The sequence below is a fragment of the Streptomyces sp. NPDC051051 genome (assembly GCF_040682975.1).
Taxonomy (GTDB): domain Bacteria; phylum Actinomycetota; class Actinomycetes; order Streptomycetales; family Streptomycetaceae; genus Streptomyces.
On the sequence record NZ_JBFBCB010000014.1, the window covers coordinates 1 to 56,838 of the forward strand.

At 72.1% G+C, this 56,838-nt stretch carries 52 protein-coding genes and 1 tRNA gene (1 of these 53 only partly in view); 31 read left to right on the forward strand and 22 right to left on the reverse strand.

All coding sequences use genetic code 11. From position 1 onward, the window contains the following. Positions 1–130: 130 nt before the first annotated feature. Positions 131–1,486, reverse strand: a complete 1,356-nt coding sequence (locus AB0N31_RS13230; RefSeq protein WP_366058462.1) for an aspartate aminotransferase family protein — start codon at positions 1,484–1,486, stop codon at positions 131–133. A gap of 186 nt (positions 1,487–1,672) precedes the next feature. On the opposite strand from AB0N31_RS13230, the gene AB0N31_RS13235 reads away from it, so the two are divergent. The 3 genes from AB0N31_RS13235 to AB0N31_RS13245 all read left to right on the forward strand — a co-directional run bounded on the left by AB0N31_RS13235 (position 1,673) and on the right by AB0N31_RS13245 (position 4,809). Beyond that, entirely contained in the window at positions 1,673–2,293 is a 621-nt protein-coding gene (locus tag AB0N31_RS13235) for a type 1 glutamine amidotransferase family protein (protein ID WP_366058463.1), read from the forward strand. Further along, positions 2,290–2,826, forward strand: a complete 537-nt coding sequence (locus AB0N31_RS13240; protein ID WP_366058464.1) for a MarR family transcriptional regulator — start codon at positions 2,290–2,292, stop codon at positions 2,824–2,826. Before AB0N31_RS13235 ends, AB0N31_RS13240 begins: the two co-directional genes overlap by 4 nt. 186 nt (positions 2,827–3,012) lie before the next feature. Next, positions 3,013–4,809: a protein kinase gene (locus tag AB0N31_RS13245; protein WP_366058465.1), complete on the forward strand. Its 1,797-nt coding sequence runs from the start codon at positions 3,013–3,015 to the stop codon at positions 4,807–4,809. 94 nt (positions 4,810–4,903) lie between these two features. On the opposite strand, the gene AB0N31_RS13250 is transcribed toward AB0N31_RS13245, so the two are convergent. Then, on the reverse strand, positions 4,904–5,659 hold the full coding sequence (locus AB0N31_RS13250; RefSeq protein WP_366058466.1) for an SLATT domain-containing protein: 756 nt from the start codon (positions 5,657–5,659) through the stop codon (positions 4,904–4,906). 283 nt (positions 5,660–5,942) lie between these two features. Between AB0N31_RS13250 and AB0N31_RS13255 the strand changes: the two genes are divergently transcribed. From AB0N31_RS13255 to AB0N31_RS13285, 7 genes are all read left to right on the forward strand, one after another. Beyond that, the gene (locus AB0N31_RS13255) at positions 5,943–6,284 is read left to right on the forward strand and encodes a YbaB/EbfC family nucleoid-associated protein (RefSeq protein ID WP_363087456.1); all 342 of its coding nucleotides are present in this window, start codon (positions 5,943–5,945) and stop codon (positions 6,282–6,284) included. A 125-nt stretch (positions 6,285–6,409) separates the two neighbouring features. Beyond that, positions 6,410–7,009 carry a recombination mediator RecR gene (recR, locus tag AB0N31_RS13260; RefSeq protein WP_363087455.1) on the forward strand — a complete coding sequence of 200 codons (600 nt, stop codon included), beginning with the start codon at positions 6,410–6,412 and terminating at the stop codon, positions 7,007–7,009. After that, positions 7,002–7,661: a DUF5063 domain-containing protein gene (locus AB0N31_RS13265; protein ID WP_366058467.1), complete on the forward strand. Its 660-nt coding sequence runs from the start codon at positions 7,002–7,004 to the stop codon at positions 7,659–7,661. Before recR ends, AB0N31_RS13265 begins: the two co-directional genes overlap by 8 nt. A gap of 219 nt (positions 7,662–7,880) precedes the next feature. Next, positions 7,881–9,158 carry an aspartate kinase gene (locus tag AB0N31_RS13270; protein ID WP_366058468.1) on the forward strand — a complete coding sequence of 426 codons (1,278 nt, stop codon included), beginning with the start codon at positions 7,881–7,883 and terminating at the stop codon, positions 9,156–9,158. Further along, positions 9,155–10,207, forward strand: a complete 1,053-nt coding sequence (locus AB0N31_RS13275; protein ID WP_366058469.1) for an aspartate-semialdehyde dehydrogenase — start codon at positions 9,155–9,157, stop codon at positions 10,205–10,207. Before AB0N31_RS13270 ends, AB0N31_RS13275 begins: the two co-directional genes overlap by 4 nt. A 458-nt stretch (positions 10,208–10,665) precedes the next feature. After that, positions 10,666–11,334, forward strand: a complete 669-nt coding sequence (locus AB0N31_RS13280) for a SigE family RNA polymerase sigma factor (RefSeq protein WP_366058470.1) — start codon at positions 10,666–10,668, stop codon at positions 11,332–11,334. A 125-nt stretch (positions 11,335–11,459) separates the two neighbouring features. After that, positions 11,460–12,518: a hypothetical protein gene (locus AB0N31_RS13285; protein WP_366058471.1), complete on the forward strand. Its 1,059-nt coding sequence runs from the start codon at positions 11,460–11,462 to the stop codon at positions 12,516–12,518. Here AB0N31_RS13285 and AB0N31_RS13290 read toward each other — a convergent pair. Next, complete coding sequence (locus AB0N31_RS13290; protein WP_366058472.1) at positions 12,479–13,348, reverse strand: SURF1 family protein; 870 nt, start codon at positions 13,346–13,348, stop codon at positions 12,479–12,481. The two genes, AB0N31_RS13285 and AB0N31_RS13290, sit on opposite strands and share 40 nt — an antisense overlap. Positions 13,349–13,598: 250 nt before the next feature. On the opposite strand from AB0N31_RS13290, the gene AB0N31_RS13295 reads away from it, so the two are divergent. Then, a complete protein-coding gene (locus tag AB0N31_RS13295; RefSeq protein ID WP_366058473.1) occupies positions 13,599–15,416 on the forward strand; it encodes a prolyl oligopeptidase family serine peptidase in 1,818 nt (605 codons plus the stop codon). A gap of 129 nt (positions 15,417–15,545) precedes the next feature. Here the strand turns inward: AB0N31_RS13295 and AB0N31_RS13300 are convergent, their stop codons facing one another. Continuing rightward, positions 15,546–17,528 (reverse strand): NAD-binding protein, encoded by a 1,983-nt coding sequence (locus AB0N31_RS13300; protein WP_366058571.1) that lies wholly within the window; start codon positions 17,526–17,528, stop codon positions 15,546–15,548. 298 nt (positions 17,529–17,826) lie between these two features. Between AB0N31_RS13300 and AB0N31_RS13305 the strand changes: the two genes are divergently transcribed. After that, positions 17,827–18,768 (forward strand): permease, encoded by a 942-nt coding sequence (locus AB0N31_RS13305; protein ID WP_366058572.1) that lies wholly within the window; start codon positions 17,827–17,829, stop codon positions 18,766–18,768. Further along, positions 18,765–19,496 (forward strand): TIGR03943 family protein, encoded by a 732-nt coding sequence (locus tag AB0N31_RS13310; RefSeq protein ID WP_366058474.1) that lies wholly within the window; start codon positions 18,765–18,767, stop codon positions 19,494–19,496. The genes AB0N31_RS13305 and AB0N31_RS13310 overlap by 4 nt, the downstream gene beginning before the upstream one ends. Before the next feature lie 13 nt (positions 19,497–19,509). Here AB0N31_RS13310 and AB0N31_RS13315 read toward each other — a convergent pair whose 3' ends face one another. From AB0N31_RS13315 to AB0N31_RS13330, 4 genes are all read right to left on the reverse strand, one after another. Continuing rightward, positions 19,510–19,800 carry a zinc-ribbon domain-containing protein gene (locus tag AB0N31_RS13315; RefSeq protein ID WP_366058475.1) on the reverse strand — a complete coding sequence of 97 codons (291 nt, stop codon included), beginning with the start codon at positions 19,798–19,800 and terminating at the stop codon, positions 19,510–19,512. A gap of 192 nt (positions 19,801–19,992) precedes the next feature. Further along, positions 19,993–20,066, reverse strand: a tRNA-Pro gene (locus tag AB0N31_RS13320). Positions 20,067–20,107: 41 nt separating this feature from the next. Continuing rightward, complete coding sequence (locus AB0N31_RS13325; protein ID WP_366058476.1) at positions 20,108–20,893, reverse strand: Pr6Pr family membrane protein; 786 nt, start codon at positions 20,891–20,893, stop codon at positions 20,108–20,110. A 116-nt stretch (positions 20,894–21,009) separates the two neighbouring features. Then, positions 21,010–21,936, reverse strand: coding sequence for a metallophosphoesterase (locus AB0N31_RS13330; protein ID WP_366058477.1), 927 nt, complete (start codon positions 21,934–21,936; stop codon positions 21,010–21,012). Positions 21,937–22,176: 240 nt separating this feature from the next. Between AB0N31_RS13330 and AB0N31_RS13335 the strand changes: the two genes are divergently transcribed. After that, entirely contained in the window at positions 22,177–22,641 is a 465-nt protein-coding gene (locus AB0N31_RS13335) for a GatB/YqeY domain-containing protein (RefSeq protein ID WP_366058478.1), read from the forward strand. A 109-nt stretch (positions 22,642–22,750) separates the two neighbouring features. On the opposite strand, the gene AB0N31_RS13340 is transcribed toward AB0N31_RS13335, so the two are convergent. Further along, positions 22,751–25,024 (reverse strand): transglycosylase domain-containing protein, encoded by a 2,274-nt coding sequence (locus tag AB0N31_RS13340; protein ID WP_366058479.1) that lies wholly within the window; start codon positions 25,022–25,024, stop codon positions 22,751–22,753. A 406-nt stretch (positions 25,025–25,430) separates the two neighbouring features. Here AB0N31_RS13340 and wblA point away from each other — a divergent pair, with 406 nt between their 5' ends. After that, positions 25,431–25,769 carry a transcriptional regulator WblA gene (wblA, locus tag AB0N31_RS13345; protein ID WP_324787120.1) on the forward strand — a complete coding sequence of 113 codons (339 nt, stop codon included), beginning with the start codon at positions 25,431–25,433 and terminating at the stop codon, positions 25,767–25,769. Positions 25,770–25,825: 56 nt separating this feature from the next. Here the strand turns inward: wblA and AB0N31_RS13350 are convergent, their stop codons facing one another. Together AB0N31_RS13350 and AB0N31_RS13355 are read right to left on the reverse strand one after the other, a co-directional pair. Continuing rightward, on the reverse strand, positions 25,826–27,166 hold the full coding sequence (locus AB0N31_RS13350) for an ArsA family ATPase (RefSeq protein WP_366058480.1): 1,341 nt from the start codon (positions 27,164–27,166) through the stop codon (positions 25,826–25,828). Further along, positions 27,163–28,140, reverse strand: coding sequence for an ArsA-related P-loop ATPase (locus AB0N31_RS13355; protein ID WP_366058481.1), 978 nt, complete (start codon positions 28,138–28,140; stop codon positions 27,163–27,165). The genes AB0N31_RS13350 and AB0N31_RS13355 overlap by 4 nt, the downstream gene beginning before the upstream one ends. 117 nt (positions 28,141–28,257) lie before the next feature. On the opposite strand from AB0N31_RS13355, the gene AB0N31_RS13360 reads away from it, so the two are divergent. The 4 genes from AB0N31_RS13360 to AB0N31_RS13375 all read left to right on the forward strand — a co-directional run bounded on the left by AB0N31_RS13360 (position 28,258) and on the right by AB0N31_RS13375 (position 30,683). Continuing rightward, complete coding sequence (locus AB0N31_RS13360; protein WP_003967454.1) at positions 28,258–28,416, forward strand: DUF4177 domain-containing protein; 159 nt, start codon at positions 28,258–28,260, stop codon at positions 28,414–28,416. Beyond that, positions 28,413–28,877: a RidA family protein gene (locus tag AB0N31_RS13365; RefSeq protein ID WP_366058482.1), complete on the forward strand. Its 465-nt coding sequence runs from the start codon at positions 28,413–28,415 to the stop codon at positions 28,875–28,877. The genes AB0N31_RS13360 and AB0N31_RS13365 overlap by 4 nt, the downstream gene beginning before the upstream one ends. A gap of 109 nt (positions 28,878–28,986) precedes the next feature. Beyond that, positions 28,987–29,856, forward strand: coding sequence for an NUDIX hydrolase (locus AB0N31_RS13370; RefSeq protein WP_366058483.1), 870 nt, complete (start codon positions 28,987–28,989; stop codon positions 29,854–29,856). Beyond that, complete coding sequence (locus AB0N31_RS13375; RefSeq protein WP_366058484.1) at positions 29,853–30,683, forward strand: MBL fold metallo-hydrolase; 831 nt, start codon at positions 29,853–29,855, stop codon at positions 30,681–30,683. The genes AB0N31_RS13370 and AB0N31_RS13375 overlap by 4 nt, the downstream gene beginning before the upstream one ends. A gap of 20 nt (positions 30,684–30,703) precedes the next feature. On the opposite strand, the gene AB0N31_RS13380 is transcribed toward AB0N31_RS13375, so the two are convergent. Both AB0N31_RS13380 and AB0N31_RS13385 read right to left on the reverse strand, forming a co-directional pair. Then, entirely contained in the window at positions 30,704–31,519 is an 816-nt protein-coding gene (locus tag AB0N31_RS13380; RefSeq protein ID WP_366058485.1) for a nucleotidyltransferase domain-containing protein, read from the reverse strand. Between the two features lie 201 nt (positions 31,520–31,720). Beyond that, on the reverse strand, positions 31,721–32,395 hold the full coding sequence (locus AB0N31_RS13385; protein WP_020129286.1) for a Crp/Fnr family transcriptional regulator: 675 nt from the start codon (positions 32,393–32,395) through the stop codon (positions 31,721–31,723). Between the two features lie 320 nt (positions 32,396–32,715). On the opposite strand from AB0N31_RS13385, the gene nth reads away from it, so the two are divergent. The 3 genes from nth (at position 32,716) to AB0N31_RS13400 (ending at position 35,741) form a co-directional block, all read left to right on the forward strand. Beyond that, positions 32,716–33,669 (forward strand): endonuclease III, encoded by a 954-nt coding sequence (gene nth, locus AB0N31_RS13390; protein ID WP_366058486.1) that lies wholly within the window; start codon positions 32,716–32,718, stop codon positions 33,667–33,669. An 82-nt stretch (positions 33,670–33,751) separates the two neighbouring features. Next, on the forward strand, positions 33,752–34,447 hold the full coding sequence (locus AB0N31_RS13395; RefSeq protein WP_366058487.1) for a CoA pyrophosphatase: 696 nt from the start codon (positions 33,752–33,754) through the stop codon (positions 34,445–34,447). A 94-nt stretch (positions 34,448–34,541) separates the two neighbouring features. Beyond that, complete coding sequence (locus AB0N31_RS13400; protein WP_366058488.1) at positions 34,542–35,741, forward strand: MarP family serine protease; 1,200 nt, start codon at positions 34,542–34,544, stop codon at positions 35,739–35,741. Positions 35,742–35,858: 117 nt separating this feature from the next. Here AB0N31_RS13400 and AB0N31_RS13405 read toward each other — a convergent pair whose 3' ends face one another. From AB0N31_RS13405 to AB0N31_RS13430, 6 genes are all read right to left on the reverse strand, one after another. Beyond that, complete coding sequence (locus tag AB0N31_RS13405; protein WP_366058489.1) at positions 35,859–36,041, reverse strand: hypothetical protein; 183 nt, start codon at positions 36,039–36,041, stop codon at positions 35,859–35,861. 127 nt (positions 36,042–36,168) lie between these two features. Beyond that, positions 36,169–37,119, reverse strand: coding sequence for an alpha/beta hydrolase (locus tag AB0N31_RS13410; RefSeq protein ID WP_366058490.1), 951 nt, complete (start codon positions 37,117–37,119; stop codon positions 36,169–36,171). After that, positions 37,116–37,604, reverse strand: a complete 489-nt coding sequence (locus tag AB0N31_RS13415; RefSeq protein ID WP_366058491.1) for a phage holin family protein — start codon at positions 37,602–37,604, stop codon at positions 37,116–37,118. The genes AB0N31_RS13410 and AB0N31_RS13415 overlap by 4 nt, the downstream gene beginning before the upstream one ends. Positions 37,605–37,685: 81 nt before the next feature. Continuing rightward, positions 37,686–39,149 (reverse strand): Na+/H+ antiporter NhaA, encoded by a 1,464-nt coding sequence (gene nhaA / locus AB0N31_RS13420; RefSeq protein WP_366058492.1) that lies wholly within the window; start codon positions 39,147–39,149, stop codon positions 37,686–37,688. 167 nt (positions 39,150–39,316) lie between these two features. Then, complete coding sequence (acs, locus tag AB0N31_RS13425; protein WP_366058493.1) at positions 39,317–41,275, reverse strand: acetate--CoA ligase; 1,959 nt, start codon at positions 41,273–41,275, stop codon at positions 39,317–39,319. A gap of 424 nt (positions 41,276–41,699) precedes the next feature. Continuing rightward, the gene (locus AB0N31_RS13430) at positions 41,700–44,354 is read right to left on the reverse strand and encodes a SulP family inorganic anion transporter (protein ID WP_366058494.1); all 2,655 of its coding nucleotides are present in this window, start codon (positions 44,352–44,354) and stop codon (positions 41,700–41,702) included. A 264-nt stretch (positions 44,355–44,618) separates the two neighbouring features. On the opposite strand from AB0N31_RS13430, the gene AB0N31_RS13435 reads away from it, so the two are divergent. Beyond that, on the forward strand, positions 44,619–45,899 hold the full coding sequence (locus tag AB0N31_RS13435) for a hypothetical protein (protein WP_366058495.1): 1,281 nt from the start codon (positions 44,619–44,621) through the stop codon (positions 45,897–45,899). A 48-nt stretch (positions 45,900–45,947) separates the two neighbouring features. On the opposite strand, the gene AB0N31_RS13440 is transcribed toward AB0N31_RS13435, so the two are convergent. Then, positions 45,948–46,928, reverse strand: a complete 981-nt coding sequence (locus AB0N31_RS13440) for an ATP-binding protein (RefSeq protein WP_366058496.1) — start codon at positions 46,926–46,928, stop codon at positions 45,948–45,950. A gap of 101 nt (positions 46,929–47,029) precedes the next feature. On the opposite strand from AB0N31_RS13440, the gene AB0N31_RS13445 reads away from it, so the two are divergent. Further along, positions 47,030–47,854, forward strand: coding sequence for an oxidoreductase (locus AB0N31_RS13445; protein WP_366058497.1), 825 nt, complete (start codon positions 47,030–47,032; stop codon positions 47,852–47,854). A gap of 388 nt (positions 47,855–48,242) precedes the next feature. Here AB0N31_RS13445 and AB0N31_RS13450 read toward each other — a convergent pair whose 3' ends face one another. Then, on the reverse strand, positions 48,243–49,079 hold the full coding sequence (locus tag AB0N31_RS13450) for an HAD family hydrolase (RefSeq protein WP_366058498.1): 837 nt from the start codon (positions 49,077–49,079) through the stop codon (positions 48,243–48,245). A 577-nt stretch (positions 49,080–49,656) separates the two neighbouring features. Between AB0N31_RS13450 and ssd the strand changes: the two genes are divergently transcribed. The 7 genes from ssd to AB0N31_RS13485 all read left to right on the forward strand — a co-directional run bounded on the left by ssd (position 49,657) and on the right by AB0N31_RS13485 (position 55,054). Continuing rightward, positions 49,657–50,760 carry a septum site-determining protein Ssd gene (gene ssd / locus AB0N31_RS13455; RefSeq protein WP_366058499.1) on the forward strand — a complete coding sequence of 368 codons (1,104 nt, stop codon included), beginning with the start codon at positions 49,657–49,659 and terminating at the stop codon, positions 50,758–50,760. Continuing rightward, positions 50,757–51,974, forward strand: a complete 1,218-nt coding sequence (locus AB0N31_RS13460; RefSeq protein ID WP_366058500.1) for a TadA family conjugal transfer-associated ATPase — start codon at positions 50,757–50,759, stop codon at positions 51,972–51,974. Before ssd ends, AB0N31_RS13460 begins: the two co-directional genes overlap by 4 nt. After that, complete coding sequence (locus AB0N31_RS13465) at positions 51,949–52,827, forward strand: type II secretion system F family protein (RefSeq protein WP_366058501.1); 879 nt, start codon at positions 51,949–51,951, stop codon at positions 52,825–52,827. Before AB0N31_RS13460 ends, AB0N31_RS13465 begins: the two co-directional genes overlap by 26 nt. Before the next feature lie 87 nt (positions 52,828–52,914). After that, entirely contained in the window at positions 52,915–53,700 is a 786-nt protein-coding gene (locus AB0N31_RS13470; protein WP_366058502.1) for a type II secretion system F family protein, read from the forward strand. A gap of 211 nt (positions 53,701–53,911) precedes the next feature. After that, positions 53,912–54,121, forward strand: coding sequence for a DUF4244 domain-containing protein (locus AB0N31_RS13475; RefSeq protein WP_366058503.1), 210 nt, complete (start codon positions 53,912–53,914; stop codon positions 54,119–54,121). A gap of 34 nt (positions 54,122–54,155) precedes the next feature. Beyond that, positions 54,156–54,521, forward strand: a complete 366-nt coding sequence (locus tag AB0N31_RS13480) for a TadE family type IV pilus minor pilin (RefSeq protein ID WP_366058504.1) — start codon at positions 54,156–54,158, stop codon at positions 54,519–54,521. Between the two features lie 143 nt (positions 54,522–54,664). Beyond that, positions 54,665–55,054, forward strand: coding sequence for an Rv3654c family TadE-like protein (locus tag AB0N31_RS13485; protein WP_366058505.1), 390 nt, complete (start codon positions 54,665–54,667; stop codon positions 55,052–55,054). Between the two features lie 20 nt (positions 55,055–55,074). Here the strand turns inward: AB0N31_RS13485 and AB0N31_RS13490 are convergent, their stop codons facing one another. Then, positions 55,075–56,838: the 3' portion of a DEAD/DEAH box helicase gene (locus AB0N31_RS13490; protein WP_366058506.1), read on the reverse strand. The gene runs 789 nt beyond the window's last position; only the last 1,764 of its 2,553 coding nucleotides appear in the window; its start codon lies beyond the right edge, outside the window — the gene reads right to left on this strand; it ends in the stop codon at positions 55,075–55,077.

Genomic DNA, 56,838 nt, shown 5'->3' on the forward strand with positions numbered 1-56,838 from the left:
TCGAGTCCGGCAAGCGTGCCGTCGAGGACGCCCGGCACAACCTCGCCGACTTCGACCGCGTGCGCGGGCAGCCGTCCGTGCGCCCGGCCGGCGCCCGGTGTGCCCGAGGGCCGCCCGCTCCGCCCGAGGGCTACGCGGTGTACTCGTCGGCCACCGACAGCGCCGTGTCCAGCGCCGCGAGCCCCTCCTTCAGCTCCGCCTCGCCGGCGTTGCACGGCGGCACGAAGTGGGTGCGGTTCATGTTGACGAAGGGCCACACCCCGGCCTTCTTCGCGGCGGCCCCGAACGCCGCCATCGGCGCGTTCGCCTCACCGGTGGCGTTGTACGGCACCAGCGGCTCGCGCGTCTCGCGGTCCTTCACCAGCTCCAGCGCCCAGAACATGCCGACACCGCGCACCTCGCCGACGCTCGGGTGGCGTTCGGCCAGCTCCCGCAGCCCCGGCCCGACGACGGAGGCGCCGAGGTTCCTCGCGTTCTCCACGACGCCCTCCTCCGCCATCACGTTGATCGTGGCGACGGCGGCGGCGCAGGCCAGTGGGTGTCCGGAGTAGGTGAGGCCACCGGGGTACGGCCGCTTCCCGAAGGTCTCCGCGATCGCGCCCGAGATGGCGACCCCGCCCAGCGGCACGTAGCCGCTGTTCACGCCCTTGGCGAAGGTCATCAGGTCGGGCACGACCCCCGACAGGTCGGCCGCGAACCACTCACCGGTGCGCCCGAACCCGGCCATGACCTCGTCCAGGACGAAGACGATCCCGTACTTGTCGCACAGCTCGCGGACGCCGGCCAGGTAGCCGGGCGGCGGCACCATGATCCCGGCGGTGCCGGGGATGGTCTCCAGGACGATCGCGGCGATCGTCGCGGGCCCCTCGAAGACGATCGTCGTCTCCAGGTGCTCCAGCGCCCGCGCGCACTCCTGCTCCTCCGTCTCCGCGTAGAAGCGGGAGCGGTACAGGAACGGCGCCCAGAAGTGCACGACCCCGGCCGCGGCCGAGTCGGAGGCCCAGCGGCGCGGGTCGCCGGTGAGGTTCACGGCCTGCTGGGTGCCGCCGTGGTAGGAGCGGTACGCCGACAGCACCTTGGCCCGCCCGGTGTGCAGGCGCGCCATGCGCACCGCGTGCTCCACGGCGTCGGCGCCGCCGTTGGTGAAGAAGATCTTGTCGAGGTCGCCGGGGGTGCGCTCGGCGATCAGTCGGGCCGCCTCCGAGCGGGCCTCGACGGCGAAAGCGGGCGCGAACGTGGTCAGGCGCGCGGCCTGCTCCTGGATCGCGGCGACGACCTTGGGGTGCTGGTAGCCGATGTTCGTGTAGACGAGCCCGCTGGTGAGGTCGAGGTAGCGCCTGCCGTCGTAGTCCCAGAAGTACGACCCCTCGGCGCCGGCCACGGCGAGCGGGTCGATGAGTTCCTGCGCGGACCAGGAGTGGAAGACGTGCGCGCGGTCCGCGGCCTTCACGGCGGCGCCGGCCTGGGGGTCGGTCTGAGGGGTCATGCGGGCGAGCGTAAATGTCCGCGATGCGGAAGCGGTATCGGCGTCCTGTTCCGTGGACGAGGGGATTCCGCGACAGGTTGTCGGGCATGGACGACCGGACCGGACCAGGACGACGGACCTGCATTGACAGCATGCTGTCAGAAAGGCAGCATGCTGTCATAAGGCTCCACCGGCCGAGGAGAAGCCATGAGCACCAGCCCCGCCACCCGCAAGCCCGTGTACCTCGCCGTCTACGACACCCTCGCCGACTGGGAGACCGGCCACGCGACCGCCCACCTCGCCCGGGGCGGGTACGAGATCCGCACGGTCGGCCCCTCGACGCGCCCCGTGACCAGCCTCGGCGGACTCCGGGTCCGGCCCGGCCTCGCGCTCGCGGACGTACGCCCCGAGGACGGCGCGCTGCTGATCCTGCCGGGCGCCGACCTGTGGGACACCTCCGACGACCTCGCGCCCTTCGCCCGTGCGGCGGGTGAGTTCCTGGCCGCGGGCACCCCCGTCGCCGCGATCTGCGGCGCCACCGCCGGACTCGCCCGCGCCGGCCTGCTCGACGACCGCGCCCACACCAGCGCCGTCTCCTTCTACCTCGCCGCCACCGGGTACGCGGGCGGCGGCCGCTACGTCGACGCCGACGCCGTCACCGACGGAAACCTGATCACCGCCGGACCCACCGAGCCCGTCGCCTTCGCCCGCGAGGTCCTCCGCCTCCTCGGCGTCTACGACGGCGAGGTGCTGGACGCCTGGTACCGGCTGTTCCACGACTCCGACCCGGAGGCCTACGCCGTCCTGCAGAAGGCCGGGGCGCGGTGAGCCGGGAGCGACAGGACCTGCTCAGCCGGAGCGCGCTCGGCGTCTTCAGGCTCAACGGCCAGTTCCTCGGCGTCGCGGAGGAGCTCGCCCGGCCCTCCGGCCTCACCGCCGCCTGGTGGCAGGTGCTCGGCGCGGTCCTCGCCGAACCCCTCCCGGTGTCCGGCATCGCCCGTGCCATGGGCATCACACGGCAGAGCGTGCAGCGCGTGTCCGACCTGCTGGTCGGCCGGGGGCTCGCGGAGTACCGGCCCAACCCCGCGCACCGGCGCGCGAAACTGCTGGCGCCCACCGCGCGAGGGCGCGCCGCGATCACCCGCGTCGACCCCGGTCACGCGGCCTTCGCCGACCGGCTGGCGGAGGCGTACGGCGAGGCGGAGCTGGCCGAGGCCGTCCGCCTGCTGGAACGGCTGTCCCGGGTGCTGGAGGAACTGGAGCCGCCCGGTCCTGAGGCCCGTCCGGAAGGCCGTCCGGAAGTCCGTTCGGCGGCTCGTCATGAGCCCCGTCAGGGGGCCCGCGACGAAGCCCCGTCATGAGCCCCGTCATGAGCGCCGGGCCATGAGCCCGGCCACGGGCCCGCCATGAGCCCGGCCACCATCCCTGCCGAGAAGCCCCGGCCCGAAGCGCCTGTTACGGAACCGTAGACACCACACCGCTCGACTCCCCGAACGGCCGGTTTATTCTCGGCGGGATCACATCTGTGGGGGAAAGGCGGAGCTGCCATGGAGAAGCTGGGACCGGGGGATCCACAGCGGATCGGCGGCTACCGGCTGCTCGGGCGGCTGGGGTCGGGCGGTATGGGGCAGGTCTTCCTGGCCCGCTCGGACCGCGGACGGACCGTCGCCGTGAAGCTGGTCCGGCCGGAACTGGCCGAGCGCGAGGAGTTCCGGGCACGGTTCCGCCAGGAGGTGCGCAACGCCCAGCGCGTCGGCGGGTTCTGGACCGCACCCGTCCTCGACGCCGACACCGAGGCCGCCGTGCCCTGGGTCGCCACCGGCTACGTCGCCGGGCCCAGTCTCCAGCAGGTGGTGGACCACGACCACGGCCCGCTGCCCGAGCGGTCGGTGCGCATCCTCGCCGCCGGCCTCGCGCACGCCCTCACCAACATCCACGCGGCCGGCATCGTCCACCGCGATCTCAAGCCGTCCAACGTGATGGTCACCATCGAGGGCCCCCGCGTCATCGACTTCGGTGTCGCGCGGGCCCTGGAGACCGTGACCGGCGACGGCGCCCTGACCCAGCTCGGCGGCGGCGGCCTCACCCAGACCGGCGCGCTGATCGGCTCGCCCGGCTTCATGGCCCCCGAGCAGGTGCGCGGCGACCGGATCACGCCCGCGTGCGACGTCTTCTGCCTGGGCTCCGTCCTCGCCTACGCCGCCACCGGCGACCTCCCCTTCGGCTCCGCCGACCAGCAGGGCGTCCACGCGCTGCTGTTCCGCATAGCCGAGGAGGAGCCCGACCTCACGCGCGTGCCCGAGGGCATCGCCGACCTGGTCCGCGCCTGCCTGCGCAAGGACCCGGCGACCCGGCCCACGCTGGAGTGGATCCTGGAACGCACCGGCGCCGAGGACACCGTCGCCGACGGCCGCTCCCGCGACCCGTGGCTGCCGGGCGCCCTCGTCGCCCAGCTGGGCCGGCACGCCGTACGGCTCCTGGAGACGGAGGACCCCCAAGGAGCCTTCACGGAGGCCGCCCCGCACCACCCCGGCCCCCGCGGCACCCTCGCGGCCCCGCCCGACCACGCCCCCACCCTGGCCGCGCCCCACCCGGCGTACGGCCACCCCCAGCAGTACCCGGCCCCGCCCCGGCAACCGATGCCGATGCCGACGCAGGCGCAGGCGCCGATGCCGGTACCGATGCAGGTGCCGGTCCCGCACAACCCCTACGCGGCCGACGCGCCGGCGTACGGCATCCCCCGCGGTGGCCACCCCGACCACCCCGACCACCCCGACGAGCCCCAGGACCCGCCCCGCCGCGGCGGCCGTTCCGCGGTGCTGCTCGGGGTGGTCGCCGCGGTGGTCGCGCTGGCCGCCGGCGGCACGGTGTACGCGGTCATGAACGGCGACGACGGCACCTCCGGCGCGCTCCCGGCCCCGACGACGTCGGCCCCCGCGACGCCGACGGACTCCGGGACCCGGTCCCCGTCCCCGTCGCCCTCCTCCTCCCCGTCCCCCTCGCCGGAGGAGGGCCGGATCCCCGAGTCCTACCTGGGCACCTGGACCACCACGATCAACGGCGCCGACACCCGCCGCCTGACCCTCACCCAGGGCGAGGTGGGCGACACGGTCCTGCGCCTGGTGGCCGACGGCGAGGCCTACCACTGCGAGTTCGCGGCCGCCCTGAGCCAGGCCCCGACCGCACGGTCGCCCCTGGCCCTGGGCCCCTCGAAGGTCACCACGGGCGAGCCCCTCTCCTCCTGCTCCCCGGGCGCGGCCACGGAGGTGACGCTCCTGTCGAACGGCCGGCTGGAACGCCTCAACCCCACGACCGGCGAAAAGCTGACGTACAGCCGGAGCTGACGCAGCTGAAGGCGCCGCTCAGGGCATGCCGACCCGTCCGGCCCGGGGCGAGAGAACCACCGGCCCGGCCACCACCGGCCCGGCCACCGCGGGGTCACCGCGGCTCGGGCGGCCGCTGCCGGGGCATGTTGGGCCGCCCCGCGCCCCCGGGCGGCAACGGAATCCGCCCGTGAGCCACACCGGCACCCCGCCCCCCGCCCTCGGACACCCCCACCCCCTGCAACCCCATCGGCGCCGCCCCCGTACGGAACGACACCATCCAGTCCACCGTCTCCACCCGCACCAGCTCGGTCACGTCCTCCGAGAACCGCCGCAGCACCCCCAGGCACCGCTCGGCGGCCTCGCCGGCCGTTCCCTCCGCCGGCCCCAGCACCTCCCGCACGCTCTCCGCCGCCCACTCGAACTGCAGCACCTGCAGCCTCCGCTGCACCGCCTGCGCCGTGGCCATGTCCCTCATCCACCCGGCCGTCATCCCGAAGAACCGGTCGACGGCCAGGCACGCCGCCGCCGCCAGCAGCGCCGGGTAGCCCCAGGGCGCCACCCCGCCCGTCGCCCCGGCGACATCGAGCAGCGGCAGCGCCGCCCCCGTCACCGCCCCCGCCGCGGCCCCGCCCCGCAGGACCCGTGCCGCCCGCCGCTTCCACACCCGGTCGGCCAGGTACCAGGCAGCCGTGTCCAGCGCGCCCCGCTCGACCCACCGGTACAGCTCGTCGAGCCGCTCGGCCGGCTCGCCCCAGTCCCCGAGCGGAAAGGCCCGCCCGGTCAGGTCGCCCGGCCGCAGCCGTGCCGCGCCCCCGCCCGGCCCGTCCTGGGACGGACCCTCGGGCTGCCTCTCCGGCTGCTGACCCACCCGGCACTCCCTACTGTCCGACCGATCCCGTTGCGCAACGCCCGATGCCGCCCGGTGGCACCGTGACTCCCGGTGCCGATGCGCCGGACCCTTTCCTACCTCCCAATGGGTGGCGAAGAGGAAGGGTTCGCCTCTTTTCCGCCTGGAAGTGGGCCTTGATCAGGTATAGGCCACACCCGAGAGTCACCCGAAAGAGTGCTGGAGCGACACCCGCACAGACCACGTAGGCTCGTGGCGAGCGGGAAAACCCCGTACCGACCAAGGCCCGGAAGAGGAGCTGATCGTGATTCCCGGTGGTGGCCAGCCCAACATGCAGCAGTTGCTCCAGCAGGCCCAGAAGATGCAGCAGGATCTGGCGCGTGCCCAGGAGGAGCTGGCGAACACGGAGGTCGACGGCCAGGCCGGCGGCGGCCTGGTGCGGGCCACCGTGACGGGCGCCGGCGAGCTGCGCGCCCTGAAGATCGACCCGAAGGCGGTGGACCCCGAGGACACCGACACCCTTGCCGACCTCGTCGTCGCAGCCGTCCAGGCGGCCAACGAGAACGCGCAGAACCTCCAGCAGCAGAAGCTCGGCCCGCTCGCCCAGGGCCTCGGCGGCGGCGGCATCCCCGGCCTGCCGTTCTGACACCGCCCCGGGCCCCGGCCGTTTCGACGTCCGTCGCCCGCGCGACGCCCACACCGCCTTCCTAGGACGGGCGGCGGCCAACTACCGTACGTACTGCAAGGAAACCCAGGAAGGACGGCAGTCCGTTGTACGAAGGCGTGGTCCAGGACCTCATCGACGAACTGGGGCGGCTCCCCGGCGTCGGTCCCAAGAGCGCGCAGCGGATCGCCTTCCACATCCTCCAGGCGGAACCGACGGACGTACGGCGTCTCGCGCAGTGCCTGATGGAGGTCAAGGCGAAGGTCCGGTTCTGCGCGACCTGCGGCAACGTGGCGCAGGAGGAGCTGTGCAACATCTGCCGCGACCCCCGCCGCGACCTCTCCGTCATCTGCGTGGTCGAGGAGCCGAAGGACGTGGTGGCGATCGAGCGCACCCGCGAGTTCCGGGGCAAGTACCACGTCCTGGGCGGAGCGATCAGCCCGATCGAGGGCGTCGGCCCCGACGACCTGCGCATCAGGGAACTGCTGGCCCGCCTCGCCGACGGCGCGGTCACCGAGCTGATCCTCGCCACGGACCCGAATCTCGAAGGCGAGGCGACGGCCACGTACCTCGCCCGCATGATCAAACCCATGGGCCTGAAGGTCACCCGCCTGGCCAGCGGCCTCCCGGTGGGTGGCGACCTGGAGTACGCGGACGAGGTCACGCTCGGCCGCGCCTTCGAGGGGAGACGACTCCTAGATGTCTGACGCCACGCTGCACGCGACCGAGCCGAACCCGGACGACTTCGTCGTCCAGATCGCCGACCAGATCGAGAGCTTCCTGGTCGCGGTCTCCGAGGTCGCCAAGGGCGACGAGCCGGACTCGGCCGTCCCCTTCCTCCTGCTGGAGGTCTCCCAGCTCCTGCTGGCCGGCGGCCGCCTCGGCGCCCACGAGGACATCGTCCCCGACGAGCGCTACGAGCCCGACCCCGGATTCGAGCCCGACGCGGACGAACTGCGCGAGAACCTCGCCCGCCTCCTGGAGCCGATCGACGTCTACTCCGAGGTCTTCGACCCCTACGAGCCCCGCAAGGCGCCCGTTCCCGCCCGCATCTCCGACGACCTCGCCGACGTCATCGCCGACCTCCGGCACGGCATGGTCCACTACCGGGCCGGCCGCACCTCGGAGGCCCTGTGGTGGTGGCAGTTCTCGTACTTCTCCAACTGGGGCGCCACGGCCTCGGCGACCCTGCGCGCCCTCCACTCGGTCCTGGCCCACGTCCGCCTCAACCAGCCCCTGCAGGAACTGGACGGCCTGGACACCGACCAGGGCGACGGCGACGACACCCTGGAGTTCGAGGCGGGCCGGGTGATGGCCGAGGAGATCGGCGGCCGGCTGGGACCGGGGTCGCTCAGGTGACGTCCGGCCGCTCCGCGTGCCGATAGTGCGGGAAACCTCACTCACGGCTTTCACTTCGGTGTCAGTGGGCAGGGACTGTCCCGGACGACTTCCCGGACAGCCCCCGGGAGTCTCACCATGCGGTATCCCGGGGGCGGTTTTCGGGTGCTCGTTAGACTGAGCCGACCCGCAGTACAAGGGCGTACGTGCGGAAAAAGACAAACTGAGCGAGGAGCGCACGTGGGCCTTGTCGTGCAGAAGTACGGAGGTTCCTCCGTAGCCGATGCCGAGGGCATCAAGCGCGTCGCCAAGCGGATCGTGGAAGCCAAGAAGGACGGCCACCAGGTGGTGGCGGTGGTTTCCGCGATGGGCGACACGACGGACGAGCTGATCGATCTCGCAGAGCAGGTTTCCCCGATCCCTGCCGGGCGCGAGCTCGACATGCTGCTGACCGCCGGAGAGCGGATCTCCATGGCCCTGCTGGCCATGGCCATCAAAAACCTGGGCCACTCCGCCCAGAGTTTCACCGGCAGCCAGGCAGGTGTCATCACCGACTCGGTCCACAACAAAGCCCGGATCATCGATGTCACGCCGGGCCGGATCCGTGACTCGCTCGACGAGGGCAACATCGCCATCGTCGCCGGGTTCCAGGGCGTCAGCCAGGACACCAAGGACATCACCACCCTGGGGCGCGGCGGGTCCGACACCACCGCCGTGGCTCTCGCGGCCGCCCTCGACGCCGAGGTGTGCGAGATCTACACCGACGTCGACGGCGTGTTCACCGCCGACCCGCGCGTGGTGAAGAAGGCCCGGAAGATCGACTGGATCTCCTTCGAGGACATGCTCGAACTGGCCTCGTCCGGGTCGAAGGTGCTGCTCCACCGCTGCGTGGAGTACGCCCGCCGTTACAACATCCCGATCCACGTCCGTTCGTCCTTCAGCGGACTTCCGGGCACCTGGGTCAGCAGCGAGCCGATCGAGCAAGGGGACAAGCAGGTGGAGCAGGCCATCATCTCCGGTGTCGCGCACGACACCTCCGAGGCCAAGATCACGGTCGTCGGCGTGCCGGACAAGCCGGGCGAGGCGGCCACGATCTTCCGCACGGTCGCCGACGCCCAGATCAACCTCGACATGATCGTGCAGAACGTGTCCGCGGCCTCCACCGGCCTCACGGACATCTCCTTCACGCTGCCGAAGTCCGAGGGCCGCAAGGCGATCGACGCCCTGGAGAAGAACAAGAGCGGCATCGGCTTCGACTCCCTGCGCTACGACGACCAGATCGGCAAGATCTCCCTCGTCGGCGCCGGCATGAAGACCAACCCGGGCGTCACCGCCGACTTCTTCAAGGCGCTGTCCGACGCGGGCGTCAACATCGAGCTGATCTCGACCTCCGAGATCCGCATCTCGGTGGTCACCCGCGCCGACGACGTGCCGGAGGCCGTGCGCGCCGTGCACACCGCCTTCGGGCTCGACTCCGACAGCGACGAGGCCGTCGTCTACGGGGGCACCGGGCGATGATCCGACGACCGACGCTCGCGGTCGTGGGAGCGACCGGAGCGGTCGGCACGGTCATGCTGAAGATCCTGTCCCAGCGCGCCGACGTCTGGGGCGAGATCCGACTGATCGCCTCGCCGCGCTCGGCCGGCCGCAAGCTGGCCGTGCGCGGCGAGGAGGTCGAGGTGGTGGCGCTCACCGAGGAGGCCTTCGACGGCGTCGACGTCGCGATGTTCGACGTGCCGGACGAGGTCGCCGAGCGGTGGGCGCCGCTCGCCGCCGCCAAGGGCGTGGTGGTCGTGGACAACTCGGGCGCCTTCCGGATGGACCCGGACGTGCCCCTGGTCGTCCCCGAGGTCAACGCCCACGCCGTGCGCAACAGGCCGCGCGGCATCGTCGCCAACCCGAACTGCACCACCCTGTCGATGATCGTCGCGCTGGGCGCGCTGCACGCCGAGTACGGCCTGCGCGAGCTGGTGGTGTCGTCGTACCAGGCGGTCAGCGGGGCGGGCCGGGCCGGCGTGGAGACACTGCGCCGGCAACTGTCCATGGTCGCCGGTACGGAACTGGGGACCAGCCCCGGTGACGTACGGCGGGCCGTCGGCGACCGGACGGGACCTTTCCCGGAGCCGGTCGCGCTGAACGTCGTGCCGTGGGTTGGGTCGCCGCGCGAGGACGGCTGGTCGTCGGAGGAGATGAAGGTGCGGGACGAGTCCCGCAAGATCCTCGGACTGCCGAAGCTGCCCGTCGCCGTGACCTGTGTGCGGGTGCCCGTGATCACCGTGCACTCCCTCACCGTCCACGCCCGCTTCCAGGACGAGGTCACCGTCGGCGGCGCCCGCGAGATCCTCGCCACCGCCCCCGGTGTCGTCCTCTTCGACAACCCGGCCGCCGGAGAGTTCCCCACGCCCGCCGACGTCGTCGGCACCGACCCCACCTGGGTCGGCCGGGTGCGCCGGGCGCTCGACGACCCCACGGCGCTCGAACTCTTCGTGTGCGGGGACAACCTGCGCAAGGGGGCCGCCCTGAACACCGCGCAGATCGCCGAACTGGTGGCGGCGGAGTACGGGTGACGTCTGCGGCCGGCGCAACGCTTGGTGGGACAGGAGCCGGTGGCCGGAAATTCCCTGGCCGACGGCATCGGCGTTTGTAGGATCTGTCGCACGGTGATGTGAGCCGGTCGACGACCGGCACCACTTGTATCGGACACCTATGGCGTTCGAAGATTTTCCTCCCCGCCCTCCGCAACCACGCGGAGCGCGGGGAGCGTCTTTGCAGTCACCCTTCGGGGTGCGCGGAGGTGTGATCGCGGCGTATGGGGACGCCGGGATCGGGGCGTGGGGGCGCCCGTTCACATGGCATACAGGGGAAGAGCGGGACAGATGAGGGCATGGGAGGCACCGTCCGTGCGGCTGCCGGCGGGTGCGAGCGGGGCATCCGGGGCAGGGGCGCGAGCGGACGGGCCGACGTCCGGCGCAAAACTCGCGGCCGGCCCGTACAACCCCGGCGGGGGGAAGCGTGTCCAACAGACGTGGCAGAGGTTCTCGACTTCCCGGCGACCCGCGGTACGGCCCTACGGCCGCCCCGCGGCGCCCTCCGACCCCGCATGCCCGGCGCGCCCGGCGGCATGCCGGTGATCGCCCCCATGCCCGCAGCGCGGCCTGCCCGCGTACCCAGCCAGCGTGACACCGACGAGGTGGTCGCCGCCGGCACCACCGTCGACCACCTCACCGAGACCTACCGGGCCCACTACCGCTCGCTGCTCGGTCTCGCCGCCCTCCTCCTCGACGACACCGCCTCCTGCGAGGACGTCGTCCAGGAGGCCTTCATCCGCGTCCACTCCGCGCGCAAACGCGTCCGCGACCCGGAGAAGACCCTCGCCTACCTGCGCCAGACCGTCGTCAACCTCTCCCGCTCCGCCCTGCGCCGCCGCATCCTCGGCCTGAAGCTGCTCTCCAAGCCGATGCCGGACATGGCCAGCGCGGAGGAGGGCGCCTACGACCAGCTGGAGCGCGACTCCCTCATCAAGGCGATGAAGGGCCTCCAGCGCCGCCAGCGCGAGGTCCTCGTCCTGCGCTACTTCGCCGACATGACCGAGGCCCAGGTCGCCGAGACCCTCGGCATCTCGCTCGGCTCGGTCAAGGCCTACGGTTCGCGCGGCATCGCCGCCCTGCGCGTCGCCATGGGGGCGACGGCGTGAGCGCGCGGGGCGAGGAACCCGACGGCGGGGACGCACGCGAGCGGCACGAGCCGTACGCGTGGCACGAGCCGATGACACCGCCGCACAAGCAAGAGCCGAAGCAATCGCACGCTGGGAACGGAACCGTGAACCACCACCTCGACGACCAGGGCCCCGACGGGTTCGACTCGGACGAGCTGGCACTGCGCCGCATGCTGCACCAGGCGGTCCAGGAGATGGCGCCGAGCGACGGGACGCTGGAGCACCTCCGGCGGGCCGTCCCCGCCCGCCGGGCCCGCAAGCGCCAGGCCGCCGTCGGAATGGCCGCCGCGGCCCTCTTCGTCGGCACCGCCGTCCCCGCCCTGCTGCACGTCTCCCACTCCGGCGGCTCCGACGCCAACCCCTCCATCGCCGGCCAGGCCTCCCAGACCCAGGGCGGCGCCGGTGAGGACAAGGGCCCCGACGGCGGCACCTCCGGCAAGGTCGGCTCCCCCGCCGGCACCACCGGCCGGCCCGGCCAGGACAGCACCGAGAACACCGCCGGCGCCAAGGCCTCCGGCAGCGCGACCGGCTCACCCGACGGCACCGGCCCCGCCGCCACCTCCCCGGCCGACGCCCCCGCCTGCACCACGTCCCAGCTGGGCGACTCCAGCGCCGTCGTCGAGGTCCCCGACTCGGCCGGCGTCGTCTACGGCACCTTCCGCGTCGTCAACGTCTCCGACCGCGGCTGCACCGTCGGCGGGAGCGTGTCCGTGACGCCCACCGCGCAGGGCGCCGCCGACCCCGCGAAGATCACCATCGCCGAACACACCTCGGGTGACGCGGCGGCCAACCTGCCCGACCCCTCCCTCTACGTCTCCCAGCTGGTCCTCGCCCCGGGCTCGGCGTACGACGTGCGGTTCGCCTGGGTGCCCTCCGAGACCTGCCCCACCACCGGCGGCAGCACCGGCGGCAGCACCACCGGCGGTCCCTCGTCCTCCCCGGACCCCTCCCCGAGCGAGCAGAGCGGCGCCACGGACGGCACGACCGGCGGCACGTCCGGCACGGCTCCCCAGCTGTTCACCGAGGACGGCACGGCCGACGGCAGCGTCCTGGTGACGTACACCGCCGAGGGCGGCTCGCCGACGGTGAGCGCGACGGTGCCGGACGCGTGTGCGGGAACGGTCTACCGGACGGGCGTGCTGGCGTCGACGTCGGCGTCCTGAGCCGCCGAGGGCGACCCGGAGGATGCCGGGGAGCCGGTGGGCGCGGGGGACCCGGGCGACGCGGAGGCGTCGGGCCCGGCGATCCCCAGCTCCGCATCCCGCGCGAACTCGATCTCGCGCCGCAGCAATCGGAACCACATGAACACCACGAACCCGGCGAACACGAACCACTCACCGGTGTAACCGAGGTTCTGGAACGCCTTCAGGTCCAGTCCCGTGCCGCTCGGCGCCCGCGCGGGCACCGCCGTCATCCCCGAGTCGGCGGTGTCGAGGGTGACCCAGGCGTCGTAGAGGTCGTCGGAGACGAGGTTGACCAGCGAGGCCGTGCTGATCGCGCCGGTCTGGCCGGGCGGCAGCCCGCCCCGCGCGCTCACGCCGTTGTCACCGGGCGTCTCGGGCGCCTGCAGCGCGCCGGTGACGCTGACCTCGCCGGCCGGCGGGGCAGGCGCCTTGGCGGCGTCGGCCGTACCGGGCAGCCAGCCGCGCACGACGGGCAGGGTCCTGCCGCCGTCGGTGCGCAGCAGCGTCAGCACGTAGAAGCCCGCCCGGCCGTCCAGCTCGCGGTCGGGGACCAGCAGCTGATCGCCGTACCGCCCGCTCGCGGTGACCCGCTTGCCGGACGTGGCCTTGTCCACGGGCAGCATCTCGGCCAGCGGGCGCGGTGCCTGCGTGCGGGCCGAGTCGGCCTGCGCCTCGGCGCTGCGATGGTCGTCCACGCGCGCCTCGAACCGGCTCAGCTGCCAGGACCCCATGAACACGCAGAAGGGGATGGCCAGCAGCACGAAGACGTTGATCCCCCACCAACGGGGCGTCAGCAGAAACCGGTACACACCGACAACGGTACGGGGCGGCAGCGGGGGAGCGGTCCGCGGGGTGGGTGCGGGGTGGGCCGACGGGGCGAGCGCGCGGCCGGGGCGGCTCGGTCTGTCCACAGGGGCGGCCGGAGCGGTCCGGGTTCGTCCACATGCGCGGCCGCGGCGGCCGGGGTTTTCCACAGGTGCGGTCGTGGGCGGCCTCGTGTTTTTCCACAGGCTGGGGCCGTGGTGCTCCTTTGCCGGCGGAGGCGGGCAGTATGGGGCCATGACTGAGAGCAACGGGTCCGCCGCGCCGCAGCGGTACGAGGAGATGCCGGACTGGGAGAAGCGCTTCCGGGCGCCCCGGGTGTCGCTGCCCGAGTGGGCGGAGGACGCGCCGGACCGCTCCCTGTTCGTGTCGAACGCGACAGGGACGTACGAGCTGTACGCCTGGAACCGGTCCACCGGCGAACAGCGTCAGGTGACGAACCGGGCCAACGGTACGACGGACGGCGTGCTCTCCCCGGACGGCACCTGGATCTGGTGGTTCGACGACAAGGACGGCGACGAGTTCGGGGTCTGGCGCCGCCAGCCCTTCGAGGGCGGCGAGGACGAACTGGCGGCACCGGGCCTCGACCCGTCGTACCCGGCGGGCCTGGCCCTGGGCAGGGACGGCCGTACGGCGGTGGTGGGCCGCTCCACGGACGAGGACGGCACGACGATCCACGTGGCGCGGCTCGGCGAGGCGCCGGTCGAGCTGTACCGCCACCGCGAGTCGGCGGGTGTCGGAGACCTGTCCCACGACGGCACCCTGATCGCGATCGAGCACACCGAACACGGCGACGCGATGCACTCCGCGCTGCGCGTCCTGCGCCCCGACGGCTCCACGGTCGCCGAACTGGACGACACCGAGGGCGGCACCCGGGAACTGGGGCTCGAGGTGCTGGGCTTCGCGCCCGTCGACGCCGACACCCGCCTGTTGATCGGCCACCAGCGCCGGGGCCGCTGGGAGCCGCTCGTCTGGGACGTGGCGACCGGCGAGCAGACCGACCTGGCCCTCGATCTGCCGGGCGACGTGGGCGCGGAGTGGTATCCGGACGGTTCCGGGCTCCTGGTCTCGCACGGCTTCGAGGCCCGCAGCGAGCTGTTCCGCTACGACCTGACGAGCCGGGAGCTCGTGCGGGTGCCGACCCCGCCGGGCACGGTCTCGAGCGCGACGGCCCGCCCCGACGGCAGCGTGGAGTACCTGTGGTCGTCGGCGGCCGAGCCGCCCACCGTCCGCTCGACGACGGGCGAGCCGGTCCTGGACCCGCCCGGCATGAAGTCCCCGGGCTCGGTGCCGGTGGAGGACGTGTGGGTGGAGGGTCCCGGCGGCCGCATCCACGCCCTGGTCCAGAAGCCGGCCGGCACGAGCGGCCCCCTGCCCACCGTGTTCGACATCCACGGCGGCCCCACGTGGCACGACAGCGACTCCTTCGCGGCCGGCCCCGCCGCCTGGGTCGACCACGGCTACGCGGTCGTCCGCGTCAACTACCGAGGCTCCACCGGTTACGGCCGAGCCTGGACGGACGCCCTGAAGCACCGGGTCGGCCTGATCGAGCTGGAGGACATCGCAGCGGTTCGCGACTGGGCGGTGGCCTCGGGCCTGGCCGACCCCGACCGTCTGATCCTCACCGGCGGCTCCTGGGGCGGCTACCTGACCCTCCTGGGCCTGGGCACCCAGCCCGAGGCGTGGGCGCTGGGCATCGCGGCGGTCCCGGTGGCCGACTACGTCACGGCCTACCACGACGAGATGGAAGCCCTCAAGGCGATGGACCGCACGCTCCTGGGCGGCACCCCCGAGGAGGTCCCCGACCGCTTCACGGCTTCCTCCCCCCTGACCTACGTGGACCAGGTCAAGGCCCCCGTCTACATCTCGGCCGGCGTCAACGACCCCCGCTGCCCCATCCGCCAGATCGACAACTACGTGACCCGCCTGGAGAGCAGAGGAGCCCTCCACGAGGTCTACCGCTACGACGCGGGCCACGGCTCCCTGGTGGTGGACGAACGCATCAAGCAGGTCCGCCTGGAACTGCAGTTCGCGGAGAAACACCTGGACCACTGAGGAAACCTCGCCCCCGGCCCCCTGACACAGGGCTGCGGTGACCGGGGGCGGGCGCGCGACCCCCGCCGGTGTCCGGGGGCGGAGCCCCTGGGGACGGGCAGGGGCGGCGGGGGCGGGAAAAGAAGACGGCTACACCCCCGCCGCTCCCCTCCGCCGCCGCCCCAACAACTCCGCCAACCCCCGCCGCGTAGCGGCCAGCACCACCCGGTCCTCCCCCCGCAGCACGTACGAGTCGGGCAGATCCCACACCAGCCCCACCCCGACTCCGGCCCCCCGCCCCTCGTCCCCCGCCCCGGACGACTCCCGCCCGGTCCCCTCCAACGCCAACACCCGCCAGTACCCGGCCCGAAACGCCTCCCCCACCGTCTTCCCCACCAACTGCCCGTACCCCCCGACCTCCAGCGAAGCGAACAGCAACACCCGCCGCTCCACCGGAATCGCCCCCAGGATCTGCCGCCCCATCATCGCCCCCGCGAACGACGGCGCAGCCAGATGCGTCACGCTCCGACTCCGCGTCAACGCCTGCGGATGCGCCGCCCGCAACGTGCGGTACACCGCGGTCGCGAAGTCGTCGTCGTACAACCGCAGCACCACCCGCAGGTCGTGCCGTAGGGACCGCGCGTACAGAGCGGCCTCGAGGTTCGTCGTGTCGGAGCTGGTCACCGCCAGCAGCGCGTGCGCCCGATGAATCTTCGCCGCCTCCAGCACCCCCTCCTGCGTGACGTCCCCCAGCACCACCGGCACCCGCAACCGCCGCGCCACCGCGACCCCCCGCGCCTCCGGGGCGGCCTCCACGCACACCACGGGAATGTCCAGCTCCCGCAGCCGCGTCAGCACCCGCGTCCCGATCTTCCCCAGCCCCAGCAGCACCACGTGCCCACCCAGCCCCCGCGGCGGCCGCCGCAGCGCCCCGGCCGCCCGGAACGTCCCCAGCCCCTCCAGCACAGCCGCCAACAACACCGGCAGAAGCAGCAACCCCACGAGTCCGGAGAGCAGTTGAAGAACCTGCCGTTCGGTCGACTCCCCCACCGCCGGATCGTTGATCGCGAACAGATCCAGCAGCGTCAGATACACCGCCCCCAGCGGATGGACCCCGGTCACCAGCCACAACGCCACCGCGAGCGCGACGACACACCCCACGAGCCCCGCCAGCGACCACCGCAGCCGCCGCGAGAACAGGGAGGCGAACGGCGCCACGACCCCGACCCCCCGCCCGGAGGGCAACGCGGGCCCGGCCGAGTACGACACCTGTTCCAGCACGACGCTGCCCCGCCCGCTCGCGGCGGCGACCGTGGCCGCGTCCGGCAACAGCAGCGGCCCCTGCTCCCCGCTGGTCTCGGAACCGTCCGCGAAGGCGGGGTCGTTGCTCGTCGCGGACAGCAGGGCGAGCGTGGCCAGCCCTGGATCGGCGGCCCGTCCGGCTCCCCGGGCGGGCCGTTCGACGGCCCGCAGCAACAGCCCGTCCGTCTGGACGACCTTGCTGGTGCCGGCGACGGCGGTCGCGGCCAGCGCGGGCGCGGCGGTGTCGGCATCGGACAGTACGGTGGTGGAGGCGTCCCCCACCGCGGGCCCGCCGCCCCCGCCGACCGTCGCCAAGGCGGCGGCCTGGTCGAGGAGTTCCTCGATGTGCTGCCCCAACCGCCGGTTGTACAACCGCAGGACGAGCCGCAGCCGGGGGTTGAGCCGACGGGCGGTGAGGGCGGCACGGATGTTCGTCTCGTCGTCGTCGTAGACGAGCGCGAGCGCGGCCGCTCGTTCCACTCCTGCCTCGGCGAGCACGGCCTCGGTCGGTTCGACGGCCTCCAACACCCGCCCCGCGAAACCGGTTTCGCCGCTCCCCGCCGTACCGGCAACCGCGCCCGAACCGGCTCCCGTCCCCGCCGCAGTCCCCGTTCCCGCTCCCGTCCCCCCGCCGTTCCCGGCAGCCCGATTGACGGCAGCGCTCACCACCCGGTCGAGCAGCGCCACGGACACCGCGCGGGCGCGCCCCACGACAGGCGGCCGTACCGCCCGCTCGGAAGGCGGGACGACGAGCGTGACCTGCTCCTCGTACACCCCGCGCAACTCCGCGGCCAGCCGGTGCGCGAGCCCGTCATCGCCGCACACCACCATGTGTGCGCCGGACTCGCCCGGCGCCGGACCCTGATTCGGTAGACCAGCCACGAGGGGAAAGACTGCCTCACCGCGACGGGTGGTTCCAGATCCGCCCTGAACGGGCGGAGCCGCGAGCCCGTAAGAGAGGGGAGGGAGAACGACGCAACCCGGAGGTGCCCCACCCGTGGCCACGACCGAACAGGCCCCGAAGCAGCCGGGCACCCCGAACCCGCCGGGCACCCTCGACACGGTGGGTACCCCGGACCCGCCGGGCACCCCGAACGAGGACGGGAACGCGCCCCCCGCTCCCCGCCGCCTGACCTCCCCCCTGGCCCTCACCCTCCTCCTGCTCCTCGTGGTGCTGCTGCAGGCCCCCCTGCGCCGCGCCCTCTCCGCCCCGGTGATGCAGACCTGGACGACGGTGTTCGTGGCGGTGATGATCCAGGCGCTGCCGTTCCTCGTCCTGGGCGTCCTGCTGTCGGCGGCGATCGCGGTCTACGTCCCGCCGTCCTTCTTCGCCCGGGCCCTGCCCCACCGGCCCGCGCTGGCGGTCCCGGTGGCCGGCCTGGCGGGCGCGGTCCTGCCGGGCTGCGAGTGCGCGTCCGTACCGGTCGCGGGCGCGCTGGTGCGCCGCGGGGTGACCCCCGCCGCGGCGCTCGCCTTCCTCCTCTCCGCCCCGGCGATCAACCCGATCGTGCTGACGGCGACGGCGGTGGCGTTCCCCCGCAACCCGGAGATGGTCCTGGCCCGCTTCGTGGCGAGCCTGCTGGTGGCCTGCGCCATGGGCTGGCTGTGGCACCGCCTGGGCCGCACGGACTGGATGCGACCGCCGGCGCACGCACGGCACGAGGGCCGGAGCAGGGGCGAGGCGTTCTGGGACTCGACGCGCCACGACGTGATGCACGCCGGCGGTTTCCTGGTGGTGGGCGCGATGGCGGCGGCGACGCTGAAGGCGGTGGCCCCGGAGCACTGGCTGCGTACGGCGGCCGACAACCCGGCGGTGGCGGTGCTGTCGCTCGCAGTGCTGGCGGTGGTCCTGTCGATCTGCTCGGAGGCGGACGCGTTCGTGGCGGCGTCGCTGACGCAGTTCTCGCCGACGGCCCGGCTGGCCTTCCTCGTCGTCGGCCCGATGATCGACCTGAAGCTGTTCGCGATGCAGGCCGCTACGTTCGGCCGCGGCTTCGCCCTCCGCTTCGCGCCCCTCACCTTCGTGCTGGCGATCACCGGAGCGGTCCTGACCGGGGCGGTGCTGCTGTGAACCGCCAGGCCCAGTCGGCCGTCCTGTTCCTCCTCGGCGCGAGCCTGCTGCACGCGGGCACCACCGACCTCTACCTGCGCTACGTGAAGGCAAGCCTGCGCCCCCTGCTCCTGGCGGCGGGCGCGGTCCTGATCGCGACGGCACTGGCGACGGCCTGGTACGAATGGCGCGCGACGCGGCCGAAGGAGAGCGCCACCACCCCCCGGGCCCGCCACTCCCACCCCGAACCCCGCGTCTCCTGGCTGCTCGTCCTCCCCCTCCTCGCCCTGATCCTGGTGGCCCCGCCGGCCCTGGGCTCGTACAGCGCCACCCGCGCCGGTACGGCGCTCCAGGAGCCGCTGGCCTACCCGGCGCTGCCCGCCGCGGACCCCCTCCGCCTCAGCGTGGTCGACTACGCGGGCCGCGCGGCCTACGACGACGGCCGCACGCTCACCGGCCGCCGCATCCGGCTCACCGGCTTTCTGGCACTGGACCGCGACGGCACCCCGTACCTGGTCCGCATGGCCCTCAACTGCTGCGCGGCGGACGCCCAGCCGGTCAAAGTGGGTCTGACCGGCCGGATCCCCCCGGTGCTGCAGCCGGACACCTGGCTGGAGATCACCGGCACCTACACCCCGCACCGCGTCGAGGACCCCGTCAACGACGGCCCGATCCCCTTCATCGAGGTCACCGCGGCCAGGCCGACGCCCGCGCCGAAGGATCCCTACGACGAGACGTGGAACACCTGAAACGGCAGTGGCGTCAGGACTGGTACGGCTGCTGCTGCGGCTGCCCGTACGCCTGCCCGCCCTGACCGCCGACGGCCTGCGCCTGCAGGTGCTCGGCCTGCTCCTTCACCAGCTTCTGCTCCGCCCCGCAGAACGTGCACTGCGTGGCGTACTTCGTCGAGATCGGGAACAGCGGCACGAAGAACAGCGTGAACTTCGTGACGCGCTTCCGCAGCGTGTGCGCGGACGGATTACCGCAACGCCCGCACACCAGCGTCAGTATCGCGAGCTGGTACAGATACCCCTTGGTTCCAAAGATGATCATGTCGCCGGTCCTTTCCCGGTTCGTCGCCTCCCTCCCACCATGCGGGGAAGCAGCGTCTGACACCACACACGATGTCATCCCCCCGCAAGGGCCGTAGACCCGCGGGAACCGGTGGTCACGCAGACAGACACGCACACGAAACAGGTGAGCCGCCCACGGATTTCCGTAGGCGGCTCACCTGGTACTTCTCTGTCGGGGTGGCGGGATTTGAACCCACGACCTCTTCGTCCCGAACGAAGCGCGCTACCAAGCTGCGCTACACCCCGATGTCGCTGCTCTACTGCTTGTCGCGGCGACGTCGTTTACTTTAGCCCACCGGTGGCTGGAGACGAAATCCGGTTTTGCCGCGGTGGCGGACGGGGTTCGGGCGGGCGTGGTCGAGGGCGACCAGGAGGACGGCCAGGGCGTAGAGGGGGAGGCCGAGGAGGAGCGCGTCGGCCAGGGTGTGCTTGTAGCCGTGGGCCGCGGCGTCCAGGAAGGGGTAGAAGTAGCGGTCGGGGGCGCCGGCGGTGATCAGCGCGGCGCGGGCCAGGAAGAAGCCCAGATAGACCAGCGGGTAGACCAGCCAGGTCGCCGCCTGGCGCAGGTGCAGGTGGGCCGGGGCCGTCAGCAGCAGCCAGTCCAGGACGGCCGCCGCCGGGATCGCCGTGTGCAGGAGGTGATGGGTGACCGCGTGCCAGCCCGTCGGGGCGCCGGTCGTACCCGTCACCGAGTACGGACTCGCCGCGTCCGCCAGCAGCAGGTGGTACACCAGCCCGTTGACCACGGCGTAGAGCAGTGCCGCGCCCGTCAGGGCGGAGGGGAGGGGGCGGCGTGCCGTCCAGACGCGGCGGGCCGACGCCAGGGTGACCAGGGCCAGCAGGATCGTGCTCTGGACCGAGAAGTGGCTCAGCACCCGCAGTGGGCTGCCGAGCAGCAGTGCGAGGGTCACGGCACCGGTCGCCGTCCCCGCGACGAGCAGCCGGAGGACGCCCGCCGGCGGGCGGCGTGCCGGGGCCACCACCGCGGAGGCGGGAACGAAGGAGGGCAGGAGCGCGTGCGTCCGAGGGACCGCCGGCAGGTCCGGCATGTCCCTGGGTATCGGGGCGGTCATGCCTTCACGCTAGAAAGAAGGGATAAAAGGAGCGATACGGGTGGTCCGTTCGAGGGAAGCGCCTCTCCCTGCCTACCCGTCAGCCCTTGGCGTCCCAGGCCCCCGAACCCCTCCCCCTACTCCCTCCCCACCAACGTCAACAACGTCACCTCCGGCGGGCACGCGAACCGCACGGGTGTGTAGCGGTTGGTGCCGCAGCCGGCCGACACGTGCAGGTAGGCCGTCCGGCTCTCCGCCGTGTGGGTGGACAGGCCCTTCACCCGGTCCGTGTCCAGGTCGCAGTTGGTGACGAGGGCGCCGTAGAAGGGGATGCAGAGCTGGCCGCCGTGCGTGTGGCCGGCCAGGACCAGGGGGTAGCCGTCCGCGGTGTACGAGTCCAGGACGCGTAGATACGGCGCGTGCACGACGCCCATCGAGAAGTCCGCCGTCTCCGACGGGCCGCCGGCCACCTGCGCGTACCGGTCCCGCTTGATGTGCGGGTCGTCCAGTCCCGTCAGCTCGACCGACACGCCCTCGACCTTCAGGGTGCCGCGGGTGTTGGTCAGGTTGAGCCAGCCCGCGCCGTCGAATCCGTCGCGCAGGTCCTCCCACGGGTTGTGGACGACGTCGACCGCGGGCGCGTTGCCGTTCAGTCCGTGCCGGCCCTGGGCCTTCTCGAACAGGTAGCGGGCGGGATTGCGCAGCTTGGGGCCGTAGTAGTCGTTGGAGCCGAAGACGTACGCCCCCGGGAACTCCATCAGCGGGCCGAGCGCGTCGAGGACCTCGGGGACGCCCTCCGGGTCGGACAGGTTGTCGCCGGTGTTGATCACGAAGTCGGGGCGCAGGCCGGCCAGCGAGCGCAGCCAGCGCTGCTTCTTGCGCTGGCCGCTCACCATGTGGATGTCGGAGACCTGCAACACGCGCAGGGGGCGCATCCCGGCGGGCAGGACGGGGACCGTCACCCTCCGGAGGCGGAAGGAGCGGGCCTCGAAACCCGCCGCGTACACCAGACCGGCGGCGCCAGCCGCCGCGATGGACAGAGGTACTCCGTATCGCGCGCGCATACGACCATCGTGTCAGACCCGTTCGGCGGCCAGGACCCCACCGTCCCCGGAACCTCCCTGAGACGCCCCTCAGTTGTCCCTGACCCTGGCGTGCCCAACCTGCGTGCCCCCTGACGCGCCCCCGAAAGGACGCCGATGGCCTCGCGGGGGGCCCGCCGCCGGTGGGCCGGCGGGCAGCCGTCGGCGAGCGGGCGTAAATGAAGGGGCGACGTTCCGTCCGCACCTGCGACAATCACCCTCATGACCACGCTCAAGTCGAAGCTCAAGGAAGACCTCAACGCTGCGATCAAGGAGCGCGACGAGCTCCGCTCCTCGACGCTCCGGCTGACCCTCACCGCGATCACGAAGGAAGAGGTCGCGGGCACCACCAAGCGCGAGCTCTCCGACGACGAGGTGCAGAAGGTGATCAGCCGCGAGGCGAAGAAGCGCCGCGAGGCCGCGGACGCCTTCGCGCAGGGTGGTCGCGCGGAGTCGGCCGAGCGGGAGCGGGCGGAGGGCGAGATCCTCGCCGCGTACCTGCCCAAGCAGCTCAGCGACGACGAGCTGGAGGTCATCGTCACCCAGGCCGTCGCGGAGGCCAGGGCGGCCGGTGCCGAGGGGCCGCGGGCGATGGGGGCCGTCATGAAGATCGTGAACCCGAAGGTGGCCGGTCTGGCGGAGGGCGGCCGCGTCGCCGCCGTGGTCAAGAAGGCCCTCGCGGGCTGACCTGACCCGTCGCAGGACACCTGGACCCTGCGCCCAGCAGTGACGGCCACGGCCCCTGCCCCCCTCGGAAGGGGGCAGGGGCCGTGGCCGTGGAAGAGGTGTCCGGGCCTCAGCCCCGTCCTCCGCCCCCGTTCCCGCCGTTCCCGTTGCCCTGTCCCTGGAACAGGCCGCCCGGGAGGGTGATGCCGCCGGAGGTGTCGCCCGTCGTGCCGCCGTCGACGAGACCGCCGATGAAGCCCGAGTCGCCGTTGTTCCCGTCGTCGTTGCCGCGGCCGTTGTCGCCGCGGTCGTCCTCCTTGGGGTCCTTCTCGCCGCTCGGGATGCTGATGAGGTTGAAGGAGGGGGCCTCCTTGCCCTCCAGCGCGCCGGTCATGGCGTCCCGCCAGATCGGGCCGGGGGTGTCACCGCCGTAGACCTGGGCGTGGTAGGTGCCGCCGATGGAGATGTTGGTCATCTTGACCTTCTGGGAGGCGCTGCCCACCCAGACGGCGCCCGAGAGGTTCGGCGTGTAGCCGACGAACCAGGCGTTCTTGCGCTCGTCCGTCGTACCCGTCTTGCCGGCGTTCGCACGACCGGACAGACCGGCCTGCTTGCCCGTGCCGGAGTCCGTCACACCGCTCAGCAGCGTGTTGACGCTGTCCGCGGTCTTCTCGCTCATCGCGCGCGAGCAGGTCGACTTCGGGACCTCCAGCGACTTCTTCGCGCCGCCCACGGTCTGGGTGATCGACTCGATGGCGACCGGCGTGCAGTACATCCCGCGGCTGGCGAAGGCGGCGTAGGCGCTCGCCATGGTCAGCGGCGAGAGGCCGGTCGAACCGAGGGTCATCGAGGACGGCACCTCGGGCACCTTGTCGCCGTTGCCCTGGACGACACCGAGGGCGTCGGTCATCTTCACCACGGGGCACATGCCGATGTCGCCGAGCATCTCCACGAAGTAGGTGTTGACCGACAGCTCCATGGCCTCCTTCAGCGCGAAGGGCCCGACCTCGGTCTCGGCCTCGTTCTCCAGGGTCTCGTTGTTGGTGTTGACCCAGGGCTTCCCGCTGCACGTCTGGACCTGCTGGGGGTACGGCATCTGGTACGGCGCGGGGTACGACTGCGTCGGCGGCTTGCCCTGCTCCAGGGCGGCCGCGGCCACGAACGGCTTGAACGTCGAGCCGGTCGGGAAGCCGAAGTTCGACCCGCCCATCGCGGCGTTGACCGAGAAGTTGTACTCGGTCTCGTTCTTGCCGTAGCCGTACGGCTTCGACTGGCCCATCGCGAGGATCTTGCCGGTGCCGGGCTCGACGAGCGTGGCGGCCGCGGCCACCTTGTCCGACTTGTAGACGTGGTCCTTCAGCGAGTCCTGCACGGACGCCTGAGCCTGCGGTTCGAGCGTCGTGCGGATGGTCAGGCCGCCGCGGTTCCAGATCTTGGCGCGCTCCTCCTTCGTCTTGCCGAAGACCGGGTCGCTGAGGAAGACCCGCTCGACGTACTTGCAGAAGAAGCTGGCGCCCTGCACGGCCGTGATGCAGCCGTTCTTCGGCTGGGTCACCTTCAGGCCCAGCGGTGCCCGCTTCGCCTCGTCGGCCTCGGCCCGCGAGACGTCCCCGACCTCGGCCATGCGCTCCAGCACGACGTTGCGGCGCTTGACGGCCTCGGCCTCGTCGTTGACGGGGTCGTACCGGCTGGGCGACTGGACGATGCCGGCCAGCATGGCCGACTCGGGGAGGGTCAGCTCCTTGGCGTGCTTGGAGAAGTACCGCTGGGACGCGGCCTCGACGCCGTAGGCCTGCTGGCCGAAGAAGGTGATGTTCAGGTAGTTCTCGAGGATCTTCTTCTTGCCCAGCTCCTCCTCGACCTGGATCGCGTACTTCAGCTCGCGGATCTTCCGGCCGATGGTCTGCTGGGTGGCCTGCGCGACCTTCGTCGGGTCGTCACCGGCCTCCTCGACGAAGACGTTCTTCACGTACTGCTGCGTGAGCGTCGAGGCTCCCTCGGAGACACCACCGCTCTGCGCGTTCTTGTTGAGGGCGCGCAGGACGCCCTTCAGGTCCACCGCGCCGTGCTGGTAGAAGCGGGAGTCCTCGATCGCGACGATCGCCTTCTGCAGGTACGGCGAGATGTTCTTGAGGTCGACGACCGTGCGGTCCCGTGAGTAGACCGTGGCGATCTGGTCGCCCTCGGCGTCGAGGATCGTGGTGCGCTGGCTCAGCGGCGGCGTCTTGAGGTTCGCGGGGAGTTCGTCGAAGGACTCCACCGACCCCTTCGCGGCCAGTCCCAGCGCCCCGACCGCGGGCAGCGCGATGCCGGCCAGCACGGCTCCCGCGAGCACACTGACACCGAGGAACTTGGCGGCCTGCTGGGTCGCCGTCAGACCACCGCCCGAGCTCTTCTTTGGCATGAGGGCAGCCTACGTTCTCATTCGCCGGACACGCGTCAATGCCTTGGCCTAAGCTGCTCTCAACTGTCACAGCAGCAGGGCTACGTATCAATACGTCCGGCGACCCTGAATCGTTCCGGAGGTTCCTCGCTTTCTGATGGGGGCGTGTCCGAATCCGCCTTGTGTGTCAACCGGCGTCCGTTGTGACTCAAGCAAACCGTCCCGATTCGCCGGGATGGTCGCACATGTCGCAGGCTCACTCCCCCGGGTGATCTGCCGCTTACGCATAGTCCGTTCGGACCATTCAAGATTGGGCCCGAAGGGGGTGTTGCGCTGTGCCCACCTTCCGTAACGTCCTCAACTGGCGGCGGTGAATATGCCGCTGCCGCCGTGGGGGAGCCTCGATTCGGGAGAGGACGGCGCCGGTATGGGCTGGGTAACCGACTGGAGTGCGCAGGCCGCCTGCCGCACTACTGATCCGGATGAATTGTTCGTTCAGGGAGCAGCGCAGAACAGGGCCAAGGCGGTGTGCACCGGATGCCCGGTGCGCACCGAGTGCCTGGCGGACGCGCTCGACAATCGCGTCGAGTTCGGCGTGTGGGGAGGCATGACGGAGCGCGAGCGCCGCGCATTGCTGCGCAGGCGGCCGACCGTGACCTCCTGGCGCCGGCTCCTGGAGACCGCGCGCTCGGAGTACGAGCGCGGAGCGGGCATCGTGCCGCTCGACGACGACCAGGTGTACGAGAACTACGCGGCGGTGGGCTGAGGGTTTTGTCCCCTGGTGGGTCCCCGCTGAGGGGGTCCGTCCCCCAGTGGGTCTCCTCAGACCTCCGTCTCGGGCAGCTCCGGCCGATTGGCCGCGAGCCGGTCTCCGATGTCCCGCAACCCCGCCAGGTCGTGTACGTCGCCGGCCAGCGCGGCCACCTCGACGACCGCGACCTCGGGATGCAGCGAGGCGAAGCGGTCCCACGTGTGCTGCTCCCGGGAGAGCAGGTGCATACGATCGGCGTGCAGCCTCAGCAGGCCTGCGGTGAGCTGGTCGGCGGACCGCTCCGGGGCGGGGCCGGTGGGGGAGTCGCCGTCGGTGCCACTGTCGGCGGCCGGTGTCCCTGGAGCGGTTGCTTCTGAACTGCCGTACGTGTCGGGGGAGTTACGAAGTCCAGCTTTCCCACCGTCCTGATCCACAATGCGGGGTTCCTCAAGATTTTCGGCAGCGGCGAGCGCCCGCTCGGCGGACAGCTGGGCGGCGCCGCTGCCATGGACCCGGTTGAGCACCAGCCCGGCCAGCGGCATCTTCTCGGTGGCCAGCCGCTCCACGAAGTACGCCGCCTCCCGCAGCGCGTCCCGCTCGGGTGCCGACACCACCAGGAACGCCGTCCCGGGCGCCTGGAGAAGCTTGTACGTGGCGTCGGCACGCGTGCGGAAACCGCCGAAGGTCGTGTCCATCGCGGACACGAACGTCTGGACGTCCTTGAGCAGTTGGCCGCCGAGGAGCTTGCCGAGGGTGCCGGTCATCATCGACATCCCGACGTTGAGGAACTTCATCCCCGCGCGGCCGCCCAGCTTGGCCGGGGCCGTCAGCAGCCGGATCAGCCGTCCGTCCAGGAACGACCCGAGCCGCTTGGGCGCGTCCAGGAAGTCCAGCGCGGAGCGGGACGGCGGCGTGTCGACGACGATCAGGTCCCACTCGTCCCGCGCCCGCAGCTGCCCCAGTTTCTCCATCGCCATGTACTCCTGCGTGCCGGCGAAGCCCGCGGAGAGCGACTGGTAGAAGGGGTTCGACAGGATCGAGGCCGCCCGCTCGGCGTCCGCGTGCGCCTCGACGACCTCGTCGAAGGTGCGCTTCATGTCGAGCATCATCGCGTGCAGCTCGCCGTCCCCCTCGACGCCCTTCACACGGCGGGGCGTGTTGTCGAGCGAGTCGATGCCCATGGACTGCGCGAGCCGGCGCGCCGGGTCGATGGTGAGGACGACCACCTTGCGGCCCCGCTCGGCCGCCCTCAGGCCCAGCGCCGCCGCGGTCGTCGTCTTGCCGACCCCGCCCGCACCGCAGCACACCACGATGCGGGTCCCCGGATCGTCGAGCAGGGGGTCGACGTCCAGGGTGCGCGCGGGGGAGAGACGGCGAGAGCCCTCCTGGGCCCGAGGCTGGTCCGCACTCATGACATCCCCTGCTTCCGCAGCTCGCCGGCGAGTTCGTACAGGCCCGCCAGGTCCACGCCCTCGGCGAGCATCGGCAGTTCGTGCAACGGCAGACCCAGCTCGCCCAGTACGGCTCGCTGCTCGTGCTCCAGCGCATACCGCTCGGCGTACTCGTCGGCCTGGGTCAGGAGCGGGTCCACCAGCCGCTCGGCGTGCCCGCCCCGGCGCGCTCCGCCCAGTCCCGCGACGGACAGCGACCGCGCAACAGAGGAACGCGCCACCGTCCTGACGAGTTCCAGCCCGTCCGCGTCCAACACCTCCGGCCGGACCATGTTGACGATGACCCGCCCCACGGGAAGCTTCGCGGCCCGCAGTTCGGCGATGCCGTCGGCGGTCTCCTGGACCGGCATCTCCTCCAGCAGCGTCACCAGGTGCACCGCCGTCTCCGGGGACTTCAGCACCCGCATCACGGCCTGCGCCTGGTTGTGTATCGGGCCGATCCGGGCGAGGCCCGCGACCTCGTCGTTCACGTTCAGGAAGCGGGTGACGCGGCCCGTGGGCGGGGCGTCCATGACGATGTGGTCGTACACGAACCGCCCGTTCTTGTCCTTCCTGCGCACGGCCTCGCACGCCTTGCCGGTGAGGAGCACGTCCCTCAGGCCCGGCGCGATGGTGGTGGCGAAGTCGATCGCGCCCAGCTTCTTCAGGGCGCGGCCCGCGCCGCCCAGTTTGTAGAACATCTGGAGGTAGTCCAGAAGGGCCAGTTCGGGGTCTATGGCCAGGGCGTACACCTCCCCGCCCCCGGGAGCGACGGCGATCTTCCGCTCCTCATAAGGCAGCGCCTCCGTTTCGAAGAGCTGCGCGATGCCCTGGCGGCCCTCGACCTCGACGAGAAGCGTCCGCTTCCCCTCGGTCGCGAGAGCCAACGCGAGAGCGGCGGCGACCGTGGTCTTTCCGGTCCCGCCCTTGCCGCTGACGACCTGGAGCCTGCTCACGTCTTCGAGCGTAACCAGTCGGCGCGCGAGTCAATCGGGAGGCTGTGGACAACCGGTGTCCGATCGGCCACATGGCCGGGGACCGGACCCCGCCCTCGCAGCGGATAAAGTCGGCCCATGACCAAGTGGGAATACGCAACCGTGCCGCTGCTCGTGCATGCCACGAAGCAGATTCTGGACACCTGGGGCGAGGACGGCTGGGAGCTCGTCCAGGTCGTGCCCGGCCCGAACAACCCCGAGCAGCTCGTGGCCTACCTGAAGCGGGAGAAGGCGTGAGCGCGGTCGAGGCGAGGCTCGCCGAGCTGGGCCTGACCCTGCCCGCGGTCGTGCCGCCCCTCGCGGCCTACCAGCCGGCCGTGCAGTCCGGCCCGTACGTGTACACGTCGGGCCAGCTGCCGATGGTGGACGGCAAGCTCCCGGTCACCGGCAAGGTCGGCGCGGAGGTCACCCCCGAGGAGGCCAAGGACCTGGCCCGCACCTGCGCCCTGAACGCCCTGGCCGCCGTCAAGTCGGTCGCCGGTGACCTGGACCGCATCGCGCGCGTGGTGAAGGTCGTGGGCTTCGTGGCGTCGGCCACCGACTTCACCGGCCAGCCCGCCGTCCTCAACGGCGCGAGCGAGCTGCTGGGCGAGGTCCTCGGCGACAAGGGCGTGCACGCGCGCAGCGCGGTCGGCGTCGCGGTCCTGCCCCTGGACGCGCCCGTCGAGGTGGAGATCCAGGTCGAGCTGGCGCAGTAGCCGGCCGGCCTGTCCGGTGGACGCCGGCCGGCCGGGGCCGTGCCACCGGCGTACCGTCTGACCTCGGGCACCTCTCGAACATTCGCGTGTCACGGGATAGCCTCCGGCCATGGCGAATGGGCAGTGGTTTCCCCCGGACTGGCCGCAGCGCATCCGTGCGCTCGCGGACGGCACACTCACCCCGGTCGCCCCGAAACGCGCGGCCACGGTGATGCTCCTGAAGGACGCCGGCAGCGGCCCCGTCGTCCACATGCTGCGCAGACGCGCCTCCATGGCCTTCGCCGGAGGCGCGTACGCGTATCCGGGCGGCGGAGTCGACCCGCGTGACGACGACCGGCACGTGCGCTGGGCGGGCCCCACGCGTGCCTGGTGGGCCGAGCGGCTCGGCGTCGACGAGACGGCGGCCCAGGCCATCGTGTGCGCGGCCGTACGGGAGACGTACGAGGAGGCCGGTGTGCTGCTCGCCGGGCCGACCCCCGACTCCGTCGTCGGCGACACCACCGGCGACGACTGGGAGACCGACCGGGCCGCCCTCGTCGCCCGCGAGACGTCCTTCGCGGAGTTCCTCGACCGGCGCGGGCTGGTGCTGCGCTCCGACCTGCTGGGCGCCTGGACGCGCTGGATCACCCCGGAGTTCGAGCCCCGCCGCTACGACACCTGGTTCTTCGTCGCCGCGCTCCCCGAGGGCCAGCGCACCCGCAACGCCTCCACGGAGGCCGACCGCACGGTCTGGATCCGCCCCGCCGACGCCGCCGCCTCGTACGACGAGGGCGAGCTGCTGATGATGCCGCCCACGATCGCGACCCTGCGCCAGCTGCTGCCGTACGGCACGGCCGCCGAGGCGCTGGCCGCCGCACCCGCACGCGACCTCACCCCCGTTCTGGCGCGGGCCCGTCTCGAGGACGGCGAGGTCGTGCTGTCCTGGCCGGGCCACGACGAGTTCACCAAGCACATCCCGGCCGGTGGAGGCCCCGCATGACCGACGCAGCCGCCCTGCCCGGCAGGCCCCGCGGCCGAGTCCTCTCGGGTCCCGCCACCCCGCGCGCGGTCAACGTCCTCGCCCCGAACGCCTCCGCGATGACCCTGGACGGCACGAACACCTGGCTCGTCTCCGAGCCCGACTCGGACCTGGCCGTCGTGATCGACCCGGGCCCGCTGGACGAGGGGCACCTGCGCGCGGTCGTCGACACCGCCCGGAAGGCCGGCAAGCGCGTCGCCCTGACCCTGCTCACCCACGGCCACCCCGACCACGCCGAGGGCGCCGGCCGCTTCGCCGAGCTGACCGGCACGAAGGTGCGGGCCCTGGACCCGGCGCTGCGGCTGGGCGACGAGGGCCTGGCCGCCGGTGACGTGGTCACGGTCGGCGGTCTGGAGCTGCGGGTCGTCCCGACGCCGGGCCACACCGCCGACTCCCTCTGCTTCCACCTGCCTGCCGACCGCGCCGTCCTGACCGGCGACACGGTCCTCGGCCGCGGTACGACGGTCGTGGCGCACCCCGACGGCCGCCTGGGCGACTACCTGGACTCCCTGCGACGGCTCAGGTCCCTCACGGTCGACGACGGCGTCCACACCGTCCTGCCGGGCCACGGACCCGTCCTGGAGGACGCCCAGGGCGCCGTCGAGTTCTACCTCGCCCACCGTGCCCACCGTCTCGCCCAGGTGGAGACGGCCGTGGAGGACGGTCTCCGCAGCCCCGCCGAGGTCGTGGGCCACGTCTACGCGGACGTGGACCGCTCCCTGTGGCCGGCGGCGGAGCTGTCGGTACGGGCCCAGCTGGAGTACCTCCAGGAGCACGGCCTCATCTAGGGCGTGTTTCGAAGGTCCCGTCAGTCCGGCCTCGGTGTCTTCACGCCGTGCACGCGCGCGTACGTGTCCGCCAGCCAGGGCCCGAGATCCTCGACGTACTCCTGCAGCACGTCGGCGTCCCCGGTCGGCTCGTATCCGCGTACGGCCGCCGCGCGGAGCTGTTCCGCGCGCGCGGGGTGGTACGCGGCGAAGGCCTCCGCCATCTCGTGCAGGTCGCTGGTCCAGCCGTTCCAGCGGGGCATGACCAGGGTGAAGGCGGTGCGCACGAGGTGCCGGGACATGAACCGGACCAGCGGCAGCCGGGCCGCGTCGGTGTCGTCCGCCTCGGCGATGCGCGCGCGCCAGCGCGGGAGGAGCAGCGCGAGGTCACCGTTGGTCTCCCGCGCGAGCAGGGAAGTGGGCCGGTAGCGGGGCAGGTGCCCGGCCAGGTCCTCGCCCAGCAGCGGCGTGCACAGGCACGCCACGAACCAGCCCAGGTCGTACCGCTCGGCGTCGCCCAGCAGCCGGGCGCGGCCGTGGAGCAGCGTGCCGACCCCGTCGATCTGCGGGTACTCCCGGTCGAGGGCCTCGCCGAGGGAGCGGACGCCCGCCCGGTCCGCCTCGGTGGGCTTCTCGTGCAGCGCGACCAGGAGGTCGAGGTCGCTGCGCCCCACGCGCGCGGTGCCACGGGGAACCGACCCGTACAGATACGCGCTGTGCAGCCGCTCCCCGAACAGGTGCGGCAACCGGTCCCGTGCCGCGGCGACGACGGGGCGGAAGACGTGCGGCACGCGCGCGAGGGAACCTTCGCGTGCGATGAATCCCTGGGCGTCCAGACCTGGACGGATGTCGCTCATGGGGCCACTGTGCTGCGGGAGGCGGCGACAGACCTCACCTTTTTCACCCGTGCCGAGGGCAGGGCCCGCCCGGTGCACGAAACCGAGGCCGTCAGGCGCGCGGGGGCCCGGGGACGGCCCCCTTCCCGGCAATGCCCACACCGACAGCCCGAGCCCGCCGACGGTCGCCCGCGCGAACACGCCGTCGGCCGGACCCGGCGGTCAGCGGGACCGCTTGGCCAGTCGCTCCACGTCCAGCAGGATGACCGCCCGCGCCTCCAGGCGGAGCCACCCGCGCTGCGCGAAGTCGGCCAGCGCCTTGTTCACGGTCTCGCGGGACGCGCCGACCAGCTGGGCCAGCTCCTCCTGCGTGAGGTCGTGGACGACGTGGATGCCCTCCTCGGACTGCACGCCGAAGCGGCGGGACAGGTCCAGCAGGGCGCGCGCGACGCGGCCGGGAACATCGGAGAAGACCAGGTCGGACATGGCGTCGTTGGTCTTGCGCAGGCGCCGGGCGACGGCGCGCAGAAGCGCGGTGGCCACCTCGGGGCGGGCGTTCAGCCAGGGCTGGAGGTCGCCGTGGCCGAGGCCGAGCAGCTTGACCTCGGTCAGCGCGGTGGCGGTCGCCGTCCGCGGGCCCGGGTCGAAGAGCGACAGCTCGCCGATCAGCTCGCTGGGGCCGACCACGGCCAGCATGTTCTCGCGGCCGTCCGGCGACGTGCGGTGGAGCTTGACCTTGCCCTCGGTGACGACGTAGAGCCGGTCGCCGGGGTCTCCCTCGTGGAACAGGGAGTCGCCACGGGCGAGCGTCACCTCGCTCATGGAGGCGCGGAGCTCCGCGGCCTGCTCGTCGTCGAGTGCCGCGAAGAGCGGGTTGCGCCGGAGGACGTCGTCCACGAGTTCTCTCCTTGTCGACCTGCTCAGGGGATCTTGCTCCCCCGTGTGCCAGGGGTCCGTGTTCCCCATTTTGCCGGGCGGTCCAAACAGTGTGATCTGTCACAAGGATGCCGCACAGGTGTCCTGGGGTAAGCGTCAGGGGTCCAATTGGGGGCCGATCTTCAGGGTCCGGGGCGGATGTCGGTGTCGGGCTTTAGGCTGGCCGGGTGTCCGAACAGCCGGTGAGAACACAGGCCGAGGGGGCTGGGCGGGTGGTGGACCGACGCGATTCCGCCGTGGGCGAACAGAGCTCCGGTGGTGACGAGGAGAGGGCGGAAACCGTGAAGAAGGCGGCTGCGAAGAGGACGGCCCCCTCGACGTCCGCGGCGGCGGAGGAGACGGCCGCGAAGAAGGGGACCGCCGCCAAGACGGCAGGCACCGCGGGGACCGCCGCGACCGCCCCGGCACCGCCGAAGTCGCCCAAGTCGCCCAAGCCTTCGAAGTCGCCCAGGCCTTCCCGGAGCGAGTCCCGCACCGCCCTGGTCCGCCGCGCCCGCCGCATCAACCGCGAGCTCGCCGAAGTCTACCCCTACGCCCACCCCGAGCTGGACTTCGAGAACCCCTTCCAACTCGTGGTCGCCACCGTCCTGTCGGCCCAGACCACCGACCTCCGGGTCAACCAGACCACCCCCGGTCTCTTCGCGAAGTACCCCACCCCCGAGGACCTGGCCGCCGCCGACCCGGAGGACGTCGAGGAGATCCTGCGTCCGACCGGCTTCTTCCGCGCCAAGACCAGGTCGGTGACAGGGCTCTCCAAGGCCCTGGTCGAGCAGTTCGACGGAGAGGTTCCCGGACGTCTGGAGGACCTGGTGAAGCTGCCCGGCGTCGGCCGCAAGACCGCCTTCGTGGTGTTGGGCAACGCGTTCGGCCGACCGGGAATCACCGTGGACACACACTTCCAGCGGCTGGTACGGCGCTGGAGGTGGACCGAGGAGACCGAGCCGGACAAGATCGAGGCCGCCGTCGGCTCGCTCTTCCCCAAGAGCGAGTGGACGATGCTCTCGCACCACGTGATCTTCCACGGCCGCCGCATCTGCCACGCCCGCAAGCCCGCCTGCGGCGCCTGCCCCATCGCGCCGCTCTGCCCGGCGTACGGCGAGGGGGAGACGGACCCGGAGCGGGCGAAGAAGCTCCTGAAGTACGAGAAGGGCGGCTTCCCCGGCCAACGGCTGAACCCGCCCCAGGCCTACCTGGACGCGGGCGGCCGCCCCGCTCCCCCGCTGGGGGCCGGATGAGGCTGAGTACGACCCCGCCGAACCGGAACGATCCGCGTCGCCTCGGGCGTTGGACCGGGCAGAACCGGGGGGTGGTGCGGTGATGGCGCGCGCGAGTGACACGCAGGGCGGGTCGGTGACCCTCAGCAAGAAGGGGCTGCCGGCCTGGCTGGGGCCGTTGGCGGACGCCGTGGAGACGGTGCAGCCGCTCCAGCTGAGCCGCTTCCTGCCCCCGGAGGACGGAGGCGGGCGGCAGTCGGCGGTCCTCATCCTCTTCGGTGACGGCGAGCGCGGCCCCGAACTGCTGCTCATGGAGCGGGCCAGCTCGCTGCGCGCGCACGCCGGGCAGCCGTCCTTCCCCGGCGGCGCCCTCGACCCGCAGGACGGCGATCCGCACGGCGACGGCCCGCTGCGGGCCGCCCTGCGCGAGGCCGAGGAGGAGACCGGCCTCGACCCGACGGGCGTCCAGTTGTTCGGTGTGCTGCCCAAGCTGTACATCCCGGTCAGCGAGTTCGTCGTGACCCCCGTGCTGGGCTGGTGGCGCGAGCCGAGCCCGGTCGGAGTCGTCGATCCGAACGAGACCGCCCGCGTGTTCACGGTCCCCGTGGCGGATCTCACGGATCCCGCCAACCGCGCGACCACGCACCACCCCAGCGGCCACCGAGGCCCGGCATTCCTGGTCGAATCCGCCCTGGTGTGGGGCTTCACCGCCGGCGTGATCGACCGCCTCCTGCACTACGCGGGCTGGGAGCGCCCCTGGGACCGCGAGAAGCTGGTGCCACTCGACTGGCGGTCATGACAGGGTGTCGTCCGTGCTGTGTGTACTCGGGGGACGACCCTCCGGACCCCGGCCGGCCTGCCGTGGCCGGGTAGAAAGAGGCGAGGCCTGAACGGTGAACGTGCTGGACATCCTGTTGCTGGTCGCGGCCGTCTGGTTCGCGGTCGTCGGCTACCGCCAGGGCTTCGTCGTCGGCATCCTGTCGGTGATCGGTTTCCTGGGAGGCGGTCTCGTCGCCGTCTACCTGCTGCCGGTCATCTGGGACTGGCTGACCGACAACTCCGAGGTGAGCACGACGGCCGCCGTCGTCGCCGTGGTGGTCGTCATCGTCTGCGCCTCCGTGGGGCAGGCCCTCACCACCCACCTGGGCAACAAGCTGCGCCGCTACATCACCTGGTCCCCGGCCCGCGCGCTGGACGCGACCGGCGGCGCCCTGGTCAACGTCGTCGCGATGCTGCTGGTGGCCTGGCTGATCGGGTCCGCCCTCGCCGGTACGACGCTGCCCACACTGGGCAAGGAGGTCCGCAGCTCCACGGTGCTGCACGGCGTGTCCGAGGCGCTGCCCGCCCAGGCCGACACCTGGTTCGCCGACTTCTCCTCCGTCCTCGCTCAGAACGGCTTCCCGCAGGTCTTCAGCCCGTTCGCCAACGAGCCGATCACCGACGTCCAGCCGCCCGACCCCGCCCTGGCGAACAGCGCCGTGGCGGTCCGCGCGCAGCGCTCCATCGTCAAGGTCATGGGTACCGCGGAGAGTTGCGGCAAGGTCCTGGAGGGCACCGGCTTCGTCTTCGGCGAGCGTCGCGTCATGACCAACGCGCACGTCGTGGGCGGCGTCGACGAGCCGACCGTCCAGATAGGCGGCGAGGGCCGCAAGTACGACGCCACGGTCGTGCTGTACGACTGGAAGCGCGACATCGCCGTCCTCGACGTACCCGATCTCGACGCGCCCGTACTGCAGTTCACCACCGGGGACGCGGCGAGCGGGGACGGCGCGATCGTCGCCGGCTTCCCGGAGAACGGCTCGTACGACGTCCGCGCGGCGCGCGTGCGGGGCCGTATCACGGCCAACGGCCCGGACATCTACCACCGCGGCACCGTCCGCCGCGACGTCTACTCGCTGTACGCGACGGTCCGTCAGGGAAACTCCGGCGGCCCACTGCTCACGCCCGAAGGCAAGGTCTACGGTGTGGTCTTCGCCAAGTCCCTCGACGACGCCGACACCGGCTACGCGCTCACCGCGGACGAGATCCGGCAGGACATCACCCGTGGACGCGCCGCCAACCAGCAGGTGGACAGCGACAACTGCGCCCTCTGACGCGGTGCCGGTCGTCGAGCGACCGGCAACACGCCCTGTCGGAAACTGTGGTTCGGCACTGTGGGAAAGGGATTCGTCTCCGGGGGACCAGCCCCCGGGGAGGACCGCGCGAGAGCGTCAGTCGCGCGGGTGACGCAGGCGTACCGAGACCCAGCGGGCCCGGCGGCGGAGGATACGGGGAATGCCCACCCTGAGATCGTTGCCCTGCGACTGCGGGCCGCTGCCTCGTTGGTGGGAGTCAAGACCACCGGCCGAGCGGCGGTCGCGTACTGCGTCACTGTAGTCGTGCGTCCAGCCCATACACCGACGTCTGCCCGGGCCCCAAGGTCGATAACCGCCCGGTAGCCCGCCAATTGGCCTATGCGCCGGGCAATTGGCTGTTCGTAGGACACGCGTTCAGTTCCGGATACCGAGCGTGACAATCCGGTCACCGATCGGGTTCGGGATCCTTCAGCCAGTTGACCAGTTCGGTGGAGAAGGCGACCGGATCCTCTTCGTGCGGGAAGTGCCCGAGCCCGTCGAACAGCCGCCAGCGGTACGGCGCTTCGACGTACTCGCCCGAACCGGCCGCGCTGCGGGTGTGCATCACCGGGTCCAGGGAACCGTGCAGATGCAGCGTCGGCACGCGCACCGGCCGCTTCATGCGCCGGTAGAACTGGATCCCGTCCGGCCGGGCCAGCGACCGCACCAGCCACCGGTAGGGCTCCACCGAGCAGTGCGCGGTGGAGGGGATGCACATCGCCCGCCGGTACGTCTCGATCGCCTTGTCCTCCGGCTGCCGGGGCCCGGACCACTCCCGGATCAGCCGGCCGACCAGCTCGCCGTCGTCGGCGGTGAGCTGCCGCTCCGGGATCCAGGGCCGCTGGAACCCCCAGATGTGGGAGCCGGCCGTGGTCTGCCGGACGTCGGCGAGCATCGCGGAGCGCCAGCGCCTCGGGTGCGGCATTGAGGCGACCGCGAGCCGTCGTACGAGCTTGGGGCGCATGACCGCCGCGGTCCACGCCAGATAGCCGCCCAGGTCGTGGCCGACCAGCGCGGCGTCCGGCTCGCCGAGGGAGCGGATCACTCCGGTGATGTCGAGGGCGAGGTTGGCCGGGTCGTAGCCGCGGGGCGTACGGTCGCTGCCGCCCACGCCCCGCAGGTCCATGGCGACGGCCCGGAAGCCGGCGTCGGCCAGCGCGGTCAGCTGGTGCCGCCACGTCCACCAGAACTGGGGGAAGCCGTGCACAAGCATCACGAGCGGGCCGTCGCCCAGCTCGGCGATGTGGAAGCGAGCGCCGTTGGCGGCGACCTCCCGGTGGGTCACCTTGGTCTCGCCGACGAACTCGGGCCGGACGACCGAGGCGGGCTGAGCCGAAGGGGTGGCGGGGTCCGTCATGACGACGAGCGTGCCACAGGCTCGAGGGCTTTCCGGCCACCGTCCTGCGCCAGCTCGGGCCGCGGGTGCGGCTTGGCGTTCTGCAGGACGCCCGCCGACTCCTTCATCGAGGCGGCGACCTTCTGCGCGCCCTTGCCCTTCTTGGCCTTCTTGGCGAAGGCGACGCCGATCAGCGCCAGGACCACGGCGACGAGGACGTTCGCCGCGAAGGACAGCAGGAAGCAGATCGCCAGATTCCAGTCGCTCCAGGTACGGATGCCGTACGCGAGGGCGAAGTTCAGCATCGGCAGCGAGAACAGCAGGATCGCGCCTGCCACCGTGAACGCGCCGCCGCTCGTCGCCCCCCGCTTCACGTCCTGCTTGAGCTGGGCCTTCGCCAACGCGATCTCGTCGTGCACCAGCGCCGACATCTCGGTCGTCGCGGAGGCGAACAGCTGACCGATGCTGCGTTCGGCGCCGACCGGGCTGCCGTCGGGTGCGCTCATCGCGGTCTCCCTCGTCTTGTACGGTTCCGCCGTCTTCTGCCTGACTGCGTGCGGCCCCGTCTTTTGTACCGTCCCGTCAGATCATGCCGGACGGTCGTCCTCCTCGCCCGCCCCGCCCGCCACTTCGGCAAGCCCGTGGCGCGCCGCGGCCTTCTCCGCGGCCTTCTCCGCGGCGAGCCGGCGGTGCTCGGCGGCCTTGCGGTCGTAGATCTCCGCCATGCGCGCGTGGTACGCCGGTTCGTCCTCCTCGTAGATGTCCGGGATGCCGTCGAGGTCGTCGTCGCGCTCCTCGTCCTGGCACATCCGGCGGTACTTGGCATTGCGCACCTTCAGCAGCACGGTCGCCAGGACCGCCGCGATCAGCGAGCCCGTCAGGACGGCAGCCTTGACCTCGTCGGTCAGGGCGGCGTCGCCCTCGAAGGCCAGCTCCCCGATCAGCAGCGAGACGGTGAAGCCGATGCCGGCGAGCGAGGCCACGGCGAAGACGTCCGCCCAGGCGAGGTCCTCGCTGAGCGAGGCCCGCGTGAAGCGGACGGTCAGCCAGGTACCGCCGAAGATGCCGACCGTCTTGCCGACGACGAGCCCCAGGACGACGCCCAGCGTCTCCGGCTTGGTGAACACGTCTCCGAGCGCGCCGCCGGAGATCGACACCCCCGCGCTGAACAGGGCGAACAGCGGGACCGCCAGGCCGGCCGACAGCGGGCGTACGAGGTGTTCGATGTGCTCGCCGGGGGAGTGCTCCTCGCCCTCGCGGGTGGTGCAGCGCAGCATCAGGCCCATCGCGACGCCCGCGATGGTGGCGTGGACGCCGCTGTTGTACATCAGCGCCCAGATCACCAGCGCGAGCGGCACGTACACGTACCAGCCGCGTACGCCCTTGCGCAGCAGCAGCCAGAACAAGCCCAGGCCGACGACCGCGCCGCCGAGCGCGGCGAAGTCGATGCCGTCGGTGAAGAAGACGGCGATGATCAGGATCGCGAACAGGTCGTCGACGACGGCGAGCGTGAGCAGGAAGGCCCGCAGGGCACTGGGCAGGGAGGTGCCGATGACGGCCAGGACGGCGAGCGCGAAGGCGATGTCGGTGGCGGTGGGCACGGCCCAGCCGTTCAGGGCACCGCCGCCGGTGAGGTAGGTCAGTACGTAGACCAGCGCCGGTACGGCCATGCCGCACAGGGCGGCGACGACGGGCAGTGCGGCGGCCTTCGGGTCCTTGAGGTCACCGGCGACGAGTTCGCGCTTGAGCTCGATGCCGGCGACGAAGAAGAAGACGGCGAGCAGCCCGTCGGCCGCCCAGTGCTCGATCGACAGGTTCAGCCCGAGCGCCCCGGGGCCGAGGCGGAAGTGACCGACGCTCTCGTAGCTGTCGTGCAGCGCGGGTATGTTCGCCCAGATCAGCGCGGTGACGGCGGCGACCAGCAACAGCACGCCGCCGACGGTCTCGGTGCGCAGCGCGTCCGCGACGTAGTTCCGCTCGGGCAGGGACAGGCGTCCGAAGACCTTGCGGGGAGGGGTGGCGCGGGGGGTGTCGGCGCGGGGCGCGGTCACGGTGGGCCTCCGGTGGGTGGGCAGCACGGAACTCGTGCCGACCAGACTTCCCGGCTCACCTTTGTTTAGTTTACCTAAAGTGAGCCCGAAGTGTTCCGGTGTCTCCCACGGTAGGCGCGTCCAGGGCACCCGGCGCACCGGGCGCCGGGTGCCCTGGACAGCCGTGCTCAGTCCTCGCTGCTCGCGGTCGGCAGGTTGGTCTGGATGAGGTCCATGACGGTGGAGTCGGTGAGGGTGGTGACGTCGCCGAGCTGCCGGTTCTCCGCCACGTCGCGCAGCAGGCGGCGCATGATCTTGCCGGAGCGGGTCTTGGGCAGTTCGGCCACCGGCAGGATGCGCTGGGGTTTGGCGATCGGGCCGAGGGCGGCGCCGACGTGGCTGCGCAGTTCGGCGACGAGGTTGGCGTCGTCGGCGTTCGCGGTGCCGCGCAGGATGACGAAGGCGACGATGGCCTGGCCGGTGGTCTCGTCGGCGGCGCCGACCACGGCCGCCTCGGCGACGGCGGGGTGGGAGACGAGGGCGGACTCGACCTCGGTGGTGGAGATGTTGTGGCCGGAGACGAGCATGACGTCGTCGACCCGGCCGAGCAGCCAGATGTCGCCGTCGTCGTCCTTCTTCGCGCCGTCGCCGGCGAAGTACTTGCCTTCGAAGCGTGACCAGTAGGTGTCGAGGAACCGCTGGTCGTCGCCCCAGATGGTGCGCAGCATCGACGGCCAGGGCTCGGTCAGGACGAGGTAGCCGCCGCCGCCGTTCGGCACCTCGTTGGCCTCGTCGTCAACGACGGTCGCCGAGATGCCGGGCAGGGGCGTCTGGGCGGAGCCGGGCTTGGTGGCGGTGACGCCGGGCAGCGGGGAGATCATCATGGCGCCGGTCTCGGTCTGCCACCAGGTGTCCACGATCGGGGTCCGGTCGGCGCCGATGTGCTTGCGGTACCAGATCCAGGCCTCGGGGTTGATCGGCTCGCCCACCGACCCCAGGACCCGCAGGCTGGAGAGGTCGAACTTGGCGGGGATGTCGTCGCCCCACTTCATGAACGTGCGGATCGCGGTCGGCGCGGTGTAGAGGATCGTCACGCCGTACTTCTGCACGATCTCCCAGAACCGGCCCTGGTGCGGGGTGTCGGGGGTGCCCTCATACATCACCTGCGTCGCGCCGTTGGCCAGCGGTCCGTACACGATGTAGGAGTGGCCGGTGACCCAGCCGACGTCGGCGGTGCACCAGTACACGTCGGTCTCGGGCTTGAGGTCGAACACGGCGTGGTGGGTGTAGGCGGTCTGGGTGAGGTAGCCGCCGGAGGTGTGCAAGATGCCCTTCGGCTTCCCCGTCGTCCCCGACGTGTACAGGATGAACAGCGGGTGCTCGGCCTCGAACGCCTCCGGGGTGTGCTCGGCCGACTGCCGCTCCAGCAGGTCGTGCCACCACACGTCCCGGCCCTCGTCCCAGGCGACGTCCTGGCCGGTGCGGCGTACCACGAGGACGTGCTCGACGGTGCCGGCCTTGGTGATCGCCTCGTCGACGGCCGGCTTCAGTGCGGACGGCTTGCCGCGCCGGTAGCCGCCGTCGGCGGTGATGACGACCCGGGCGTCGGCGTCCTGGATGCGGGTGGCGAGCGCGTCGGCGGAGAAGCCGCCGAAGACCACCGAGTGCGCGGCCCCGATCCGGGCGCACGCCAGCATCGCGATCGCGGTCTCGGGGATCATCGGCATGTAGACCGCGACCCGGTCGCCCTGGCGCACCCCGAGTTCCAGCAGGGCGTTGGCGGCCTTGGAGACCTCGTCCTTGAGCTGGGCGTAGGTCAGGGCGCGGCTGTCGCCCGGCTCGCCCTCGAAGTGGATGGCGACCCGGTCGCCGTGCCCGGCCTCCACGTGCCGGTCGACGCAGTTGTACGCCACATTGAGCTCGCCGTCCTTGAACCACTTGGCGAACGGCGGGTTCGACCAGTCCAGCGTCTCGGTCGGCTCCTTGGCCCAGGTCAGCCTGCGGGCCTGCTCGGCCCAGAAACCGAGCCGGTCAGCCCTGGCCTGCTCGTACGCCTCCGCCGTGACGTTGGCGCCGGCGGCCAGGTCGGCGGGCGGCTCGAACCTGCGCTCTTCCTTGAGCAGGTTGGCCAGGCTTTCGTTGCTCACGACATCTCCCTTTCCAAGGGTGTCCGTTGTGTCCCAGGCCACAGCTCATCAGACCCGGGGGTCGGTGACAAGGGTCGACAGAAAATTGGTTTAGACCTGTCGAGGCCGTGTGGTGCGGCACCTTTTCTGTCGCTCCGAGTCATCCGTACCCACGGACCCCGGCCGGACGGAGTTCATGGGGTGTAACGGCTTTCACACTCGCGGGAGGCGGGAGGCGGGAGGCGGGAGGCGGGAGGCGGGAGGCGGGAGGCGGGTCGGCAAGGGGGGCGACGGCGGGGGAGGCCATAAGGCAGGGGGAGAGCCCGCCGATGTGCGGGCACCGGGGGAACGCGAGTCGGGCGAGGCGGGCGATGCGAGGCGGGCTTGCGAGGAGCGGGCGGGGCGGGCCGACCGGCGTGCGGCGCAGTCGACCCGCCCCGGTCGCTCACGCGCTCAGATCCGCCACCCCCACATGGTCGAACACCTCGGGCTCACCCTCGCCCGTGCGGTCCCCACCGAGCAGGTACGCCTGTGCCTCGCCCACGTGGAAGTACATCCCGTGCAGCTCGAGCTCACCGGCCCGCAGCGACCGCGCCACCGACTCGTGGCCCCGCAGATGGTCCAACTGCTCGACCACATTGGTCAGGCACAGCTGCTCGACCGCGTCGGCGGCGGCCCGCCCGGCCAGCCGTGCCCGGGGCCGGCCGGCGTCGGCCATCCGCTCCAGGCTGGGCAGCCCGTGCCGCAGCCACCGCTGCAACGGTGTCTGCGCGTCACCCGGTTCGGCGTCGAGCAGCGCTTGCATGGCCCCGCAACCGGAGTGCCCGCAGACCGTGATGGACCGCACCTTCAGCACGTCCACCGCGTACTCGATCGCGGCCGCCACCGAGTCGTCCCCGCTCTCCTCGCCGGGCGGTGGCACGAGGTTGCCCACATTGCGCACCACGAACAGGTCGCCGGGACCACTGGAGGTGATCATCGACGTGACCAGCCGTGAATCGGCGCAGGTGAGGAACAGCTGGGACGGCTGCTGCCCTTCCCGAGCCAGTCGCGCCAGCTCGCCCCGCACCAGTGGTGCCGTGTTCCGCTGGAACGCGCTGATCCCGCGGAGCAGCTGACGCGCACTGGGCCGGGAGCCGGCGGCACCGGGGGCCTGGGCATGCTCGGTCTGCTCGGTAGGGCCGGCCTGTTCGACCCGCTGGGTGTGTGGGGCCTGTTCGGCCTGTTCGGTGAGTGCCGGTGACGTGGCGGACCTGGCGAACCCGCTCACGGTGGCCGACCGGGTGGACTCCGCGAATTCCGCGGGGAGGGCGCCGCTCCGTCCGTCCGCTTCTTCGCCGGACGGCTCCTTCGACAGGCCCTCCTGGTGTTCCGTGGCGCCGGCACCGGGCGGCGGTGCCGACATCGGGCCGTCGCACTGATGGTTGCGCCAGGGTGTCCAGGGACGGCAGCGACAGCCGGTGAGCGGACTGTCCACCGCGCCGGCGGGGGCGGCGACTCCTACGGGCGGGGCGGCAGGGTCCTCGTCCTCGCCGCCGGAACCGGAGCGGACGGTCCCCGCGCCGGAGCGGCGGCCGGTCAGCTCGACGAAGCCGCCCTGCGCGGTGTGCGTTCTCTGCCAGTCCTGCAGTGTCTCGTACGCCGCGTGATCCATGAAGGAACCGTCCAACTCGACGATCACACGGGCGCCTTGGGGCACGTGATGCAGAGCGCGGCTGAGGCGTGGCACCGCCAGGAACGTCAGCTGTCCTCTTACGTGTACGTGATGGGTTCCTTCCTTCTCGTCATGGGTGATGCGGGTGCGGGCGAGGCGGTGCATGGAGACGGCGACGGCCACGGCGATCCCCAGAGCGACGCCCTGCAGAACGCCGAGGAACACCACGCCCAGGGTGGTGATGGCGTACACCGGCACCTCTCGGTGGCGGGTCACCGTGCGGATGTGGTGCAGGGACACCATCTGGATGCCGACGGCCATGACCAGGGCTGCGAGCGAGGCGAGCGGGATCAGCTCCAGGACCGGAACCATCAGCAGTGCGGCGACTACTACAAGAACGCCGTGCAGCATGGTGGAGTTCCGGCTGACGGCACCGGCGTGCACATTCGCGGAACTGCGTACCGCCACGCCCGCGACGGGCAGTCCGCCCAGTGCGCCGGAGACCAGATTGGCGGCACCCTGGCCGAGCAGTTCGCGGTCGAGATCGGAGCGGCCGACCAGGGCGGGCAGGCCGGGGCGGGCGGCGATCAGCTTGTCCACGGCGACCGCACCGAGCAGCGACTGCACGCTGCACACCAGCGTGATGGTGAGGACGGCGGCGACGAGTCCGAGCACCGGCCCTTCCGGCAGCCCCACCAGGGCATGGCTGCTCCAGGACGGCAGCTCGACCCGGGGCTGGGTGAGCCCGGCGGACACGGCGGTCGCGGTGGCCCCGGTGACGGCGACCAGCGCGGCGGGCACCTTGCGCAGCAGACCGCCCAGGCGGCCTGGCAGGCGCGGCCAGAGCAGCAGCAGGGTCAGCGTGAGAACGCTGACCGCCACCGCGGCGGGGTGCAGGTCGAGCAACTGGGCGGGCAGGGAACTCAGATTGTCGAGCACGGAGCTCTGCGGGCTGCCGCCGAGGACGATGTGCAGCTGGGCGACGGCGATGGTGACACCGATGCCCGCGAGCATGCCGTGCACGATGGCGGGGCTGACGGCGAGCGCGCTGCGGGCCACGCGCAGGCAGCCGAGGCCGAGTTGGGCGAGCCCGGCCAGGACGGTGATGGCGCAGGTGGTCCGCCAGCCGTAACGGTGGATGAGGTCGGCGGTGACGACGGTCAGGCCGGCGGCGGGCCCGCTGACCTGGAGAGGCGAGCCGCCGAACCGTCCGGCGACGAGCCCGCCGACGGCGGCGGCGACCAGGCCCGCCTGGAGGGGTGCGCCGGTGGCCAGGGCGATGCCCAGGGACAGGGGCAGGGCGATGAGGAAGACCGCGATCGCGGCGGACACGTCGGCGCCCGCCACGTGGAAGCGGCGGTGCGGTGCGGGCGGTGGGCTGTGGGGTGGGTGGACGCGCTCGATCTGTGGCGAGTCCGGCGTACGAGTGGGGACGCAGGCTGACATTTTTCCCGTCTCCTCCGGGGCTGCGCGGTCGCATTTGCGGCCGTGGGTCACGGCGTACAGCGGCGGGATGGATCAACTATCAGTAAATGAATCGTAATGCAGAGTAAAGGCCAAGCATGGATTTTTCGTGCAAATGGGTCAATCGACCACCCGGATGAGCGAAATGAGCATTTGGTCGGCTTGTCGTATTAATTCCTTTTCGGGCCTCGTGCGACGTTGACGGCGCCGTTGTTGGCCCTGGAGAAGGAAGAAGGTGGGCGGAAGATGGCCGCCACCCAGAGGATCGCCGCGGGCGCCGTGATCGCCGCGGCGGTCGCGTCGCTCGCCGGCTGCGCTACGGGAACCGGTGGTTCCCACGGTTCTGAAGGAGGGGTGTCCGGGCCCCAGAAGGCGAAGCCGGCGGCCCCCGCACCCGGGAACGCCGTCCGCCTCATCGGCGACGGCTCCACCGCGTTCACCGGGGCCCAGCCCCATCTGCCCAGACCGGAGCGCCTCGAGCCGGGGCAGAAGCCGCCGCAGTTCGTCGTCTTCTCGTGGGACGGCGCGGGCGAGGACAGTCAGCGGCTGTTCTCCCACTTCCGCAAGGTGGCCAAGGAGAACAACGCCACCATGACCTATTTCCTCAGTGGCGTGTACCTGCTGCCGGAGCACAAGCGCGACCTCTACAGGCCGCCCCAGCACTCGCCGGGCCGCTCCGACATCGGCTTCAACGACGAGCAGGGCATCGCCGACACCGTGAAGCAGCTCCGCCTGGCGTGGCTGGAGGGCAACGAGATCGGCACCCACTTCAACGGCCACTTCTGCGGCAAGGGCGGCGGTGTCGGCGAATGGTCGGTCGAGGAGTGGAAGGAGGAGATCGCCCAGGCCAAGCAGTTCGTGAAGACCTGGAAGACCAACACCGGCATGGCGAAGGCGGCCCCGCTGCCCTTCGACTACGACAAGGAGCTCATCGGCGCCCGCACCCCCTGCCTCGAAGGGCAGGAGAACTTCCGCAGGGCCGGCCGGGAGCTGGGCTTCCGCTACGACACCAGCGGCGTCAACAACCAGGTCTGGCCCGGTAAGAAGGAGGGCCTGTGGGATCTGTCCATGCAGCTCGTGCCCTTCCCCGGCCACTCCTTCGAGCAGCTCACCATGGACTACAACTTCATGGTCAACCAGTCCGGCACCGCCACCCAGGGTGACCCCGCCAAGCACGAGTACTGGGGCGACCAGATGCGTGACGGTCTGCTCAGGGGCTTCCAGCGGGCCTACGACGGCAACCGCGCGCCGCTCATCATCGGCAACCACTTCGAGTCCTGGAACGGCGGCACGTACATGCGCGCCGTCGAGGAGGTCGTGGAGAACGTGTGCACCAAGGAGGAGGTGCGCTGCGTCTCCTTCCGGCAACTCGCGGACTGGCTGGACGCCCAGGACCCGCAGACCCTGGCCAAGCTGCGCGGCCTCGGAGTCGGCGAGGCCCCGAAGCAGGGCTGGGCGTCCTTCCTCTCCGGCAGTTCCGCCCCGGCCCCGAAGGGCGTGCCCGGAGCGCCGGCGGTCAAGCGGTAGCGGTCGGCCTTGGGCGGCGGGGGCGCGCGGGGCCGACCCGCGCGACCGTCACACCGAGGCTGTCAGGCTCTCGCCGAGGACGAAACCGGGGTCGATCTGCGCAGCCAGGTCGGCCCCCGTCCGCTCGTTACCCCACGACTGGGCGTTCTTCAGATGGAAGTGCACCATCTGGCGCGTGTAGCGCCCCCAGTCGCGCCGCTCGTACGCCGAGTCGGCGGTCGTCCGCAGCAGATCCAGCGCGCGGCGGTTGGCGTCCTCCAGGGCGTCGAACCGGGGCGGCCGGCCCTTCTCCATGGCGCGCACCCAGTCCGAGTGGCCGATCGTCACGAGCAGGTCGTCCCCGACCTCGGCGCGGAGGAAGTCGAGGTCGTCCTGGCCCTGGACCTTGTTGCCCACCACCCTCAGTTCGACGCCGAAGTCACGGGCGTACTCCTTGTACTGGCGATAGACGGAGACCCCCTTCCGGGTCGGCTCGGCGACGAGGAACGTGATGTCGAAACGGGTGAACATGCCGGAGGCGAAGGAGTCCGAACCCGCCGTCATGTCGACGACCACGTACTCGTCGCGGCCGTCCACCAGGTGGTTCAGGCACAACTCCACCGCTCCCGTCTTGGAGTGGTAGCAGGCGACCCCCAGGTCGGCGTCCGTGAAGGGGCCCGTGACCATCAAACGGACGGCGCCGCCGTCGAGTTCCACCGGCCGGGCGCACGCGTCGTACACCGGGTTGTCCTCCGACACCCGCAGCAGCCGCGACCCCTCGCCTGGCGGGGTCGTCTTGATCATCGTCTCGGCGGAGGCGATGCGGGGGTTGGAACCGCGCAGATAGTCCTTGATCAGCGGCAGCCGGTCCCCCATCGCGGGCAGCGCCGCGGCCGCCGCCTCGTCGAGCCCGAGTGCGGCGCCCAGGTGCTGGTTGATGTCCGCGTCGACCGCGATCACCGGCGCGCCACCGGCCGTGAGATGGCGGACGAAGAGGGAGGACAGCGTGGTCTTGCCGCTGCCGCCCTTCCCGACGAAAGCAATTTTCATGTTCACCAAGAGTAGTGCCGCGTGCGCACCGCGTCGCACTCCCACGTGAAGAAGACCACTCCTTCGTGGGGTCCGCGCCTCCGTTGCGTAGTGTCGTACTCATGAGTACGACAGGCGCTACCGCCGATCCGCTCGCAGCCCTGGGGTCGCTGCCCGGGGTGGCCGACTCCGTCGAGACCGTGCGCAAAGCCGTGGACCGCGTCTACGGGCACCGCGTCATGCGACGACGCAGCACGGCGATCACCTCCGAGGCCGCCCTGCGCGGCTCCCGCGGCTCGGCGGCGCTGTCCGGGGCGGACTGGGCCCTGGAGGAGGTGCGTCGGCGCAGCGACTTCGGAGTCGACGACGAGGCACGGGTCGTCGGCGCGGCGCTGCGGCTGACCGCCGAGGCGGGCCAGTTGCTGTCCATCTGGCGGCAGTCGCCCTTGCGGGTGCTGGCGCGGCTGCACCTGGTCGCCGCGGCGACCGACGGTGACGAGGTGGGACGGCCGAGGCGGTCGGGCGAGGCGGTCGCCGAGCCGCTGATCGAGCTGCCCCTGCCGGGTGCGGACGAGGTCTCCGGCCGGCTGGAAGGGCTGTCCGAGCTGATCCTCGCGGGGAGTTCCGCGCCTGCTCTGGTCACCTCCGCCGTCGTCCACGGCGAACTCCTCGCCCTCCGGCCCTTCACCTCGCACAACGGCCTGGTGGCACGCGCCGCCGAGCGCATCGTGCTGATCGGCAGCGGCCTCGACCCCAAATCGGTCTGCCCCGCCGAGGTGGGCCATGCGGAACTGGGCCGGGCGGCCTACCTTGCGGCCCTCGACGGCTATGTCTCCGGCACCCCTGAAGGCATGGCGGCCTGGATCACCCACTGCGGCAGGGCGGTGGAACTGGGGGCCCGCGAGTCGACAGCGGTGTGCGAGGCGCTTCAGCGCGGGGCGGCGTAACGGAAAAGGCGCCCCCGAGGGAGCCGGGAAACCCGGGAGAAGCCGGAAAAGAGTTGCGGCGGTACGAGGTCTCGTACCGCCGCTGGCATGTTCACCGGGTTACCAAGCGTCCTCGATATATGCCCATCAGGTCGGGAACTTCGCCCGTCACCTGGTGCGGCTGGCCCGTAATCGACGGGTCGACGTCGCGTGGGTGCCCGGTGTTCATGCTTCGGTCCGTGGGGCCAAATGCGGTATTAAGGTGATCCTCTCGGATGTCCTTGGTCTCGCGGGCCGTTGACTCCTTTGTACTCCAGGACCCCGGCAAGCGGAAGTGCTGGCGTCCGTTCTTTACTTTTACTCCCAAACAGGTGGTAATCGGGCGCGGGGGGCGGCGCGTGAACGCGGCTCAGGCGGTCGCCGCCGTCCGCCGCCGGCTGGCGTACCAGACCAGCCCCGCCGTGGCCGCCGCGGCTCCTATCGCCGCCATCGCGACGAGCGCCGGACGGGGCGGGACGGAGAACCCCGGAATCCGCTGCTTGAGCCGCACCGGCCGGTGGAAGTCCAGGATCGGCCACCCGCGCGCGACGGCCTCACGGCGCAGCGTACGGTCCGGATTCACGGCGTGCGGATGGCCGACCGCCTCCAGCATCGGCAGGTCGGTCGCCGAGTCGCTGTAGGCATAACAACGCGCGAGGTCGTAGCCCTCGGACTCCGCCAGTTCCCTGACGGCCTCGGCCTTGGTCGGGCCGTACGCGTAGTACTCCACCTCTCCGGTGAAGCAACCGTCCTCGCCCACGACCATCCGGGTGGCCACCACGCGGTCCGCGCCGAGCAGCTCGCCGATCGGCTCGACCACTTCGGCGCCCGATGTGGACACGATCACGACGTCGCGGCCGGCGGTGTGGTGCTGCTCGATCAGGGAGGCCGCCTCGTCATAGATGAGCGGGTCGATCAGATCGTGAAGGGTCTCGGCGACGATCTCCTTCACCTGTCGGACGTTCCAGCCGCGGACCATCGCGGAGAGGTACTCGCGAGTCCGCTCCATCTGGTCGTGATCCATACCGCCGACGAGGAAGACGAACTGCGCATATGCGGTGCGCAAGGCCGCCCTGCGGTTGATCAGCCCGCCTTGGTAGAAGGACTTGCTGAAGGTGAGTGTGCTCGACTTCGCAATGACCGTCTTGTCCAGGTCAAAGAAGGCCGCTGTACGGGGCAAGGAGTGGTTTTCCACACCCTTGAGCATAGGGGCAGCTCATTCGGCGTAAGGTCGGTGTGTGGGTTTGCCTGAGAAGGCTCTCGGGTACACCATGGAAGTCACGGATCGTTCGCGACCGTGCTAACCCGGTCCGACTCCTCCCCCCCCGAGTCGGCCGTGGAGACGACCCCCGCTCTCCCCCCCGGCGGGGGTCGTCGCATGTCCGGACGGGTTTTCCCCTCCCCTCGCGGATCTGCTCCCGTGCCGACGCGACAGACGCCGCCTCTTCGGTGCGTCCGCAAATCGTCACCCTCCGTAGTGTTCGGGCTGCTCTGCGGGCGTCGTGCACAGGGCAGACGGCGCTCACCGGTACGGGTGACGGTGATATTCACAACTCCCCACCGGTCCACAGTTATCCACCAAGATCCACACGATTTCCGGCTTCGTTGCACCGTGAATCCCACACGTTCGCTCGCGCCGAGTTCCGGTCCGGTTCCGTTTGCCGGTCGTCCGGGCCGGTTTCCGGCGGACCTTCATATGGGGACCGGGTGCCGGTTCTCCACACGTACGGGATTCGCGAGGCCGCAGAGGACTGCGCGCCACGCGGCGAAGGGGGAGGAAAACCGTGACCGGAGCCGTCACACACGACCCGCCGTCCGCCGCCGGAGGGCGGCAGGGCAGGCCACTGATCGTCACCGAGGACGCGGCACTCCTCGACGACCTGCTGCGGCTGTGCGCCGCGGCCGGTGCCACACCCGAGGTGCACCACTCGGTGCCCGCACAGCGGGGCGGCTGGGAGTCCGCGCCCCTCGTCCTGGTCGGCGACGACGCAGCGCGCCGCGTGCGCGCCGCCGCCCGCCGCCGAGGAGTGGTCCTCGTGGGGCACGATCAGGACGACTCGGGGGTGTGGCGCAGGGCCGTCGAGATCGGCGCCGACCACGTCCTGGTGCTGCCCGACGGCGAGCAGTGGCTCGTCGACCGGATCGCCGACGTCGCCGAGGGCGTCGGGCGGCCCGCCCTCACCGTGGGAGTCGTCGGCGGGCGCGGCGGGGCCGGAGCGTCCACGCTCGCCTGCGCTCTCGCCGTCACCTCCGCGCGTGAGGGACTGCGCACCCTCCTGGTGGACGCGGATCCACTGGGCGGCGGACTCGACGTACTGCTCGGCGGCGAGACCGTCGAAGGCCTGCGCTGGCCGGCATTCGCCGCCTCACGAGGGCGCGTCGGCGGCGGAGCCCTGGAGGAGTCGCTGCCCGCACTGCATCAGCTGCGCGTGCTCAGCTGGGACCGCGGCGACTGTGTCGCCATCCCGCCACAGGCCGTGCGGGCAGTGCTCGCCGCCGCCCGCCGCCGCGGCGGCACGGTCGTCGTCGACCTGCCGCGGCGCATCGACGACGGGGTCGCCGAGGTCCTCGCCCAGCTCGACGTCGGTCTCCTCGTGGTCCCCGCCGAACTGCGCGCTGTCGCGGCGGCCGGACGAGTCGCGTCCGCCGTCGGCATGGTCCTGCGCGACCTGAGGGTGGCGGTACGCGGTCCGTACGCCCCCGGACTCGACGACCGTGAAGTGTCCCGCCTCCTCGGACTGCCGTTGGCCGGCGAGGTGCCCGTCGAGTCCGGCCTGCTGCGCCCGGACGGCGGCAAGGCACCGCCCGGCGGGTCCGCGCGCGGACCGCTCGCCCGTTTCTGCAAGGAGTTCTGGGAGCGGGCGCTGACCGAGGCGGGCGCCGTATGAGCACTGTGCCCCGGCTGGACCGCCCGCGAGGATCCGGCGCACTCCTCGACGGCGTACGGCAGTGGCTCGCCGAGAGCGGAGCCGAACCGACACCCGCACGCGTGGCGCAGGCGCTGCGCGAACAGGGGCGTGTCCTCGGCGACGCGGAAGTGCTCGGGGCAGCCGAGCAACTGCGGTCCGAGCTGGTCGGCAGCGGCCCGCTGGAGCCACTGCTCGCCGACCCGTCGGTGACCGACGTCCTGGTGTCGGCCCCCGACCGGGTCTGGGTCGACCGGGGCGGCGGCCTGGAGCTGACCGCCGTCTCCTTCCCGGACGCGGCCGCCGTGCGGCGCCTCGCGCAGCGTCTGGCCGCGGTGGCCGGACGCCGCCTGGACGACGCCCGGCCCTGGGCCGACGCGCGGCTGCCCGACGGAACCAGGCTGCACGCCGTACTGCCCCCGGTGGCCGTCGGCTGCACCTGCCTGGCGCTGCGAGTGGTACGGCCGCGGGCGTTCACCCTGGACGAACTCGTGGCCGCGGGCACGGTGCCCCCGGGCGGGGACGAGGTGCTGCGAGCACTACTGCGGGCCCGGCTGTCCTTCCTGGTCAGCGGAGGTACCGGCACCGGCAAGACGACCCTGCTCAGCGCGCTGCTGGGGCTGGTCGGGCCGGGAGAGCGGATCGTACTGGCGGAGGACTCGGCGGAACTGCGGCCGGACCACCCGCACGTCGTCCGGCTGGAGACCAGGCCGGCCAACCAGGAGGGCGCCGGGCTGGTCACGCTCGAGGACCTGGTGCGGCAGGCGCTGCGGATGCGGCCGGATCGGCTGGTCGTGGGCGAGGTGCGCGGAGCGGAGGTCGTCCACCTGCTGGCCGCACTCAACACCGGCCACGAGGGCGGGTGCGGGACGGTCCACGCCAATGCCGCCGCCGACGTCCCCGCCCGGCTCGAGGCGCTGGGCACGGCGGCCGGGCTCGACCGGGCGGCTCTGCACAGTCAGTTGGCGGCCGCGCTGTCCGTGGTGCTGCACCTTGTGCGCGACCCGGCCGGGCGACGGCGGATCGCCGAGGTGCATGTGCTGGAGCGGGACCCCTCGGGGCTGGTGCGGACCGTGCCGGCGCTGCGGTGGCAGTCGGATGCGTTCGCGTACGAGCGCGGCTGGGAGCGGCTGAGGGAGCTGCTGCGAAGCGAGAGGAGCGAGGGGAGCCATGAGCGTGACAGGCGGGATGGGTGAGGTGCCGATGAGCGCGGCCGTTGCCTGTGCCGGGGTGGCGGTTCTGCTGTGGGGCGGACCGTACTCGGCGCTTCGGCGGGCACAGTTGCTGCTGGCCGGGGGCGAGGTGGCCGGCAGTGGGCCACCGTCATGGCAGGACCTGGCGCACGACCTGCGGCGCGTGCGGGGACGCTGGCGGCCCGAGTGGTGGTCACCGGTCGTCGGACTGCTCGTGGCCGTGCTCGGCGGCTCGGTACTGCCGATCGCCGCGGGGACGGCAGGAGTGCCCCTGCTGCGCCGTGCGCGGCGGGCCCGGTCGGCGCGGCGGGCGGGCGAACGCCGGGCTGACGCGGTGATCGCGTTGTGCGCGGCGCTCGCCGGGGAGGTGCGCTCCGGGAGGCAACCCGGTGAGGCCCTGCAGCGCGCCGCCCGCGACTCGGGAGGGCTCGGCGAGGCCCAGGCGGCCGTGCTGGCGGCCGCCCGGTTCGGCGGTGATGTGCCCGGCGCGCTGACCGGTGCGGCACGGCAGCCCGGGGCCGACGGTCTGTTGGGGCTCGCGGCGTGCTGGCGGGTGGCCGTGGACCAGGGAGCGGGGCTCGCGGCCGGACTCGACCGCCTCGAAGGGGCGTTGCGCGCCGAACGCGACCAACGCGCCGATCTGAGGGCTCAGTTGGCGGGGGCCCGCTCCACCGCGGTGATGCTCGCCGGTCTGCCGGTCCTGGGCCTCCTCCTGGGCACGGCCCTCGGCGCGGATCCGCTGCAGGTCCTGCTGCACACCGGGGCCGGCCTCGGGTGCCTGCTCGTCGGTGGGGTGCTGGAAGGGCTGGGGATGTGGTGGGCGCTGCGGATCATGCGGGGTGCGGAGGGGGCGTGAGGTGGGCGGAAGAGGGGGTGCGAGGCGGGTTTGCGCCGGTCGGCCGGGTGAGGCGACCGGAGGACGAGCGAGTGGGAGGGAGGCGGGATGAGTGCGGAAGTCGTCCACAGGCTGGGGGTGGCCGTGGGGATCGTCACGGCCCTCGGATGGCCCGTGCGGTGCGCGGACACCCTGCGGCGTCGGCGGCGGGCGAGGCAGCGGCTCGCCGAGGTCCTGGCCCGCTCGGCAGAGCCGGAGATCCCGCGGCCCGGGATGCGGGAGGCCGTACGCCGGTGGCTGCCGGAGGCGGCGGTGGTGGGTGCCGGGTGGATGGCGGGCGGCGGGAGCGTCGGTCTCGGCCTGGGGCTGACCGGGGCGGCGGTGCTGTGGTGGTGGCGCCGCAGGCGGCAGGCGACGGAGTCGATGAGTGAGGCCGACGTGCGGGCTGCGGCCCGGCAACTGCCGCTCGCGGCGGACCTGTTGGCCGCGTGCATCGCGGCGGGGGCGGGGCCGGTGATCGCGGCGCAAGCCGTGGGGGAAGCACTCGGCGGACCTGTCGGAGGAGCGTTGGCACGCGGTGCCGCCGAGGTGCGTCTGGGAGGCGAACCCGCCGGCGCCTGGAGGAGGTTGGCGGCGGTGCCCGGGGCGGAGGCGTTGGCCCGGTTGCTGGAGCGGGCCGCCGTGTCCGGTCTCCCGGCGGCGATGCCGGTTGCCCGGATCGCGGCCGACGCCCGAGCCGACTGGGCCCGCGCCGGCACAGCCCGGGCCCGACGAGCCGCCGTCATGGTCACCGCACCGGTAGGGCTGTGCTTCTTGCCCGCCTTCATCGCCGTGGGCATCGTTCCCGTGGTGATCGGCCTGGCGGGCGGGGTGCTGGGAGGGGGTGGGCCGTGAGGGGGATCTGAGGGGCAGCCGTGGCAGTCGGTCCGGGCGGGCCATGCCGGCCATGCCGGGCAAGGCGGTCGGCGGGTCCGTCCTGTGGGTTCAAGCGGTTGGAGAAGCACGGCAAGGGAGGCGGCTGAAGCAGATCGAGCAGGTCGAGCAGGTCGGCTGGTCCACGAGGGCCGGTCATCGATGAGTGGGATCGAGACTCACGGGGGTCGAAATGAGCAAGGCGGTACGAGCGAGGCTGCGTTTCCTGGTGCGCCGGGTGCGTGCGGCGCGGAGGGACGCGGGGATGGTGACGTCCGAGTACGCGATGGGAATCGTTGCGGCGGTGGCGTTCGCCGTGGCCCTCTACCAGGTCGTGACGAGCGGGGCGGTCGCGGCGGAGCTGCAGGACATCGTGAAGCGGGCCCTCAGTGCGGGCACGTGAGCGGAACCGGCCGCGAGGCGGGGACCGGGGGTTCGTGACGGCGGAGGCGGCCGTGGTGCTGCCGGTGCTGGTGGCGTTCGCCATGGCGCTGGTCTGGGGGTTGCTGGTCATGGCCGCCCAGATCCAGTGCGTGGACGCGGCCAGGGCCGGCGTCCGGGCCGCCGCCCGGCAGGACCCGGCCGACGCGGTCGTGGAGGTGACACGGGCGACGGCACCGCGGGGGGCGCGGGTGTCGGTCACCCGGGAGGGCGACCAGGTCCGGGTGGTGGTCGTGGCGAAGCCGCCGGTGCTGCGCGGGTTGCCGTTCGAGGTACGGGAGGAAGCCGTGGCGGCGGCGGAGGACGTGGGGAACACGGTGGACGGCGGCGGGACCGGGACCGGATCGGAGGCGGGACCGTGAGGGGGTGCGGGAGAGGCGCGGCGCGTTTCCGGGCGGGCTGGAGTGCTGCCGGACATCGGCGCTGGAGGGGAAGCGGTGTCGGCGCTCCTGCCCGTGGGACGCCCTCGGGAGTGGAAGGGCCCCGCAGCTGGAGGGACGCTCTCGTGGCACGGAGCCGAGGCCGGACCGATCGCGGGTCCGCGACCGTATGGACTCTCGCTGTGCTCGCCGTGCTGTGTGTGGTCTTCGGCGCCGTACTCGCCCTCGGACAGGCTGTCCTGGCCCGGCACCGCGCCGCCGGGGGTGCCGACCTCGCGGCACTCGCGGCCGCGGAGCGCTGGACGGACGGCACCGAGTCGGCCTGCGCCCGCGCGGACCGGTTGGCTCGGGCACAGGGCGCACGGTTGGTGCGGTGCGTGGTGGTGGGGGAGGTGTCGGACGTGACGGCGGCGGCGGGACGGGGGCCGTTCACGGTGGAGGTACGGGCTCGGGCGGGGCCTACGGGGTCGGCGCTGCCGGAGGGAGCGACGGTGGCCTCCCTGTCCCGCCCCTGAGCGGCCCCGCGCCGCACCGCCTACTCCAGCCGCTCTCCCGGCTCCTTTTCCTCCACCGTCCCGCCGTTCTCCACCGTTTCGGAGCCCTCCGCCGTCCCGCCGTCGTCGGCCGGCTCGCCGTCCTCCGCCGGCGCGCCCCGCAGCAGTTCCGTCAGGAGCCTGACCGCGCCTCTCTTGTGCAGGGGGTCGTTGCCGTTGCCGCACTTGGGGGACTGGATGCAGGACGGGCAGCCGGCCTCGCACTCGCAGGAGGCGATGGCCTGGAGGGTGGCTGTCAGCCAGGAGCGGGCCGTGTGGAAGGCGCGTTCGGCGAAGCCCGCGCCGCCGGGATGGCCGTCGTAGACGAAGACCGTGGGGAGGAGGGTGTCGGGGTGCAGGGGGATCGAGACGCCGCCGATGTCCCAGCGGTCGCAGGTCGCGAAGAGGGGCAGCATGCCGATGGACGCGTGCTCGGCGGCGTGCAGGGCTCCGCCGAGGATCTCGGGGTTGATGCGGGCGGCGTCCAGTTGGTCCTCGGTGACCGTCCACCACACGGCCCGCGTGCGCAGCGTACGAGGAGGGAGGTCGAGCTTCGACTCGCCCAGTACTTCACCGGTGACGACGCGCCGGCGCAGGAAGGAGACCACTTGGTTGGTGACTTCGACGGAGCCGTAGCACAGCCGGCCGTCACCCCACGGGATTTCGACGTCCGTCTCCAGCACGGAGATCGCCGTCGTGTCGCGGGCGACCGTCGTGTACGGCGGATTCGCCTCTTCGACCAGGGCCACCGAGTCCTCCAGATCCAGGGAGCGCACCAGGTAGGTGCGGCCCTGGTGCAGATGGACCGCTCCCTCGTGGACGGCCGAGTGCGCGGCGCCCTCGTCGACCGTGCCGAGCAGGCGGCCCGTGCCGGACTCCACGATCTGGACCGGCTGGCCGCCTCCGCCCCGGATGTCCGTGAGGTCGGCGGCCCGCTCGCGGCGGGTCCAGTGCCAGGCCTTCGTCCGACGGCGCAGCAGCCTCGCGGCCTCCAACTGGGGCAGCAGCGCCTCGGTCTCGGGGCCGAACAGCGCCAGGTCCTCCTCGGTGAGGGGGAGTTCGGCGGCGGCCGCGCACAGGTGCGAGGCGAGGACGTAGGGGTTGTCGGGGTCCAGGACGGTCGATTCCACCGGTCGGTCGAACAGGGCTTCCGGGTGGTGGACGAGGAAGGTGTCCAGCGGGTCGTCCCGGGCGACCAGCACGGCCAGCGCCCCCTGACCCGATCGTCCCGCCCGTCCCGCCTGCTGCCACAGCGAGGCGCGGGTACCGGGATATCCGGCGATGAGGACGGCGTCCAGGCCCGAGACATCGATCCCGAGTTCGAGGGCGGTCGTGGCGGCCAGGCCGAGGAGTTCACCCGAGTGCAGGGCCCGCTCCAGGGCACGGCGTTCCTCGGGGAGGTAGCCGCCGCGGTAGGCCGCGACACGCCCGGACAGCGAGCGGTCCACCTCGGCGAGGCGTTCCTGGGCGATGAGGGAGATCAGCTCGGCGCCGCGCCGGGAGCGGACGAAAGCCACGGTGCGGATGCCCTGGACGGCCAGGTCGGTGAGGAGGTCGGCGGTCTCGGCGATGGCGGTGCGGCGGACGGGGGCGCCCTTCTCGCCCTGCATCTCGGTGAGCGGCGGCTCCCAGAGGGCGAACACCAGTTCGCCGCGTGGTGAGGCGTCGTCGGCCACCTCGACCACCGGGAGGCCGGTCAGGCGGCCGGCGGCCACCGAGGGCTCGGCGGCCGTGGCGGAGGCCAGCAGGAAGACGGGGGAGGCGCC

Coding starts and splice junctions, on each gene's coding strand:
- AB0N31_RS13230 (WP_366058462.1), bottom strand. CDS start 1,486: ATGACCCCTCAGACCGACCCCCAGGCCGGCGCCGCCGTGAAGGCCGCG.
- AB0N31_RS13235 (WP_366058463.1), top strand. CDS start 1,673: ATGAGCACCAGCCCCGCCACCCGCAAGCCCGTGTACCTCGCCGTCTAC.
- AB0N31_RS13245 (WP_366058465.1), top strand. CDS start 3,013: ATGGAGAAGCTGGGACCGGGGGATCCACAGCGGATCGGCGGCTACCGG.
- AB0N31_RS13265 (WP_366058467.1), top strand. CDS start 7,002: ATGTCTGACGCCACGCTGCACGCGACCGAGCCGAACCCGGACGACTTC.
- AB0N31_RS13275 (WP_366058469.1), top strand. CDS start 9,155: ATGATCCGACGACCGACGCTCGCGGTCGTGGGAGCGACCGGAGCGGTC.
- AB0N31_RS13295 (WP_366058473.1), top strand. CDS start 13,599: ATGACTGAGAGCAACGGGTCCGCCGCGCCGCAGCGGTACGAGGAGATG.
- AB0N31_RS13300 (WP_366058571.1), bottom strand. CDS start 17,528: ATGGTGGTGTGCGGCGATGACGGGCTCGCGCACCGGCTGGCCGCGGAG.
- AB0N31_RS13315 (WP_366058475.1), bottom strand. CDS start 19,800: ATGATCATCTTTGGAACCAAGGGGTATCTGTACCAGCTCGCGATACTG.
- AB0N31_RS13325 (WP_366058476.1), bottom strand. CDS start 20,893: ATGACCGCCCCGATACCCAGGGACATGCCGGACCTGCCGGCGGTCCCT.
- AB0N31_RS13330 (WP_366058477.1), bottom strand. CDS start 21,936: ATGCGCGCGCGATACGGAGTACCTCTGTCCATCGCGGCGGCTGGCGCC.
- AB0N31_RS13335 (WP_366058478.1), top strand. CDS start 22,177: ATGACCACGCTCAAGTCGAAGCTCAAGGAAGACCTCAACGCTGCGATC.
- AB0N31_RS13340 (WP_366058479.1), bottom strand. CDS start 25,024: ATGCCAAAGAAGAGCTCGGGCGGTGGTCTGACGGCGACCCAGCAGGCC.
- wblA (WP_324787120.1), top strand. CDS start 25,431: ATGGGCTGGGTAACCGACTGGAGTGCGCAGGCCGCCTGCCGCACTACT.
- AB0N31_RS13350 (WP_366058480.1), bottom strand. CDS start 27,166: ATGAGTGCGGACCAGCCTCGGGCCCAGGAGGGCTCTCGCCGTCTCTCC.
- AB0N31_RS13360 (WP_003967454.1), top strand. CDS start 28,258: ATGACCAAGTGGGAATACGCAACCGTGCCGCTGCTCGTGCATGCCACG.
- AB0N31_RS13370 (WP_366058483.1), top strand. CDS start 28,987: ATGGCGAATGGGCAGTGGTTTCCCCCGGACTGGCCGCAGCGCATCCGT.
- AB0N31_RS13375 (WP_366058484.1), top strand. CDS start 29,853: ATGACCGACGCAGCCGCCCTGCCCGGCAGGCCCCGCGGCCGAGTCCTC.
- AB0N31_RS13380 (WP_366058485.1), bottom strand. CDS start 31,519: ATGAGCGACATCCGTCCAGGTCTGGACGCCCAGGGATTCATCGCACGC.
- AB0N31_RS13395 (WP_366058487.1), top strand. CDS start 33,752: ATGGCGCGCGCGAGTGACACGCAGGGCGGGTCGGTGACCCTCAGCAAG.
- AB0N31_RS13405 (WP_366058489.1), bottom strand. CDS start 36,041: ATGGGCTGGACGCACGACTACAGTGACGCAGTACGCGACCGCCGCTCG.
- AB0N31_RS13410 (WP_366058490.1), bottom strand. CDS start 37,119: ATGACGGACCCCGCCACCCCTTCGGCTCAGCCCGCCTCGGTCGTCCGG.
- AB0N31_RS13415 (WP_366058491.1), bottom strand. CDS start 37,604: ATGAGCGCACCCGACGGCAGCCCGGTCGGCGCCGAACGCAGCATCGGT.
- AB0N31_RS13430 (WP_366058494.1), bottom strand. CDS start 44,354: ATGTCAGCCTGCGTCCCCACTCGTACGCCGGACTCGCCACAGATCGAG.
- AB0N31_RS13435 (WP_366058495.1), top strand. CDS start 44,619: ATGGCCGCCACCCAGAGGATCGCCGCGGGCGCCGTGATCGCCGCGGCG.
- AB0N31_RS13440 (WP_366058496.1), bottom strand. CDS start 46,928: ATGAAAATTGCTTTCGTCGGGAAGGGCGGCAGCGGCAAGACCACGCTG.
- AB0N31_RS13445 (WP_366058497.1), top strand. CDS start 47,030: ATGAGTACGACAGGCGCTACCGCCGATCCGCTCGCAGCCCTGGGGTCG.
- AB0N31_RS13450 (WP_366058498.1), bottom strand. CDS start 49,079: ATGCTCAAGGGTGTGGAAAACCACTCCTTGCCCCGTACAGCGGCCTTC.
- AB0N31_RS13460 (WP_366058500.1), top strand. CDS start 50,757: ATGAGCACTGTGCCCCGGCTGGACCGCCCGCGAGGATCCGGCGCACTC.
- AB0N31_RS13465 (WP_366058501.1), top strand. CDS start 51,949: ATGAGCGTGACAGGCGGGATGGGTGAGGTGCCGATGAGCGCGGCCGTT.
- AB0N31_RS13470 (WP_366058502.1), top strand. CDS start 52,915: ATGAGTGCGGAAGTCGTCCACAGGCTGGGGGTGGCCGTGGGGATCGTC.
- AB0N31_RS13475 (WP_366058503.1), top strand. CDS start 53,912: ATGAGCAAGGCGGTACGAGCGAGGCTGCGTTTCCTGGTGCGCCGGGTG.